The organism is Pseudomonas sp. NFACC04-2 (assembly GCF_900119265.1).
Classification (GTDB): domain Bacteria; phylum Pseudomonadota; class Gammaproteobacteria; order Pseudomonadales; family Pseudomonadaceae; genus Aquipseudomonas; species Aquipseudomonas fluorescens_AA.
The window spans coordinates 1-55630 of the sequence record NZ_FPJC01000012.1 but is presented as its reverse complement, the minus strand read 5'-3'; the positions used below and the strand labels follow the sequence as shown (position 1 = coordinate 55630).

The window sequence follows — 55630 nt, the reverse complement described above, 5'->3', positions numbered from 1 at the left end:
AGACTGACGGGGCGAGGCATATGATCACCTTGCAAACCGCCACAAGCCTGACGGCGGATGAAGTGAGGATCGGACTGTCCAGACCGGTTCCCCAAGGTCAACTGCAACTATTGCGCGACCGCTCTGACCTGAACGTCGTGCTGCAGGTGACGTTCAATAAAGCCCCGGATATCACCGAGGCCATCAGCTTTCCCCTGCGCACTTACTCGATCAGGTCCGTGGTGCTGGAAACACCGCTCATTACCTCGGTCAAGGATCCCAGCGACACCCCGATCTCCGATAACGGCTACTCCCTCTCGACCACCGTGATGCTGACCGGCGAAGCAACGCCCAACACGAAAGTCGAAATTTTCGATAATGATGAATACAAAAAGACGGTCGAGGTCGATACCAATGGCTTATGGGGTGACACTCTGAGCGGGCTCGCCATAGGGGGGCATAGTTTCACCGCCCGGGCGATCCTCCGTAGTAATCCAGTGTCGCCGCCCTGGAGGATTACGGTGGTGGAGCGTCTGACTGTCGACCCCGCGGACGGTCTTCTCAACGGGCTGCATGTCAGAACTACTGCTATACCGCCAAATCCACCCACTAACGCGTTCGTGGAACGAGTACCGTCAGGTGGTCTCGCACCCTACTACTACACATCCAGCAATCCCGCTGTTGCCGAGGTTGCTTCAGAAGCGCATCCGCGGGTCATATCGAGGGGGCGGGGCACCGCTACGATAACTGTGCGCGACTCATCCGGTCAAAGTGGCTCCTATCGAGTCATCGTTGCCAATGTCTGGTTAGCCAGCAGGGTCAATCCTACTCGAGGAACGTTTGGGGATAGTTGGTACTACGCACAGCTTCGGGGTGGGACCCTTCCCATGTTATCGGTGTGGGGCATGCTTTTGCTGGCTTATAACGGCAATGCTGGTTTTGGCGGGGATCGGGCCTGGTCTGCCGATGTTGTGGATGCCGGGCGGCGGTGGTGCGTTATACCTGACAAGTTCAACGATCAAATCGCGGTGTACGAATATGATCATGCAAGTGCAATTATGGTCGTGGAGACATGAAAGTCCGTTCATTGAAGAACGGTAATTATCTGATCGCTCGTGCGTTGATGCCTTGGGTCGCCATCGTTGTGAAGGTGGCGACACTTCGCAAAACCGAAGACCTGCCAATCCTGACCCTCTCCCTCACCCGCTGCGTTTCACGGTAGGAGCGAGTTCGTCATGATCAATATGGGACACCATGTCAGGGTGAGCTATGGATTGTGTCAATGATGATCCCACTCCTGTCGCCGGCAAGACTAAAAGACACGTTGACCGTGGTGGTGCGCTATGACGACATGTTGCCCACCGACCTGCTAAGCGTGACTTGGGCCGGTACGGCCGGCGCCGGTTCCCACACCACCGACGCAGAGGAGGTCGGTACCATTGGCGACAGGGAGGTGCCGATTCTGGTCGCGGTCCTGGCCTTCAATCTGGGCAATATGGTGACGGTAAGCTATACCGTCACCCGTAATAACCGAGCGACCGCCACGACCTCCGATCCGCTCCAATGTGACGGTGACGCCCAGGCCGCTCATTGCCATTGACCAGAAGGTATGGCTTTACTGCGAAGGCACCAAGACTGACGGGACGAGGCATACGATCACCTTGCAAACCGCCACAAGCTTGACGGCGGATGAAGTGAGGATCGGACTGTCCAAACCGGTTTCCCAAGGTCAACTGCAACTATTGCGCGACCGCTCTGACCTGAACGTCGTGCTGCAGGTGACGTTCAATAATTCCCCGGATATCACCGAGGCCATCAGCTTTCCCCTGCGCACTTATTCGATCAGGTCCGTGGTGCTGGAATCACCGCTCATTACCTCGGTCAAGGATCCCAGCGACACCCCGATCTCCGATAACGGCTACACCCTCGCGACCACCGTGATGCTGACCGGCGACGCAACGCCCAACACGAAAGTCGAAATTTTCGACAATGATGGCTACAAGAAAACGGCCGAGGTCGATGCCCGCGGCTTGTGGCGTGAAACCCTGAGAGGGCTCGCCAAAGGGGGGCCTAGTTTCACCGCCCGGGCGATCTTCCGTAGTAATCCAGTGTCGCCGCCCAGGATGCCGACTATGCGACGGGATGGATGATCAAGGCGGTATGACAGCCCCCATGGGGATATCTTGCACTGCTCAAGGCTGGACAACTGCCCCCGGGACCAACGGCAGTTCCAGGGTCGCGACGAACCCACCGTCAGGATGGTTGCCCAACACCAGCGCACCGCCATGGCGCTCGGCGGCACGACGCGCAATCGCCAGGCCCAGGCCATGACCGGCGGCGGTCTGGCCGGGGGCGCGGTAGAACGGCTCGCCCAATTGACCCAGGTGTTCGGCCTCCACGCCAGGCCCGTGGTCGCGCACGCTGATCAGGATCCGTTCGCCCTGGCGCACCGCGCGCATTTCGATGGGGTGCCCGCTCGGACTGAAGCGCTGGGCGTTACGCAGCAGGTTGTCCACCGCTCGCTCGATCATGGTCGGCCAGCCCTTGAGGCTTAGGTCTGCCTCGGTTTCAAGCTGCACGGTTTGCTCCGGAGACGCCAGTTGCGCATCTTTTTGCAGGGTGAACAGCAAACCGTTGAGGTCCACCTCTTCGGCGCTGGCGTTGTCGGCATCGACCCGGGCCAACACCAGGATTTCGCTGATCAGCGCTTCCAGGCGATCGCATTCGCGGGTCAGGCGCGGCCAGAGTCTTTCACGCTCCTCGGGGCTGGCCCGTTCAGCCAATGCCAGGGCAATGCGCAGCCGGGCCAGGGGCGAGCGCAGTTCGTGGGATACGTCGCGCAGCAGTTGGCGCTGGCTGGCGATCAAGCTTTGCAGGCGCGCGCCCATGCGGTTGAAGTCGGTGGCCAGCACGCCGAACTCGTCTCGCCGGTTGGCCAGTTTGGCGAGGCTGTTCTGCTGGTAGGCGGCCTGGCCCAGATCATGCACCGCGCCGCGCAGTCGATTCAGCGGACGGGTGATGGAAAGCGTCACCAACAGGCTGAACAAGGTCAGCACCACCAGCGCGATTCCCAATGCACTGAGGGGCCAGAGCAGGCTGCCGCGGTGCCACGCATCCAGCTCGGGATGGGGGATGCGGTAGATGAACAGGTACGTGTCGCCACTTTTGGCGCTGGTGAACTCATCGGTCAGCCGCCGCCAGGGCAGGCGTCGGTCATCGTTTTTCTGCCGGGCCTCGAAGGCCGCGGCACGATGGGGGAAGGTGCCGCGTACCACCGGATCGCCGCTTTCGTTGAACACCTGGACGTCGATGTGATACTGGCGCTTGCGCTGTTGCAGGATGTCCTGGGCGGCATCCTCGCCCTGGCTTTCGTAGGTTTGCGTCCACTCTTCGGGCAAGGTATTGAGGCCCGGATGGCGGCTGAGGATCCAGGCGTCCTGGTTCAGCATGTGGCCCATCAGGATCGAAAGTCCTGCGACCAGGGCGATGGCCAACCAGAAACTGGCCAGGATGCGCCAGAACAATGAACGCACGATAAATCCTCGAAAACAAAGAAAGCCCAACGGCGATTGGCCGTTGGGCTGGGCAAGCGTCAGTGCATTATTGCGCTTTTTGCGGTTGTTGCGCTTTCCAGGCTTTGAACTCGGCCCATTCGGCGCGGCGTTCAGCCTGTTTCTTCTGGATCGCGTCGAATTCCTTTTGCTGCTCAGGCTTCAACAAGCCACGGATCTGGGCATCGACTTTCTCATGCCGGGCTTGCATTTCGTCCTGCATGGCTTTCTGGTCGGCTGGCGACAGCTTGGCCAGGTACTTGTCGACCAGTTCCCGTTGTTCATGGCGCTGTTCGCCCATGATCCGGCGAATCTGCTGGCGTTGTTCGCGGCTCAGGTCCAGTTGGCTGTAGGGGCCTTTGTCGTGCATCTGGCCGCCGTGACGCGGGCCGTCCATCGGACCCATCGGGCCGGGGCCTTCGGGCATGGCCATGGCGACGGTCGGCAGGGCTGCTGCGAACATCAAAGCGATAAGGGTCTTGCGCATGGTGTGTCTCCTTGTCTCGTTCCCGGTCAGTTCCGGATGTGTGCAGATTACGGAGATCAAGGTCAGCGGCGGTCAGGGGGGCGTAAAGCTTGGGTAAAGACGTTTGGGGGCGATGCTGACAAACAGACTGCACAAAAAACCGTGAGGGTATGCAATGGGAAGGAGGGCCCTTGGTTCATTGTGGCGAGGGAGCTTGCTCCCGCTCGGTTGCGCAGCGACCGCAAAATCTTGGGGCCGCTTCGCAGCCCAGCGGGAGCAAGCTCCCTCGCCACAAAAGCCTCCAGGGGCTGTAGCAGCACTCACAGTCTCTAGAGCCGTAACCTCTAGAGGCTGTAGTAATAACCCCGGCTGCGCAGGGCCACGATGCGCGGGCGACCGTCGGGGTGGGGACCGATTTTCTTGCGCAGGTTGCTCACGTGCATGTCGAGGCTGCGGTCGTACAGGGTCAGCTTGCGGCCCAGGGCGAGCTGCGCCAGTTCCTGCTTGTCCAGCGGTTCGCCCGGTTGCTTGAGCAGTGCTTCGAGCAGGCGGCTTTCGGAAACGGTGAGGGTCTGTTCCTGTTCGTCGATGCTGACCACGCCACGTACCGGGCTGAAGGTCAGGTCACCCAGTTCGATCTGGCTGGACACGGCCGTCGGGTGGCTGCGACGTAGCACGGCGCGCAGGCGGGCGGTCAGTTCCCGTGGGTCGCAGGGCTTGGCCAGGTAGTCATCGGCGCCCAGTTCCAGGCCAAGGATACGGTCCAGCGGCTCACCCCGGGCCGACAGCATCAGCACCGGCAGCTCCGGGTGATCGTTGCGCAGTTGCTTGAGCAGTTCCAGGCCGCTGCCGTCGGGCAGCATCACATCCAGGACCACCGCCGCCGGAGCAGTTTCGGCCAAGGCCTTGCGGGCACTTTGGCCATTGTGACAGGCGCGGACCTGAAACCCTTCCTGGCTCAGCCAACTCACGAGGAGCTCACACAGCTCCTGGTCATCATCTATCAGTAACAGCTCGCTCATGACTCACTCAATTTAGCCATTGCCGACGTTGTCTACGTCCACCGCTGGCAAAGATACCGCAGAGCAAGGCCAATAGCGCTACCCCGGCACCAATGACGAACCATTGCTGTTGATCGGTCAACAGCCGTGGCAGCGGGCTGGCCTGGGCTTCCTTGAGTTGCAGCTTCAGGCGCTGGTTTTCCTGGCGCAGTCGGCCCAGCACGGCGCTCTCGCGTGCACTGTCGGCATTTTGCAGTTGTTTGGCCAACTCTTCACGCTGGCGTTCGCTGTCTTTCAAGCGTTGCTGCAGCTCGGCGATCTGGTTGCCGGCGCTCAGGGACAAGGGCGCCGAATGACTGCCCTCGGTGCTTTCCTCGCCATGGGCGGGCGCTCCGAGCGCCAACGAGACCAACAACAGGCACAACGGACCTTTGCGCATTGCAACTCCTGAATTCCAATCGAGATTGGACAGGTTGTCGGCAGGCAAATGAGAAAGATGAGCAACTGGGGGCGATGAGCCCTGAAGGCTCACCGCGCCAAGGGGGATTTACGGCAGGACTTGCTTGAACGGCTTGACCACGACATCGGCATAGACGCCGGCCGCCACGAACGGATCGGCCTTGGCCCAGGCTTGCGCGGCGGCCAATGAGTCGAATTCGGCCACGATCAGGCTGCCGGTGAAGCCCGCGGCGCCTGGGTCATTGCTATCCACCGCCGGGTGCGGGCCGGCCAGCGCGATGCGACCTTCGGCCTTGAGCTGTTGCAGGCGCTCCAGGTGTGCCGGGCGCACGGCCAGGCGTTTTTCCAGGGAGTCGGCGACGTCGGTGGCAATGATTGCGTAGAGCATGTCAGTCCTCGGTTTTAGGCGTGGTGGGGTCGGCATCGTGCAGGTGACGGGAAAGGTAGATGCCCTGGCCAATCAGGAACAGCAGCGTCATGCCCAGGCTGCCGAAGACCTTGAAGTCGACCCAGTACTCCTGGAACGTGAACGCAACGAACAGGTTGGCGGCACCGCAGAACAGGAAAAATGCGATCCAGGCGATGTTCAACCGAGTCCAGATCAGGTCGGGCAGGTTCACGGCGTGGCCCATGATGCGCTTGATCAGCAGGCGATCACCGATGAAGTGGCTGCCGATGAAGGCCAGGGCAAACAGCCAGTTGACCACCGGGGCTTTCCATTTGAGGAAGGTTTCGCTGTGGAACGCCAGGGTCAGGCTGCCGAAGACAAGGCAGGCGATCAGGGTCAGCCACTGGCTCTTCTCCAGCTTGCGCTGGGACACGAACAGCGCGCCGTAGACCACCAGGGAGCTGATGATCAGCACTGCGGTGGCGCTGTAAATACCGCCTACAGTCAAGGAGTGACCGGCGAAATCGACGGCCCGGGGATCAAGTTTGTAGACGATGAAAAACAGCAGGAGCGGGATGAAGTCGATGAATTGTTTCACAGTGGCAGCCAGAAGCAGGATGTGGCGGCATAATAACAAACATCCTTGGCCGCGATAGGGCCAGCTGATTTGAGGTAACAAACTCTCGTGAATGTTGATTTGCACTGCCATAGCACGGCCTCCGATGGCGCCCTGGCGCCTGCGGTTCTGGTGGCGCGGGCGTTCGAGCACGGCGTGCGAGTCCTGGCCCTGACCGATCACGACACCCTCGAAGGCCTCGACGAGGCCCGCAGCGCCGCCACGGCGCTGGGCATGCAGCTGGTCAACGGGGTCGAATTGTCGTGTACCTGGGGCGGGGCGACCATCCATGTGCTGGGCTATGGTTTCGATGTGAACGCGCCGGCGCTGGTCCAGGCCATTGCACAACTGCGCGACGGCCGCTGGCTGCGGTCCGAAGAGATCAGCCGCAAGCTGGCCCTCAAGGGCATGCCCGGTGCGCTGGACGGCGCCCGGCAGATCCAGCAGGAACTGGGCGACAGCGGCAACGCACCGGCTAGGCCACACTTTGCCGACTGGATGGTGCGCGAGGGGTTCGTCAAGGATCGCGCCGAAGCGTTCCGCAAATGGTTGGGGGCCGGCAAGCTGGGGGACGTCAAGCAGCACTGGCCGACCCTGGAAGAAACCGTCCAGACCCTGCGGGCCGCTGGCGCCTGGGTCAGCCTGGCGCATCCGTGGCACTATGATTTCACCCGCAGCAAGCGCCGCCGCCTGGTCGCCGACTATATTCAAGCAGGGGGCCATGCCATTGAGGTGGTCAACGGCCATCAGCCCGCCGAGCAAGTGGGCAGCTTGGCGATCCTGGCCCGTGAGTTCGGCCTGCTGGTCACCGCCGGCAGTGATTTCCATGGCCCTGGGGGCTGGTCCGAGATCGGCGAATACCGCCCGTTGCCGGAAGATCTGCCACCACTCTGGTGTAGATTCAAACATGATCCCGTTACCACCGCCGTCTGAACAGGTAGAACACGTGAGTCAATTTTTCCAGATTCATCCGGAAAACCCGCAGGCGCGCCTGATCAAACAGGCCGTGGAAATCATTCGGGGTGGTGGCGTGGTGGTCTATCCCACCGACTCGTCCTACGCCATCGGTTGCCAGATCGGCGACAAGAATGCCGTGGAGCGTGTCAGACGCCTGCGTCAATTGGACGACAAGCACAATTTCGCCCTCATCTGCAGCGACCTGTCGCAGTTGGGCCTGTTCGCCAAGATCGACACCGGCACCTTCCGCTTGCTCAAGGCGCATTTGCCGGGGCCCTACACGTTCATTCTCAATGCCACCCGGGAAGTCCCGCGGCTGTTGCTGCACCCGAAAAAGCGCACCATCGGCCTGCGGGTGCCGAGCCATCCCATCGCCCTGGCGCTGCTGGCGGAACTGGGTGAGCCGCTGATGAGCGTGACGCTGATCATGCCCGGCGAGACCGAGCCGTTGACCGATCCCTATGAGATGCGCCAGATCCTCGAGCATCAGGTGGACCTGATCATCGACGGCGGTTTCGGCGGCATGTCGGCGTCCACGGTGATCAACCTGGCCGATGGCGAGCCCCAGGTGGTGCGCGTCGGGTGCGGCGATCCGACGCCGTTCATGGTCGAGGCCTGAATGTCCGCTGTGGACACCGCCGTGGACAATACCGACAGCCAGGCCGGCGCGCAGCAGGAGTTGCCGTTCGCCATGGTCTATGGCCAGGCGGTCATGGAAATGCCCCTGGACCTGTACATTCCGCCGGATGCGCTGGAAGTATTCCTCGAAGCCTTCGAGGGCCCGCTTGACCTGCTGCTGTACCTGATCCGTAAACAGAACATCAATATCCTCGACATCCCCGTGGCGGAAATCACCCGCCAGTACATGGGCTACGTCGAGTTGATGCAGTCGGTACGCTTGGAGCTGGCGGCCGAGTACCTGGTGATGGCGGCCATGCTGGCCGAGATCAAGTCGCGGATGCTGCTGCCGCGCTCGGCGGAAGTCGAAGCGGAAGAGGACGACCCGCGGGCCGAGTTGATCCGGCGCTTGCAGGAGTACGAACGCTTCAAGGTCGCCGCCGAAGGCCTCGATGGCTTGAACCGGGTGGGGCGCGATGTGGTGGTGCCCAAGCTCGATGCGCCCGAAGCGCGGGCGCGCAAGTTGCTGCCGGATGTGAGCCTGGAAGAGCTGCTGATGTCCATGGCCGAGGTCCTGCGCCGAGGCGATATGTTTGAAAGTCATCAGGTCAGCCGCGAAGCGCTGTCCACCCGCGAGCGCATGAGCGATGTGCTGGAGCGGCTCAAGGGCGGCGGCTTCGTGCCGTTCGTCGAGCTGTTCACCGCCGAGGAAGGGCGGTTGGGGGTGGTGGTGACGTTTATGGCGGTCTTGGAATTGGTCAAGGAATCCTTGGTCGAGCTGGTGCAGAATGAGCCGTTCGCAGCGATCCACGTGCGGGCACGAGCCGAATAACGAGCAAATCAATGAATCTGACTGAACCCCGCGAGCTGGCCCCCTTGCTTGAAGCTTTCCTGTTGGCCTCGGGAAAGCCCCAATCGATGGAGCGCCTGTTCGAACTCTTCGAAGAAGGTGAGCGACCCGAGCCGGCCGTATTCAAGAAAGCCCTGACGCTGTTGGGCAAGTCCTGCGAAGGACGGGCTTTCGAACTCAAGGAAGTGGCGTCCGGTTATCGCCTGCAGATCCGCGAGAAGTTCGCGCCCTGGGTCGGGCGCCTGTGGGAGGAGCGGCCGCAGCGTTACTCCCGCGCCATGCTCGAAACCATGGCGTTGATCGCCTATCGCCAACCGATCACCCGGGGCGAGATCGAGGATGTACGGGGCGTGGCGGTCAACAGCCATATCGTCAAGACGTTGCTGGAGCGCGAGTGGATCCGCGTCGTCGGCTATCGCGATGTGCCGGGCAAACCCGCGATGTTCGCCACCACCAAGGCCTTTCTCGATCATTTCAACCTGAAGAACCTGGATGACCTGCCGCCCCTGGCCGAACTGCGGGAGCTGGAACCTGAACCGGTGCTGGAGTTCGACGACGTGCCGGTGCCCCAGGGCTTGCAGGAACTGGCGGATGCCAGCGCCGAGCCTGAGGAACCGAAGGAAGAGACCAGTTTCCACTCGTTGTTGCTGGAGCTGGACACCATGGAAGAAGGCCTCAAGACCGATTTTGACGACCTGCTGCGTGAGGGGCCTGGTCCTGGAAATGAGTCGGATGAACCGTCCGATAGCGAGGTGGAGCCTGCACCGGAGCCGGAGCCGGAGCCAGAAGCGGAACCGGAAGAGGACATCCTCGGCGTTGCCGAGGCCCGGGAAAAACTGCTGGCCGCCGTTGCCGCCCTCGAGCCTCACGAGCCCGAGCCGGAGCTGAGCGACGAAGAAGCTGAAGCCCGTGCCCTGGCCGAGGCGATCGAGAACGAACGGCGCCAGTTCGACGATTGATCCAACTTGTGCGCAGACCTGTGTGACACACCACCGTCTCCTGTGGGAGCGGGCTTGCCCGCGAAGGCGGTGGGTCAATCACATTGATTGGCCTGACACTCCCTCTTCGCGAGCAAGCCCGCTCCCACCGGGGGTAATGGTGCATCATGAACTCCACCAAGAATCTCTGCATTGCGCCACCGGTCGGCGGAAAAAGCGCTGAGCCTGGATTGATCAGCTAGTCTCTGATGCGCAATCGCCTTATCAGGCGTATGATTCGCGACCCTTTGGCGATCCCTTCGTCCAAGACCCGTTTTCAAAGCGTCAGGCCAGGCCTGACCCGACCACACCGGGAGGTGCCCAGAATGAAAGACCAAGACCAGAACGACAGCCAGGAAATCGGCCCAGCAGGCGAGAAGCTGCAAAAAGTCCTCGCCCGGATCGGCGTCGGTTCGCGCCGTGATGTGGAAGCCTGGATCACCCAGGGCCGGATCAAGGTCAATGGCAAAGACGCCACCTTGGGCCTGCGTGTCGACATGCACGACGCCATTACCATCGATGGCAAGGTGATCAAGCGCGAAGAGGCCGCCGAAACGGTGCGCCGCGTGATCATGTACAACAAACCCGACGGCGAGATCTGCACCCGCGACGACCCGGAAGGCCGTCCGACCGTGTTCGACAAGATGCCGCGTCCGAAAGAAGGCCGCTGGATCAACATCGGTCGCCTGGACATCAACACCACCGGTTTGCTGATGTTCACCACCGACGGCGAGCTGGCCAACCGTTTGATGCACCCGTCCTACGAGATGGACCGCGAATACGCCGTGCGTGTGCGTGGCGAAGTCGATGACGAGATGATCGAGCGCCTCAAGGCCGGCGTTGTGCTGGAAGACGGCCCGGCGCGTTTCACCGACATCAAGCAGGCGCCCGGCGGTGAAGGCTTCAACCATTGGTACCACTGCGTGGTGATGGAAGGCCGTAACCGTGAAGTGCGGCGTTTGTGGGAATCCCAGGGGCTGGTGGTCAGCCGCCTCAAGCGCGTGCGTTTCGGCCCGGTGTTCCTCAACTCCGACCTGCCGATGGGCCGCTGGCGCGAAATGAGCCAGTACGAAGTCGACATCCTGGCGGCCGAAGTCGGCCTCAAGCCTGTGGCGATGCCGCAGATGACCGCCAAGAGCAAGGACAAGCTGGAGCGGATGCAGCGTAAGTCTTCGCGGCCGATGGGCAAGACCGAGCGCGTGCGTACGCTGCGTCCGGCTGCTGACGGTGTGGCGACCGGTCCGCGTCCTTCCCGCGAGCCGCAGATCGAAGGTGAGCGCCCGGCCCGCAAGCCTGCGCCTCGTCAGGACGGTGAGCGTGGCCCACGCACGCCGCGTCCGGCCAATGGTCGGACCGAGCGCGGTGAAGGTCGCGGTGCTCCGGCGGGTCGCGGTACGCCAGTCGCCGATCGCCCGGCCGACACCAAGCGTCCGGCCAAGCCGGCGCCGAAAAAGCGCCCGGGTATCGTCCTGGCCGACCGCGACGCGCCATCGGGCAAGCGCCGTGGTGCACCGGCAGGTTCGGGACAGCGTCCGGGGTTCGGGCGTCGTAAGCCGGAGTGATCGGCAGCCGCCTATGAAAAAAGCCAACTTTCGAGTTGGCTTTTTTTTGCCTGGCTTTAATTGGTGCGGTGCCGGTGGGTCCGCCATCGCGAGCAAGCTCGCTCCCACAGGGTCCTCAGCGAATGGAAGATTTGCATTCAACGCCGTCCCACCGTGGGAGCGAGCTTGCTCGCGATGCGGCATCAGCCTTGCAGAAATCCCAACCTAAAGCACAAACCGCCCATCAAATATCGGCTCATTATCCAGCGCCAGCATACCCTTCTCGAAAATCAGATCCAGGTGATGGCTGCCCTTGGCCCCGCCACCCAGACCCAGGTGCAAGCCGCAGTGGCGCTCCTCGAAACCGGCATTGCGGGCGTACAGGCTCTTGACCCCTTCGTTGGTGCCGATCCCCAGTTCTTCGATGCGGCGATTGGACGGATTGGCGTCCAGATATTTGTTGAAGTCGTGCTCCAGGCCAGGCACATCGGTGGCGATTTTCTGGATGGTGGAGTCTTCGATCCACAGTTCCAGCGGCGATTGCAACACGCCGTATTTACGTGCGAACGGGATGGTGCTCAGGAATGTGCCGACGAAACTCACCCGGCCATTGATGGTGTCGCTGTGGGTGGCGATTTCGCCGGGGGCCAGGTCGTAGTTGCCGAGGCCGTTGATGTCGGTCCACTTCTTCACGCCCCCCAGGGCTGTGTCGAAATATGAACCGTGGTCATCCTGGAAACTCAGGGTCGTCGCCTGGGACATGCGCCGGATCAGGTGACTGTTGAGCCCGGCGATACGCTGGGGAATCACGCTGAAGGTGTCGTAGAAATAATCGCCGTAGTCCTTGAACAGCAGCGATTTCTTCCAGTTGTCGGCCATCACGCCTTGCAGCGCACGGACAAAGTCCGGGCCGTCGGGACGTGGGTTGGGCAGGGTGGAAGAGTCGTAGAAAAAAATATACAGATCGCTGTCGGCAATGGCCTTGGACAGGCGCTCCGTGGATTCGAGGTCCAGGCGCATGGCACTGAACCGGAAGGGCGAGCCGCTATCCGCCTGTTCGGCAATGGCGCCGGTCAGCGCTTCGTAGTCAGCGGTATGACCGAGCAACACCTTGGCGGGCTGAATGCCGGCCAGGGCGGGATGGTGTTCGAGGTAGTAAAGGAAATGTGAGATGGCTCGTTGTGTGTCCATGCTTATTCTTCCCTGACAAGTTCATTTAACTTCCCTGACAGCCGGCAAAAAGTGGCGGAGTCGACCGGCCGGATCGCCTCCGCCGGGCAGTGCCTACAGAGGCCACATCGCCGTGCCGAACGGAACGACAGCGTCGGCTTGCATCATTTCAACGGCGGCTTCATGGGTTGGGGCTTCAAACCATTCGTCCAGTTGCAGTTCGGTTTCCAAGTCTTTGTCCAGTGCTTGCATAGTGAATCTCCTAGATGACTTTTACGGAAATCAGCGGACCGATTCGGCGAGTGGAAACAGGCCGGCGACGGCACCGCAGAACTTGTCGGCACGATGCCTTGGCAAGTCGCTGAAAACCTAGTCGAGGGTTTTTTGGATTGCAAAAAAATAATTTATTTTTTTCGTTTGAACTTTTTTTTCCATTTTCATCGGCAGCATTACTCATTCAAAAACAGCTGCCTGGATGTTTTTTTTAAATAGGTAGCTACCTACCGTCAATTTGCAGTCAGTCTACGGAAATTTCCTACGCGGAAAGGTTGCGTTACGGGTTGTAAAGAAATGCTGACGAAAAAGGCCGGCCCAGATGGCCTGAAACGTCGTTTCCCCCAAACGTAAGAGAAAACTTCCGTAAGCCCCGCCCTGCAGGGTTTTTCAAGTCTCTGGCCCGCTTGTTTCGAATCGATGGGCAGGGTGAGATGCGCCCCATGCCTGTCGTGCAGGTGAATAACAAGAAGGAGGCGCAATGAACGCCGCAGCTCAAGTGCATTTCTCCCGTCGTAGCGTTTTTCGCGCTACACCCTTCAGGGGCTCGCAAGGGCCTGGACACTTTTTTGCAGCCGCCCGGCACATTCGAGGCGGCCCCATGCAATCCCGGCAAACGACACGCTGATCCGGTGGTGTCTGGCAGCGGGGGGTCAGCGGTGTACAATGCGCCGCGTTTTACTGTGACCCTTCGCGTACCCACGCACTTTCAAGGTTATCCACCTTGTTCACTCCGCCACGCCACAAGCGTGCCGGGTTCGATTTCGTCACAGATAAAAACAAACAGGTGACGCATGACCGTTGTAAAAACGCTGAAGTCCTGGTGCCTGCGCTGGGGTTTGATCGGCGCTGCTTGAGATCCGATTCGAGCGGCAACGTCTAACGAACATCATCAAACCTTGCGTGAGACCCTTTTCATGAGTGGACAAAACTCGCATTCGGGCGAGCTGAAACGCGGCCTGAAAAATCGCCACATTCAACTGATCGCCCTCGGTGGCGCGATCGGCACCGGCCTGTTCCTCGGCTCGGCAGGGGTGCTGAAATCAGCCGGCCCGTCGATGATCCTCGGCTACGCCATCTGTGGCTTCATCGCCTTCATGATCATGCGCCAATTGGGCGAAATGATCGTCGAGGAGCCCGTCGCCGGGTCCTTCAGCCACTTCGCCCACAAGTACTGGGGCGGTTTCGCCGGCTTCCTGTCGGGTTGGAACTGCTGGATTCTCTACATCCTGGTGGGCATGTCCGAGCTGACCGCGGTCGGCAAGTACATCCATTACTGGGCTCCGGACATCCCCACCTGGGTGTCGGCGGCGGCGTTTTTCATCCTGATCAATGCGATCAACCTGGCCAATGTCAAAGTCTTCGGCGAGGCCGAGTTCTGGTTCGCGATCATCAAGGTCGTGGCGATTGTCGGCATGATTGCCTTGGGCAGCTATTTGCTGGTCAGCGGTCATGGTGGCCCGCAGGCATCGGTGACCAACCTGTGGTCCCATGGTGGGTTCTTCCCCAACGGCGTGAGCGGCCTGGTGATGGCCATGGCGATCATCATGTTCTCCTTCGGTGGCCTGGAAATGCTCGGTTTCACCGCCGCTGAGGCCGATAAACCGAAAACCGTGATCCCCAAGGCCATCAACCAGGTGATCTACCGGATTCTGATTTTCTACATCGGCGCGCTCGTGGTGCTGTTGTCCCTGACGCCTTGGGACAGCCTGCTGGCCACCCTTAACGCTTCCGGCGATGCCTACAGCGGCAGCCCCTTCGTGCAGGTATTCTCGATGCTGGGTAGCAACACCGCCGCCCATATCCTCAATTTCGTGGTGCTGACCGCCGCGCTGTCGGTGTACAACAGCGGCACCTACTGCAACAGCCGCATGTTGCTGGGCATGGCCGAGCAGGGCGATGCGCCCAAGGCCTTGTCCAAGATCGACAAGCGCGGCGTGCCGGTACGTTCGATCCTCGCGTCGGCGGCGGTCACGCTGGTGGCGGTACTGTTGAACTATCTGGTCCCGCAGCATGCGTTGGAGTTGCTGATGTCGCTGGTGGTCGCGACCCTGGTGATCAATTGGGCGATGATTAGCTACTCGCACTTCAAGTTCCGCCAGCACATGAACCAGACCCGCCAGACGCCACTGTTCAAGGCGCTGTGGTATCCGTACGGCAACTACATCTGCCTGGCGTTCGTGGTGTTCATCCTGGGCGTGATGTTGCTCATTCCCGGCATCCAGATCTCGGTGTATGCGATTCCGGTGTGGGTGGTGTTCATGTGGGTGTGCTACCTCATCAAGAACAAGCGCAGTGCCCGCCAGGAATTGGCTGTGGCGGCTGCCAAGTAAGCACGAAACCCTGTGGGAGCGAGCTTGCTCGCGATGGGGGTGGGTCAGCAATATCAAGGGTGACTGACACACTGCAATCGTGAGCAAGCTCGCTCCCACAGGGTTAGGCGTTGTCGGGGGCATTCGGGGTATTCTGTGGGGCCTGATAGCGGACCCTTTCCCATGCTGGCGATTTCCAACACCGTGCACATCCCGGACGCCGAGATCGAGCTGACGGCCATCCGCGCCCAGGGGGCTGGGGGGCAGAACGTCAACAAGGTCTCCAGCGCCGTGCATTTGCGCTTCGACATTCCGGCCTCGTCGCTGCCCGAGTTCTACAAGGAGCGGTTGCTGGCCCTGCGCGACAGTCGCATCACCAGTGACGGTGTGCTGATCATCAAGGCCCAGCAATACCGCACCCAGGAACAGAACCGTGCCGACGCGCTGGAGCGCTTGTCCGAACTGATCCTCAGCGCCACCAAGGTCGAAAAGAAGCGTCGCCCGACCAAGCCGACCCTGGGTTCGAAAAAGCGTCGCCTGGAATCCAAGACCAAGCGCGGCTCGATCAAGGCCGGGCGCGGCAAAGTGGATTTCTAGTCCTTCTCCCGCGCTTCACGGTACCGGGGCGCCTGCCGGTACAGGTAGACACTCAGTGCCAACCCGCCCAGGGCCGCCAGGGCGGCGAACAGAAAGATCGAAGCAAAGCCGAAGCCGGCGGCAATCGCACCGGCCAGTGGCCCGGTGATCCCCAACGACAAATCAATGAACAGCGAATAGGCGCCCACCGCCGCCCCACGGCTGGAGGCCGGTACCAGGTTGACCGCCTCCACGCCCAGTGCCGGAAACACCAGGGAAAAGCCGAAACCGCTCAACGCCGCGCCCGCCAGGGCCCAGTGGGCATCCGGTGCGAGCCACAACAGCAACAGGCCGAGGGTCTCCACCGACAGACAAGCAATCGCTACGCGAAAGCCGCCCAGACGGTTGATCAGGTTGCCGAACAGCAGGCGCGCGCCGATGAAGCTGGCGCCGAACAGGCTCAGGCACAGTACGGCGTTGTCCCAGTGCTGCGTGGCGTAGTACAGGGTGATGAAGGTCGCGATAGTGCCAAATCCGATGGAACCCAGGGCCAGGCCGCAGCCGTGTGGCAGCACACGTCCCAACACATGCATGAACGGCAGGCGTTCGCCAGCGACGATGGGCGCCGCGGTTTTGCGCCAAGCCAATGCCAGCCCCAGCAACCCCAGCAAGATGATGCTGACGCCCATGCTCCACAGCCCCAACGCATTGACCAGCCATACCCCCAGCGGCGCACCGATCGCCAGCGCGCCGTAACTGGCGATACCGTTCCAGGAAATCACCTTGGCGGTATTCGTTGCACCGACCCGGCCAATGCCCCAGCCAATCGAACCCGAACCCACCAGGCTTTCGGCACTGCCCAGCACCAGTCGACCGATCAACAGGCTGATCAGGCTCAGTGTCGGCAGGTGGGGCGTCCAGGCCGACACGAGCATGAACACACCGCTCAGCCCACAGCCGGCGAGGCCGAACATCACCGCGCGCTTGCTCCCCAGGTTGTCGATGATTCGCCCTGCGTAAGGGCGACTGAGCAGGGTGGCCAGGTACTGCACGCTGATCACCAGCCCGGCGATCACCGCGCCGAAACCCAGTTCGCCATGGACGAAACCGGGCAGCACGGCCAGGGGAATGCCGATATTCAGGTAGCCGATGAAGGTGAACAGGACGATGGAAACGACTTGCAGCGTGACCGCCAGGGGGCGCTGGGAATCTGACATGGGAAAGAGGTCCACGGAGCAGCAGGATAGATAGGCTGCTTATGATAACGGCGAGCGTGGCGTCCGGGCGGGGAAAAGTAAAACTATTTGCCCAGTGGTGGTTCAGCTGTCGTGCTGTCCGCTGACCAGGCGTGTGGTGACCAGCGCGGCGATGGCGTTTTCTTCGCTGCCGAAACGGGCCAGCAGGGCCGCTTGTTTCTCGGCGGGAAGGCGGGTCCAGATCTCGACCATTCTCTCGGCGGTGCCGATCAGGACGCTGGCCTGGGTTTCGCTGAAGGGAGGGGTGTCATCGGTCATGGGGGCACTCGGGTTCAGGCAGTGTGGAAAACGCATCTTAGCGCTTTCCACACGGTCTGGTGGTGCGGGTCAATCAGTCTTCGCTGTCGGCCTGGCGGCGTTCAGTGGCTTCCTTGGGCTCGGGTTGCTGGGCATCAGGTTGCCCCCCGGCTTGTAGCGTGGTCGTCTGCTCAGTGTCGTGCAGGCTTGGGAAGGGGAGATTAGGGATCTCGTGCATATCGCGCTCCTCGCAAAGTCTGTGGATAGATCTGGTAGATCCGCGCTTTTACAAAGCGTGGGCAGGATACCCCAGGAGAAATGACAAAAAGACTTTTAAATCCTGATGTGCCGACAAAAGGGGTTGTCTGGACAGGTCATGCTCAATAGTCGCGTCGCTTGCGAAACGCCCATCGGCCTGCAATCACGGTAAAGGTCGCTACCAGCGCCACCAGGATCCAGAAGCCCTCGGGATCACCGGCCAGCGGCACGCCGCCGACGTTCATGCCGAAGAAACCGGCAATGATGTTGATGGGCAGCGCCAAAACCGTGACCACTGTCAGGGTGAACAGCGTACGGTTGCTTTGTTCGTTGAGGTTGGCAGCGATCTCTTCCTGCAGCAGCTTGATCCGCTCGCCCAGGGCGGTGAGGTCGTTGATGATCAGGGCAAACTCCTCGGTGGACTTGCGCAGCTCCTTGACGTCCTCCTTCTGCAACCATTGCGGTGGACGGTTGAGCAAGCGCAGCAACGAGCCTGGCTCCAGGGCCAGCAGGCGTTGCAGACGCACCAGCACGCGACGTTGGGCGCCCAATTCGGAGCGGTTGGTAGACAGTCGCGAAGAGAGCAATTGGTCTTCGATCTGGTCGACGCTGAGGCTGGTCTTGCGCACGATCTGGGTCAGCACTTCGCCTTGGTCGCGCAGCAGATGCACGAGCAGTTCCAGTGGTGAGCGAAAGCATTCGCCGGCCTTGACCGATGAGCGCAGCTTGTCGACCGAATGCAAAGGTTGCAGGCGCGCGCTGATGATCAACCGACTGTGCACGCAGACCCACAACGTGGAGACATCCGAGGACACCAGGTTGCTGAGGTTGAACACCACGTCGTTGACCACGGCCAGCAATGCCGAGTCCACATGTTCGATACGGGTCGAGCGTGAACCTTCGTGCAGGGCTTCGAAGAATTCCTCGGGCAGGGCCAGGTGACTCTTCATCCAGCGCTCGCACGCTGCGTGAGCCAGGTTCAGGTGCAGCCAGAGAAACTCATCCGGGTCTTGCGGTTGTTGCAGGCTTCGCAGGGCCTGGGCCGAATCGATCTCCCGGCCACGTTCGCCGGGGCGGAAACGAAAGCCGTAGAGCAGGCCGAACAGGTCCGGGTCGCGGTGGCTTTGATCGATGCTGTGGTTCATGAAGTCTCGCTGGCGGGAAGTGCCTGTTACGACTACAGGTTCACTTGAGTGACATCATCGCAAGCTTTCTTGATGGTTTTGTGACAGGTGGGTAGCGGTGTTGGACCTGTGGAATTCGGTAGCGGGTTTTCACATACGCCAAACAAAAAGCCGCGCAACTCGAAAGTTGCGCGGCTCTTTTTTACGTTGGATCAAGTGTCTTGCTTGTTGCTCAGGACTTTGCCGGTTGTAGCGTCGAAGTCAACGTCAAACTCTTTGCCATCGGCGGTTTTCAGTTCCACTTCATACTCATAACCGTTGAAGTGGTTATCCAAGTCGGTGTCGGTGATGGTGGCACCTGGGTGCAACTTCAGGGCTTCTTCGTTCATCGATTCCAGGGATTTGATCTTGCCTTCCTTGACCAGTTGCGGAACCTGGTCGATTCGAACGTCAGCCTGGGCCAGGCCAGCGGTGAGGGTCAGGGCGGCAGCGGTGAACAGGGCAGTCAAAGTTTTCATATGTCTTTCCTTGGTGTCATTAAAGGGTGAGTCGTTTAAGTGGGTTCAGATTATCTCTGGCAACTTAATTCACCCTTAATTCGGAAAAATTTGTAAAAACAGGATAAAGCCCATGGGACTAACGCCGCTGATCCATGGGCGTGTTCGGATCAGTAACCGTTCTTCTCCAGCAACTGCGCCACGCTGCCTGTATCGGGACGCTTGAAGTACTTGAGCAACTCACTGGCCCGATTGGTGAAAATGCCATCGACGCCAGCATCCATCACTTTCTTGAAGTCCACCGGCTCATCCACGGTGTAGACATGCACCAGCAAACCCTGGGCATGGGTGTACTGGTTCATCCACGGCTGCACCAAGTCCGAGTAACTCTGGCTGCCGCCATGGGTCAACGCCGCCGAAGGACCGGTGCCGATGGCCCCGTGAGCCTTGGCATACCGGACCCACTGCTCGAACTCGGCCTTGTCCTTGGGTTCCTGCTTGGCGTAATAGACGGCCTTGTCCGTTTCGCCGGACTCGGCAAAGGTCACCTTGGACTTGGGTTCGATGTTGCCTTCGCCCACCCACAGCAGCAGGATCTTCGGCACCTTCGGCATCTCTTTGTGCAGCAGTTCGAGACTGCTTTTTTCAAAGGTCTGCAAGACCACTTTGCCCTTGCCCTGGCCGACCCCTATGGCGCTTTTTGCGAGCTTGGAGCCGGAGGGGCTCAACCAGCCACGGTCCTGCAACTTGTCCTTGAGGTCACGTTCGATGCCGGGAAACAACTTCGGCTCCTTGGTTTCGATATACAACCCCGGTTTGTGCTGTGGGTTGCCCTCGGCAATGTCGATCACTTCATCGAGGGTGAGGATTTTCAGGCCGGCGAACGAAGGGCGGGCGCGATCCGGGTAGGCGGTGTTGAACCAACTGCCGGCATCGAGGGTTTTGAGTTCCGCCATGGTGAACGCGTTGGCGGTGCTGTCCTTGCGTTCTGGAAACTTGGTGGCGACATCCGTGGTGCGCAGCAGGCTGTCATCATGCAGGACGAACAATACCCCGTCCTTGCTGCGTTGCAGGTCCAGTTCCAGGTAGTCGGCGCCCAGGTCGCGGGCCAGCTTGTAGGCGGCGGCGGTGGATTCCGGCGCGTCGAACGAGGCACCGCGATGGGCGATGACCGCTGGATGAGGAATGCCCAGCTGGGTTGCCAAGGCCTTTGGGCTTGGCGCGTCGTTGGCATGTGCCGGGCCGAAACCGAGCAGCAGGCTCAACAGTAAGGCGCGATGGGTGAAGGTGACAGGCATGCTCGAGATCCTTTCGTGATTTCAAAGGCTTCTCTTTTAACAATTGATCGCGTTCGGCGCTATCGCCAAACCGACCTAAACCTGCGCAAGGCAATTTTTTCCTCGCCTGGGGCTGCTATGCAGACCATCTGGCTCAGCGATTTCGTGTATTAAAAAGGGTGTGGTCCGGTGTCGATCATTCTGAATATTTACAAGAAAATTCTTGTCTCTTCGTCGATTCACTCGCTGAAACTGCGTGTGCCGCGTAGTTCCCTGGTTTGTCTGGCTTGGCTAAAAAAATCGAGCAATATCGCCTAACGGTTCTAGCAGTGCTTCTGTTTTTTTCGACTCTTACTATGCGCGGCAGAGCGAAACAGCTTGCTTGTATTCTCCATGCCATAGGGATCGACATGAATAATAAAAGAACGTTATGGATAGCTAAGCTCGGGTTTTTATCGTGCATTGCAATTACTGTCCAAGCCCAGACAAAAACAACTGAAGATGTCACGCAGGCCTACGAGTATTTGAGTGTCACGGAACTCAATCAGAGATTGACTGCCAACCGGCTGACTTCGGTGGAGCTGGTGAACTATTTGAATAACCGGATCCAGGCTTTGGATAAGGAGGGTCCTCACCTCAAGGCTGTTCTCGAACTGAATCCTCAGGCCCTGGCAGATGCAGCGTTACGTGACCGTGAGCGTGCAAACGGTAACGTTCGAGGTCCGCTGCACGGTATACCGGTATTGATCAAGGACAATATCGACACTGCGGACCTGATGCAGACTTCTGCCGGCTCACTGGCGATGGTAGGGATGTCGGCCGCGCAGGACGCATTCGTCATCAAGCAACTACGTGACGCCGGCGCCATTATCCTGGGCAAAACCAACATGAGCGAATGGGCAGGAATGAGGGACTCGAGCGTGCCACGGGGGTGGAGCGGCCGAGGTGGCCAAGGGCTCAACCCCCATGTGTTAAGCGCAGGTACCTGTGGCTCCAGCTCCGGCTCGGCAGCTGGTGTGGCTGCGGGTTTTGCTCCCCTTTCGGTGGGCACCGAGACCAATGGCTCGATCATCTGCCCTTCCGCTATCAATGGGGTGGTAGGCTTCAAACCCAGCCTTGGGCTGGTGAGTCGCTCGGGTATCGTTCCAATTACGCGGCGGCAGGACACCCCGGGGCCGCTGGCCCGTACGGTTTACGATGTCGCTTTGCTCTTGAACCACTTGGCCGACGCTGATCCAACCGATCCACTTACCGGCAATGCACCGCAAGGCATCGACTACACCAGTGCTTTATCTACCGAGGCGTTGCAAGGAAAACGTATCGGCGTGGTCCTGGATGAAGGTGAGGAACGCCGCGATATTCCTGCGCTATTACCCGCCATGAAGACCATGAAGCGTTCGCAATGTGATTTGGGTCACGGGATGGTGCACGACCTCAGCCCTCACTATTGCGCAGCGGTAAAAACTCTTCAGGACAATGGAGCGACCCTTGTTCCAGTGACTTTGAACATGCCAGGCCTGGGCAACTACGTTCGGGTATTGCTGGCGGGGATGAAGCTCGAACTGCCGGCTTACTTGAATACGCGTAGCGGTTTACCCGTTGCGTCTCTTGAGCAATTGATTGAGTTCAACGAGCAAAATCCGGTGGAAGAAAACTATGGCCAGCAGATGCTTGAGCTAATCAATGCGCAAACGTTAAGTGAGGCAGAAGTGGATGCTCTATGGTTGCCGATACAGACCAGCTTCAAAAGCATGATCGACACCCAATTGCGCAATCATACGCTGGATGCCATGGTGGCCGATTACGACAATGTATCCCAGCCAAGTGCGGCAATCGCAGGCTACCCTATCATCACCGTACCCTCCGGTGTGGAGCTGGACGGTGAGCCAACGTCGATATCGTTTATCGGTACCCTGTGGGAAGACGCCAGGTTGTTGGGTTTTGCCTATGCCTATGAGCAAGCGTCATTGAAACTGGTTCATCCAACATTCAGACCGTGACGAGGTACTGATTCGATGAGCCGGAAAGTGCCCGGCTCATCAAGCTCATTTAATCCAGGAGGCGACGAATACCTCTGTTGCGGTGCTTTTTCAGCCCGGTCTACGGTAATCTCGACCGCATCAGTTTCCCCGCAGAGGGAAACCTTAACTCCAGCATTCGCTTGCCCTGCGTGTAAACCATCGATCAGACGTCCCGAGGGACGCATCCATGAGGTTTACCATGCGCACCACTTCGACATTCATCTGCCAGGCCGCCGACCAGCTCAAGGGTTTTGTCGGCCTGAACCGCAAGACCGGCCAGTACATCGTACGCTTCAGCGAAGACGCCTTCGGCATGGACGTGGCCGACGACGGCATCATTCCCACCAGCGAATTTGTCTGGGCTCCCGCAGCAGATGGCACCATGGCCCTCAAGCGTGAGCGGATCCAGCTGTTGCTGGACCAGAACATCGACGATCGCATCAACCTCACCGAACCGTTACGGGTGTACATGGCCCGTAGCGATCTACCGGAAATCGTGGCGGTGCGGCAGTTGGTGGAAGGCTGAGGCCAGGATCTAGAAACACTGTGGGAGCAGACTCAGCTCCCACAGGGGATTTGTGGTGAAGGTAGATCTGTGAACACCCGAGATTCAGTGTGGGAGCGGGCTTGCTGGCGAAAGCGGCGGATCAGCTTGCAGCGATGTTGAATGTGCCGACGTCTTCGCGAGCAAGCCCGCTCCCACAGGTTTGTATCCTGGCATCAGGTTTGACGTTGGAAGGCATAGTCCCGTTCGACCTTGCACACCCTCGTATGACAATGGGTATACCAGGTAGAACGGCCTCGCTCACGGATCGCGCGGTGTTCGGGATGCTGCTTCCAGGCCAGGATCGCGGCTTCATCGCTCCAATACGACACAGTAATCCCCAAACCATCGTCGCCACGGGCCGATTCGACACCTAAAAATCCGGGCTGCTCCCGGACAAGGGCCAGCATGCGCTCGGCGGCTTCAGCGTAGCCTTGGTCCCCCTCGGTACGCAGGGAGGTGAAAATCACTGCGTAAGAGTGGGCGCTCATGTCATTTTCCTCGCGCAGGCTTCGACAAATGCGCGGACCAGCGGCGGTACCCGGCCCTCCAGCGCAGCTCGTTCAGGCTGGAACAGCGTGGCGACAAAGAACGGATGGTCCTGCAGCTCCACCGCTCGCAGGTCGCCGGCCGAATCCCGGGCGACGGCGTGCAGGCGCTGGCTCAGCAAGTCTTTTTCAAAAGCCGGATTGACCCCGAAGCGGCAATGGTAGCCCTCGAACGCTGCCTGTCGGCCATAGGCCTCGGCAATCAGCGAGCCCGCCTCGAGCTGAAGGCTGTCGATGGTTTCCACCAAGGCGCAGCTCAGCGGCGTCAACAACGCCCGTTCAGCCTCGGGAGAGGTTTCACCATGGACGGCGTCGACCCAGCCCATCACGTGACGGGCATATTCCAGCACGGCATGCTGAAAACCACCGCAGGTGCCCAGGAAAGGGCGACGCTGTTCGCGGGCAAAACGAATGGCCTGCAAGGCGCCGGCTTCGTTTTGGTAGGGGCTGCCGGGCACGCACCAGACACCGTCGAAACCCTCCAGCACAGCATTGTCGGCAATGAGCGGCGTTGCCAGCCATTGCAGGCGAATGTCATGGCCGGTTTGTGTGCCTGCCATCTCAAGTGCAAGGGGGATCGCCCGGTGGGCGGTGATGTGTGGGTCGTGGTCGCCGACCAGGGCGATGCTTAACGGGTGCTGTTTTTCCATGGGAGGCTCGCCGCTTGTTGATTCCTGGTGGCCACTATAGATTGGCGCTCACGCAATCAATATTGGCGTTTACCCAAGTGATCAATGCAACAACGCACTATCGTCTGGACTATCCCGATCTGTCCCTGATCCTGGCGCTGGTCCGTGGCGGCTCGTTGGCCCGGGCCGCTCGGCTGCTGCAGGTGGACGTGTCCACGGTGTTTCGTTCGGTACGTCGGCTGGAGGCAGCCCTGGGCCAGCCCTTGTTCGAGAAAAGTCGTTCCGGGTATTTGCCCACGAGCCTGGCCCAGGCATTGGCCGAACAAGCCGAGCGCGCCGAGCAGGCTTTGGAGGCGGCGCGGGTGGGGGTGGAGCAGGGCGGTGAGGTCATCAGCGGGACGGTGCGCCTGACGTGCAGCGATTCGGTCCTGCAAGCGTTGTTGCTACCGGCGCTGGCGCGTTTCATGCCTGCCTATCCAGCGTTGAATCTTGAGTTGAGTACCTCGAACGACTTCGCCAATCTCAGCCGCCGCGATGCCGACATTGCGTTGCGACTGACCCGTACGCCGCCGGAGCACTTGGTTGGTCGCAACCTCGGCAATGTGACGTTCCGGGTATGTGCCGGTGCCACGTACCTGCGCTCGGCGAATGTGGATGACCTGGCCGCCATGAGCTGGATCGCGCCGGACGATTTTCTCCCCGATCACCCCACCGTGACCTGGCGTCGTCAGCATTTCCCCGGCGTAGTGCCCGCCTATCGCTGCAACAGCATGCTCTCGGTCACCGAACTGGTGCGGGCTGGTTTGGGGGTGGCGGCGCTGCCAGACTTTCTGATCGACGAAAACCAGGGCCTGATGCCACTCGGTGAGCCATTGCTGGGATATGACACGGCTCTCTGGCTCTTGACCCGTCCGGACTGCCGGGCCTTGCGTTCGGTAGTGACCTTGTTCGATGAGTTGGGGCGCAATCTGCGGTGGCGCTGACTTTTAACGTGCAGGCTGTGCATGACTCAATGGATGATGTCCCCCTACGGTTATAGTGCCTTGAGCACCAGCCCCTGGCAGAGAACATCACGATGACGAAGTCTTCCCCAACCACGCCCTCCGCAGCCGTTGACCACTTGCGTTTTCATCGCCCTCACGCTCATCTGGCGCCGACTTTTGGCAATGACCGCTTTGCGCTGAGGGCGGAGGCGTTCGCGCGTTTTTTCGGGACGCCGATGTTTCTGGGCGCGCAGACTTTGATCGTGCTGCTGTGGGTCAGCCTGAACCTGATGGGGGTCTTTCACTTCGATGCTTACCCGTTCATCTTGCTGAACCTGGCGTTCAGCCTGCAGTCGGCCTATGCCGCCCCGCTGATTTTGCTGGCGCAAACCCGTCAGGCCGCTCGGGACAAGGCTCAGGCGGAAGCCGATGCGCAACATCGCGAAGCCTTGGCCGTCGCCAACAGCGAGCGACAGGCCCAGGCCGCGCAGAACACGACGCAGTTGCTCCAATTGTTGGAGCAGAACACCCGCCTGACGGAAATGACCAAGGCGTTGACCGAGCGTATCGACAGCTTGACTACCGAAATGCACCAGAAGGTTGTACACAAGCCATCGATGCAGTAGCCCACATCCAGCGGGATGCGCCAGCCAATCAGGCCTGGTAACGACTCAGGAACATGTCGAGGGCCGATTCGATCACCCGGGTCTGTTCCTCCTGGGTCAGGCTCGGTTGCCCCATCGAAACCTGCGGCCAGAAGGCGAACGTCTTGAGCAGCCCATGCATTTGCTGGGCGGCAAATGCCGGCTCCACGGGCTTCAACCGACCATCGGCCTGGGCCTGGCGAATCCAGACCGTCAGGCCTTCTTCACGCTGGCCCATGCGCGACACCATGTCCTGGGCCCGCTCCGGGGAGTGAATCGTTGCGGCGATGGCGATGCGCGCCAGGTCGAGGAAATTCTCGTCCGCCAGCAGGTGCAGCTTGGCTTGCAGCAACGTTTGAAGCTGCTCCCGCAACGGCGTTTGCGAGCTGTAGGGCATGTCCTGTTCTGCGGTAATGCTGTTCCATAACCGATTCAGAATTTCGGCAAACAGTTCTTCCTTGCTCGGGAAATGGTTATACACCGTGCGCTTCGATACGCCGGCAGTCGCCGCGATCTTGTCCATGCTGGTGATCTCGAAACCGCTGCTGCGGAATTCAGCGATCGCGGCCTGGAGAATGGCTTCGCGTTTTCGCTCGGTAAGGCGCTGCGGTACGGTCATGGGCATTCGTCGGTTGAGAGGAGAGAACTTACACTCAGCAGTTTACTTGCTCCCAGCATTCATGCAATCTAGAAACTACACCGAGTGGTGTAGTTTCTGTGTCGAACGGCTGAGCGTGCATGCAACGGCCATCCAGCGTCCCACAACGGCGAAGCGCAATTGCGACGACGTCCTTGGAGTTATCGCACCATGACCATCCCCTCTTTTTCGACCGATAGCCCGTCTGCCCAACATTTATCCCGGCACGAACAGGGCAAGTATCGCAATCACGCCTTCACTCCGCGGCAAGGGTTCGGCACGACCCTGCGCATCATTTGGAACATGACCTTCCACAAGCCGCGCGCTACCCGGCCTGCGGGCGCCATCGAGGTTCAACCGCTGACGCGCGCCGCGTTGCTGGCCGCGCCCAATCACAGCGTCTTCCGTCTCGGCCACTCCACCGTGCTGCTCAAGCTGCGAGACAAATTCTGGCTGACCGACCCGGTGTTCTCCGAACGTGCCTCACCCGTGCAATGGGTCGGCCCTAAGCGTTTTCATCAGCCGCCCATCAGCTTGGAAGAGCTGCCGCCGATTGAAGCGGTGATCCTTTCCCATGATCATTACGACCACCTCGATCATCAGGCCATCCTCAAGCTTGCAGCCAAGACTCGTCACTTCCTGGCCCCCCTTGGCGTGGGTGACACCCTGATCAAATGGGGCGTCGACGCCAGCAAGGTGCGTCAGCTGGATTGGTGGCAAGGCACCGAGGTAGACGGCATCGAATTCATCGCCACGCCCTCCCAGCATTTTTCCGGGCGCGGCCTGTTCGACAGCAACAGTACCTTGTGGGCCTCGTGGGTGATGATCGATGGCGCCACGCGGATTTTCTTCAGCGGCGACACCGGCTACTTCGAGGGTTTCAAACGCATCGGCGAACAATACGGCCCCTTCGACCTGACGCTGATGGAAACCGGCGCCTATAACGTCGATTGGCCCCATGTCCACATGCAGCCGGAGCAGACCCTGCAGGCTCATATCGACCTGAAGGGCCGCTGGCTGCTGCCGATCCACAACGGCACGTTCGACCTGGCGATGCATGCCTGGTATGAACCTTTCGATCGCATCCTGGCCCTGGCCTGGGAACGCAACGTGTGCATCACCACTCCGCAAATGGGCGAAGCATTCACCTTGGCGCAGCCGCAACGTGGCCGCGCCTGGTGGCTGGACGTAGAAACCTCGGCGTACCCGGACCGGGCCGGTATTGCCTAGCACCTGCGCAGTCGGTGTTATTCGATCATCGCGTAATCGGAGCGCCCCATCGGGTCCGGCGTCGCGCCCTTGATGTTCATGCCGCGCCCCGGTGCGAAGCCGGGGAAGAACACCAGGCCCTCGGCCTCCAGGCGAAATGCCAGGGCCAAGCGGGTGACATCGAGCAACTCGCCACCGGCTTCGAAGCGGCGGATGGCTTGGACCGAGACGCCGGATTGCCGGGACAGCTCCTCGACACTCCAGCCCAGCATGGCTCGGGCCTGCGCACTGTGAGCAGGGGTGAATTGATAGACAGCGATGCGTTCCAGGGTGGTTTTGATTGCGAGAGAGGCCATGGGGTGCTCCAAAGCTGTGGGATTCAAAAAATACTGTGTTTTTGTACAGTTGTTTTGAATCCTGATCAATCTCATTTTTTGATCAATGACCGGTGGTCTTCTCCAGCCAGGCGCTCGGAGCGTGACCCAGTACGCGACGGAACATGGTGGAAAACGCAGCGGGGCTTTCGTAGCCCAGATCCAGGGCTATGCGCGTCACCGAATCCCCTTCGGCCAAACGGGCCAACGCCGCCATGACACACGCCTGTTGCCGCCACTGGCTGAAACTCAGTGTGGTCTGCCGGCTGAACAGGCGATTGAACGAGCGCAGGCTGATATGCAATTGCGCCGCCCATTGCACGGGCGAGGCATGGGTGCCGGGGTGTTTCAGGAACGCCTGGCACAGGCCGAGCAGACGTGGGTCTTGGGGCAGTGGAAGGTGCAGCGGCAGATGGGCGCTGCGCAGCAGTTCGTGCAGCAGCAGATCGATCAGCGCGCCATCGCGTCCAGCCTCGTCGTAGTCCGGCGCAAGCTCCACGGCCTCCATCAGCAACTGGCGCATCAAGGGCGACACGCTGATGACCTGGCACCGCGTGCCCATGGCCGTTACCGCCGCCGGTTCGATGTACAGGCTGCGGGTGCTCACGCCCAGCATCAGCACTTCATGGTCGACCCCCGGGGGAATCCAGACCGCTCGTTGCGGCGGCACCACCCAATTGCCATCTGCCGTGCCGACCTGCATCACCCCGGTGGCACCGTAGAGCAACTGGGCCCGGCGATGATGGTGCAACGGCAGCAAATGCCCGTGGGGGTAATCGGTGCCAATGGCGACGACGGCCCTGGGTGTGGCATCCAATAAATCGATCGAAGTGTTGCGCATCGAAGGGTGACTCGCGATTGGCGTAAACGCGAACATTATTGGCCGGTTTGCTACAGCGGGCCAACCTTCGCTTACCTATCGTGGACGCCTCCCCATTCCACGGACTTCCCTGGATGTTCTACGTATTGCTCGCCTGTTTCGGCTGCTTGAGTGGCGTGACCGCCGTGCTGTTTGGGTTCGGCGGTGGTTTTGTCGTGGTGCCGTTGATCTACCGCCTGCTGATGGCTCGCCACGCAGGTGACGTTATCGGTGAGTCGGCGATGCACATCGCCGTGGCCACTTCCACCTGCGTCATGATCGTCAACGCCTTGGTTGCCACTGGAAAACATCACCGCGCCGGTCAGCTGCTTCCTCATTACTTGTGGCCGTTCGGCGGCTTCATCGCCCTGGGCGCGACCCTCGGCGCAACGGCTGCCACCTGGATAAGCGGCGAGATTATCCGCTACGCCTTCATTGCCTACTTGGGGCTGACCATTGTGGACTGCCTGCTGCGCCGAGGTTTTCTGACACGCGCCAGGGATGCCGACCCACGACCTCTGTCGACGATGGAGACGACGTTGGGTGGTACGGCTGTCGGAATCATTGCCACGTTCCTGGGTGTCGGCGGAAGTGTCATGACCGTGCCGCTGCTGCGCCGATGTGGTTTGAACATGTCCCAGGCTACGTCCATGGCCAATCCGCTGAGCCTGCCTGTCGCTCTGGCTGGCACCGTGACCTACATGGCCTTGGCCGCTTTCACCGGAACAGACTTGGGGCCGTGGTTCGTCGGTTATGTCGACTTGCTGGCCTTCGTTGTACTCACGCTCGGGGCGCTGTTGGGCATCAGCCTGGCAACGCCGTGGATCGGGCGGATATCGGATCGGCTGCATGCGCGGGTGTATGTGGGGTTGTTGATGCTGGTCATGGGGGGGATGTTGCTGGGGTAGGGGGGTTATTGATCCGCCAACCCCGGCGCTTCCCGAATAATGAAGTGGTCCAGGTTCTCGATATTGGCACTGAATACCCCGAACGTCTGGTCGGGGTTTTTCTTGCTCGGCACCTGCTTCAACTCCGGCGTTACGCCGTAAAAGAAGCAATACAACGGCGTGTCACTGTCGATGGCGTGCTTGATTTCTTCCAGGAACGCTTTGCGCTTGCGGTAGTTGTCGATCAGCTTCTTGCTCAGGTAAACATTGACTGAGTAAGGCTTCTTCTTTGCCTCGTCCGCTTGTTTGAACCAGACTTTTGCTTCGAAATCGATGCGAAAGCTCAGCGTGTAATCCTTGATCTCCTTGATCCTGCCCCAGTAAATCAAACCCTTGTTGTCCTGCAGGTAGTCGATTTTCTTGAAGAACGATCCATAGGGCGCCGTGTGCTCGCCAATCTTCAGCGGCATGCGTTTGAGCAGATCCTTGTTATCGAAATTCGAGACGAAACATTCCACCGGGTGGGCAAAGACACTGGTCTTGTCCGGTGTCGAGTCTTGGGCGGAATGAGTGTTATCACCGTGGGACGATACAGAGGGGGGCGTAGGACGAGTCGCTTCAACATCCTTCGGCAGATCGGACGGTTTACGTACGTATTGACGCCTAGTCAGCAACAGCTCCGAGGGAAAATGCTCTTCGCGATCGTCATCCGTTTCCGCCTCGTCACTCTGAGCACCCAACCCCGGCGTTTTCGGACTGACATAAGGGCAGCCCTCGATATGCTGGGTCGTTGGTTGGTTCTTGAAATGTGGCGTGCGAATGTAATTGACGTTCTTGGCATTGAACGTCGTCAGCCGATTCTCCTCATCAAACGCCGCCCGACAGGTATCGTTGGGGCACTGGAACTGTTCTTTCGCGGAATCGAACGCCACCGTCTCGTCGAAATTCAAATCGCGCACGTCATAGATCGACAGCTTGTCGTCGAGGCTGCGGCAGTAGGCGAGGTCGAATTTCATGGGGCTCGGGTCCTTGAGAGGGAGGGCTATTAATAGCGGGAGGCGGGGTGGGTTGCACTGACTGTTTCCAGATCAGTAGCGTTACTACACTGCGAGGCATTGCGAAGGTCAAGGATGATGACAGGGGGCCGGTTGAATGAGTGATGCGTGCCTCGAAGTTAAACGCAGATTTTGATTCTGCAGAACAAAAAAAACCCCGTTTTCACGAGGTTTTAAGTTAAGTCACTGGTGGTTCAGTTCAGGATTTCTCTCTCGAAATCAATCCCAGCTCAAAGCCCCACCCGTCTGATACTCAATCACTCGCGTCTCAAAGAAGTTCTTCTCTTTCTTCAAGTCCATGATCTCGCTCATCCAAGGGAACGGGTTAGTCGTCCCTGGGTACTCTTCCTTCAGACCAATCTGCGACAGGCGACGGTTAGCGATGAACTTCAGATAGTCCTCCATCATCGCCGCGTTCATGCCCAGCACGCCGCGAGGCATGGTGTCGCGGGCGTATTCGATCTCCAGCTGCGTACCCTGCAGGATCATCTGGGTCGCTTCTTCCTTCATCTCGGCATCCCACAGGTGCGGGTTTTCGATCTTGATCTGGTTGATCACGTCGATGCCGAAGTTCAGGTGCATGGATTCGTCGCGCAGGATGTACTGGAACTGCTCGGCGACGCCGGTCATTTTGTTGCGGCGGCCCATGGAGAGGATCTGGGTGAAGCCGCAGTAGAAGAAGATGCCTTCCAGGACGCAGTAGTAGGCGATCAGGTTGCGCAGCAGCTCTTTGTCGGTTTCCGGGGTGCCGGTTTCGAACTTCGGATCGGAGATCGAACGGGTGTATTTCAGGCCCCAGGCGGCTTTTTTCGCGACCGATGGGATCTCGTGGTACATGTTGAAGATTTCACCTTCGTCCATGGCCAGCGATTCGATGCAGTACTGGTAGGCGTGGGTGTGGATCGCCTCTTCGAATGCCTGGCGCAGGATGTACTGGCGACATTCCGGGTTGGTGATCAGGCGGTACACGGCCAGGACCAGGTTGTTGGCAACCAGGGAGTCGGCGGTGGAGAAGAAGCCCAGGTTGCGCATTACGATGCGGCGCTCGTCGTCGGTCAGGCCTTCCGGGTTTTTCCAGAGGGCGATGTCGGCGGTCATGTTGACTTCTTGCGGCATCCAGTGGTTTGCGCAGCCGTCCAGATACTTCTGCCAGGCCCAGTCATATTTGAAAGGTACGAGCTGGTTGAGATCGGCGCGGCAGTTGATCATGCGCTTTTCATCGACGGCGACACGGGCGGAGGCGCCTTCGAGTTCGGCGAGGCCTTCGGCGACGTCGAGTTTGTCGAGGGCGGCCTTGGCGCGAATGATCGCGGCCGAGTCGCTGGCCGTCACGGCCCGGGCTTCGAGGGCGGCGGCACCGCCGGCGCTGTCGAGGCGGTCCATGTTGGCTTCAGAAGCATGGCCGGCGTTGGCGCCTTTTACAGCAACTTCGCCGTCTTCTTTGTCGAATTCGTCCCAGCTCAGCATGACGTGTCGTCTCCTGCGTGAGGGCCAGATGCCCGATGAAGGCCTACTGGCCGCGGTGGATCTTGGAAAAATCGTTTGTTGCAGCAGCTGACGCAGGCAATAAACAGAAAAATGTACGGGTCATTCCGGAGCGGCGGTGAACGCGAGGAGGCGATTGGCCTCTGCGTAGGCTCCCAGTAAGCGTGATCCCCTGTAAGGGAATATTGCAGGCCCGTTTAAGGCGGCATTATAAGGACTTTTTTGCCTACGTGGTGCGGCGAAATAGCTCACAGAAGGGGCGGTGGGTGGCATATCCGCGTGGGAGCGAGGGTTTACAAGGCTTTGGCCGCTTAAGATTTTTTTTGCACGAAGCGGATCGTGGAATTTTTTGATCAAAAAAACAGCGTTTTTTGCAGTTTTGCACTACATGTTGTGTTTGTGAGTCGTTTTTGGTGTCTCCAGACACAACCAGGCCCGAGCGAAATCGGGCCGTGGAAATTGCCAGTTGTGATCAGCCGTTGGAGCAACCGGTCCCCATGACGCTGTAGCGCAGGATGTGGCGCTGGCCCTGGGAATCGGCGTATTCCATCTTGGCTGGGACCACTTTGCAGACATTGGGGATGTCGCTCATGGAGATGACCTTGGCGATGTCCAGGTGGGTGGAGTAGGTGTACTCCTCAATGGCCGGTTTTTGCTGTGCGACATCGGTCGGGGCCTCATCCGCCATCACGGTGGCGCACAGGCTGCCGAGGACCAGAACCCATAAAGCTTTCATCTGATTCACCTTTCTTGAGGTCGAGTGGGGTCACGCAACCTTTTTGGGGTTGCGTGTGGAGCAAGTATTGGAAGTTGGATTAACGGCCTTCGTGGGGGCTGTGTTGCGTTAATCGTGTTTGCCGGTTGGCGAGGTGGATTTTAGAGGGTGGGGTTAATCGCAAAAAGACCGGGTTTTGATAAACACTGTTGGTTGATCTGGTAATAATCGTTACAGGTGGTGGGGGGGCTGTGGCATCTATGTTGGGTGTGCCGCCGTCATCGCGAGCAAGCTCGCTCCCACATTGGATCTGTGGCGTACGACAAATTGTGGCAGGGGGCTTGCTCCCACACAGGAAAATGCCTGCAGCCAGGGGGTTGCCGGTTAGTACCGACATTTTGTAGGGACTTGTTACTACCATCGTCGAATGGTTCTATAGGCCCGCCCCGGGCTACAACGGGACCATACAAAAACAACTATGTCTCCGAGGTAAGAAAGATGAGTGCGGCTTCTCTGTATCCCGTTCGCCCCGAGGTTGCGGCCAGTACGTTGACTGACGAGGCGACCTACAAGGCGATGTATCAGCAGTCGGTCGTCAACCCGGATGGCTTCTGGCGCGAGCAGGCCAAGCGCCTCGACTGGATCAAACCGTTCACCACGGTGAAGCAGACCTCCTTCGACGATCACCATGTCGACATCAAGTGGTTTGCCGACGGCACCTTGAACGTGTCCTACAACTGCCTCGACCGTCACCTGGCCGAGCGCGGCGATCAAATTGCGATTATCTGGGAGGGCGATGACCCGTCCGAGAGCCGCAACATCACCTATCGCGAACTGCACGAAGAAGTCTGCAAGTTCGCCAACGCCCTGCGTGGCCAGGACGTGCATCGCGGCGACGTGGTGACCATCTACATGCCGATGATCCCTGAGGCTGTGGTCGCGATGCTGGCCTGTACCCGGATCGGTGCGATTCACTCGGTGGTGTTCGGCGGCTTCTCCCCTGAAGCGCTGGCCGGCCGGATCATCGATTGCAAATCCAAAGTGGTGATCACCGCCGACGAAGGCGTTCGCGCCGGCAAGAAGATCCCGCTCAAGGCCAACGTCGATGACGCGCTGACCAACCCGGAAACCAGCAGCATCCAGAAAGTCATCGTGTGCAAGCGCACCGGTGGTGGCATCAAGTGGAACCAGCACCGTGACATCTGGTACGAAGACCTGATGAAAGTGGCCGGCACCGTTTGCGCGCCGAAGGAAATGGGCGCCGAAGAAGCGCTGTTCATCCTCTACACCTCCGGTTCCACCGGCAAGCCCAAGGGCGTGCAGCACACCACAGCCGGCTACCTGCTGTATGCAGCGCTGACCCATGAGCGCGTGTTCGACTACAAGCCAGGCGAGGTCTACTGGTGCACCGCCGACGTGGGTTGGGTCACCGGCCACAGCTATATCGTCTACGGCCCGCTGGCCAACGGTGCGACCACGCTGCTGTTCGAAGGCGTGCCGAACTACCCGGACATCACCCGGGTGGCCAAGGTCATCGACAAACACAAAGTCAGCATCCTCTACACCGCACCGACCGCTATCCGCGCGATGATGGCCTCGGGCACCGCCGCCGTCGAAGGCGCCGATGGCAGCAGCCTGCGCCTGTTGGGTTCGGTGGGCGAGCCGATCAACCCGGAAGCCTGGGACTGGTACTACAAAAATGTCGGCAAGGAACGTTGCCCGATCGTCGACACCTGGTGGCAGACCGAGACCGGTGGCGTGCTGATCAGCCCATTGCCAGGCGCCACGGCGTTGAAGCCAGGCTCGGCCACTCGCCCGTTCTTTGGTGTGGTGCCAGCGCTGGTGGACAACCTCGGCAACCTGATCGAAGGCGCCGCCGAAGGCAACCTGGTGATCCTCGATTCGTGGCCAGGCCAGGCGCGTACGCTGTACGGTGATCATGATCGTTTCGTCGACACCTACTTCAAGACCTTTAGCGGCATGTACTTCACCGGTGACGGCGCCCGTCGCGACGAGGACGGTTATTACTGGATCACCGGTCGAGTGGATGACGTGCTCAACGTGTCCGGCCACCGCATGGGCACGGCCGAGATCGAGAGCGCCATGGTCGCCCACCCGAAAGTCGCCGAAGCGGCGGTAGTGGGCGTGCCACACGACATCAAGGGGCAGGGCATCTATGTCTACGTCACCCTCAATGCCGGCGAAGAAACCAGCGAGGCCCTGCGCCTGGAACTGAAGAACTGGGTGCGCAAGGAGATCGGTCCGATTGCGTCGCCGGATGTGATCCAGTGGGCACCAGGGCTACCGAAGACCCGTTCCGGCAAGATCATGCGCCGCATCCTGCGCAAGATCGCCACGGCGGAATACGACGGGTTGGGTGATATCTCCACTCTGGCCGACCCGGGTGTGGTGGCGCACTTGATCGAGACGCACAAGACCATGAACGTTGCCTGACGGCGGTTTGTGACCTCAAGAAGCCCCGCCTGGCATTTGCTTGGTGGGGCTTTTTTATGCGCGTCCTATGGCCTTTGTGGCGAGGGGATTTATCCCCGCTGGGCTGCGAAGCAGCCCCAATATCCCCAACTCATTCTTCCTGATACACCAAGTTGCCTGGTTTTAGGGCCGCTTCGCAGCCCAGCGGGGATAAATCCCCTCGCCACAGGTTGGAGCTCGACTGACCGTTTGGGGCTGTGTCGCAGCCCAGCGGGAGCAGGCTCCCTCGCCACAGGTTCGGCGGATGAATAAATATCGGCGTTTGAAGTAGGAGGTGTCCGAACGTTACCGGTGTTTCGAAATGTGTAACCAAAGGCGCCACAACGGGGCGATGTGAAACGCGAAGCTCCGTCATAGGGCGCCCCCGGATGTCTCGGCAAATAAGCCGACACGCTGTGCTTGCTGGATTAGAAGGGTTTGCGAATAATGGGCCCGCTATTTGCAGCATAGATCGGTTTCCCTTCTTTTGCTCTGGCATGAATTTGCGGGGCTGTCAATGTGCTCGAACCGCTTTCTCGGTGCTTCTGTAATTTGTTGTCGCATTGAAGAAATATCGGCTTCGGGCCTGTCGTTAGAATGCCGATCACTCGCTCGTCGTGGCTTGCGTTGAATAAACCGTGAGCTTCCCAGGACGCAGCACCCACGTTCGTTCCACCCATTCGCATATTGGGCTGTTGCTCACTCTGCCGTTTTTGCCCTTTACCGATGGAGTCCCAAGATGAAGAAACTAGTGCTGCTTGGCGCCCTGGCACTGTCCGTGCTGTCCCTGCCGACCTTCGCTGATGAGAAACCCCTGAAGATCGGTATCGAAGCGGCTTACCCTCCGTTCGCCTCGAAAGCCCCGGATGGCAGCATCGTCGGTTTCGACTACGACATCGGCAATGCGCTGTGCGAAGAAATGAAGGTCAAGTGCGTATGGGTCGAGCAAGAGTTCGACGGCCTGATCCCGGCGCTGAAGGTGCGCAAGATCGACGCAATCCTGTCGTCCATGTCCATCACTGAAGATCGCAAGAAGTCCGTTGATTTCACCAACAAGTACTACAACACCCCGGCCCGTCTGGTGATGAAGGCCGGTACCCAGGTCAGCGATAACCTGGCCGAGCTCAAGGGCAAGAACATCGGCGTGCAGCGTGGTTCGATCCACGAGCGTTTCGCCCGTGAAGTCCTGGCCCCGCTGGGTGCCGAGATCAAGCCGTACGGTTCGCAGAACGAAATCTACCTGGATGTCGCCGCCGGCCGCCTCGACGGCACCGTGGCAGACGCTACCCTGTTGGATGACGGCTTCCTCAAGACCGATGCCGGCAAGGGCTTCGCATTTGTAGGTCCAGCCTTCACCGATGAGAAATACTTCGGCGACGGCATCGGTATCGCGGTTCGCAAGGGCGATGCGCTGAAGGACAAGATCAATGGCGCGATCACCGCCATCCGCGAGAATGGCAAATACAAGCAAATCCAGGACAAATACTTCGCCTTCGACATCTACGGCAAGTAACGAAGCCCCGCCACTCGTGCGAAATGGCGCAAGCAACAGGATCTCTGCGGTTTGCGCCATTTTTTCATCCTACTTTCGAGGACCTGAATCATGTTGAAAGGCTACGGGGCTGTCATCCTCGATGGCGCATGGTTGACGCTTGAGCTCGCCTTGTCGTCTATGGCCCTGGCCATCGTCCTGGGTCTGATCGGCGTTGCGTTGCGCCTTTCTCCGGTGCGCTGGCTGGCGTGGCTGGGCGACCTGTATTCCACGGTCATTCGCGGCATCCCCGACCTGGTGCTGATCCTGCTGATTTTCTACGGCGGCCAGGATTTGCTCAATCGCGTGGCGCCGATGCTCGGCTATGACGACTACATCGACCTGAACCCGCTGGCGGCCGGTATCGGCACCCTGGGTTTCATCTTCGGTGCGTACCTGTCGGAGACCTTTCGCGGTGCATTCATGGCGATTCCCAAAGGCCAGGCCGAGGCCGGCATGGCGTATGGCATGAGCGGCTTCCAGGTGTTCTTCCGGGTGCTGGTGCCGCAGATGATTCGCCTGGCGATTCCGGGTTTCACCAACAACTGGCTGGTATTGACCAAGGCCACCGCGCTGATTTCCGTGGTGGGGCTGCAAGACATGATGTTCAAGGCCAAGCAGGCGGCGGATGCCACTCGTGAGCCTTTCACCTTCTTCCTCGCAGTGGCGGCGATGTACCTGGTGATCACCAGTGTCTCGTTGCTGGCGTTGCGTCACCTTGAGAAGCGCTACTCGGTAGGCGTAAGGGCGGCTGATCTATGATCTTCGACTACAACGTCATCTATGAAGCCTTGCCGCTGTATTTCAGTGGCTTGCTGACCACCCTCAAATTGTTGGCCCTGTCGCTGTTCTTCGGCCTGCTGGCGGCGTTGCCCCTGGGGCTGATGCGGGTGTCCAAGCAGCCGATCGTCAACATGACGGCCTGGCTCTACACCTACGTGATCCGCGGCACGCCGATGCTGGTGCAGCTGTTCCTGATCTACTACGGACTGGCGCAGTTCGCGATCGTGCGCGAAAGCTTCCTCTGGCCGTGGCTGTCCAGCGCGACGTTCTGTGCGTGCCTGGCGTTCGCCATCAACACCAGCGCCTACACCGCCGAAATCATCGCCGGCAGCCTGCGGGCCACGCCCAATGGTGAGATCGAAGCGGCCAAGGCCATGGGCATGTCGCGCTACAAGCTGTATCGCCGGATCCTGCTGCCGTCGGCCTTGCGTCGGGCGCTGCCGCAATACAGCAACGAAGTGATCATGATGTTGCAGACCACGAGCCTGGCCTCCATCGTGACCCTGATCGACATCACCGGCGCGGCGCGCACGGTGAATGCGCAGTATTACTTGCCGTTCGAGGCCTACATCACGGCCGGCGCTTTCTACCTGTGCCTGACCTTCATCTTGGTGCGCCTGTTCAAGCTGGCCGAGCGCCGCTGGCTGGGTTACCTGGCCCCGCGCAAGCACTGATAACGCATCGATCCGATCGACTGCTCAACGACTGACGTTTTGTGAGAACCGACCGCATGTACAAGCTTGAAGTCCAAGACCTGCATAAACGCTATGGCAGTCACGAAGTGCTCAAGGGCGTGTCCCTGAAGGCCGCCGCTGGCGATGTGATCAGCATCATCGGCTCCAGTGGCTCCGGCAAGAGTACTTTCCTGCGTTGCATCAACCTGCTCGAGCAGCCCCATGCCGGCAAGATTCTGCTCAACAACGAAGAGCTGAAACTGGTCGCCGGCAAGGATGGCGCCATGAAAGCTGCAGACCCCAAGCAACTGCAGCGCATGCGGTCGCGGCTGTCGATGGTGTTCCAGCATTTCAACCTGTGGTCCCACATGACCGCGCTGGAAAACATCATGGAGGCGCCTGTGCATGTACTGGGCGTGGCCAAGGCTGAAGCGCGGGAGAAGGCCGAGCACTACCTGAACAAGGTCGGCGTGGCCCATCGCAAGGATGCCTACCCGGGCCACATGTCCGGCGGCGAGCAGCAGCGCGTGGCGATTGCCCGTGCGCTGGCGATGGAGCCTGAGGTGATGCTGTTCGACGAACCGACCTCGGCACTGGACCCGGAGCTGGTGGGTGACGTGCTCAAGGTGATGCAGGCCCTGGCCCTGGAAGGTCGGACCATGGTGGTGGTGACTCACGAAATGGGCTTTGCCCGCGAAGTGTCGAACCAACTGGTTTTTCTGCACAAAGGCATCGTCGAAGAAAGCGGCAACCCGCGTGAAGTGCTGGTCAATCCGCAATCGGAGCGCCTGCAACAATTTCTTTCGGGCAGCCTCAAGTAACGCTCCCGTTACGCACCTGATTTGGGTCATGCTGCGCACCGCGTGCCAGATGGTCTAATTTGGTTGCAGCCGCTTTTGGCTTTAACACTGTTTTCGCTTCGGATCGCCCGCCATGACTGCCCATCGAATAGGTTTCCTGATTTGGCCCAGCACTAAAGCCTTGACGCTGGCGCTGGCCGAGGAGGCCTTGCGTGTCGCTCAGCGGGTGCATCCGGATGTGGTCTACGAGCTGTCGTTCTTGCAGGCCGAGCCACCGGCCGCTGGCGCCTGGCAATTGCCGGGCGAGCCTTGGGCCGGCAAGCTCGAGGGGTTCCAGAAGCTGTTCCTGCTGGCCGATGAGCCGCCGACCGCACTGGCCTCGCCCCTGAGCAGCGCCCTCAAGCAACTGGTACGTGCCGGTTGCGTGATCGGTGGTTTGTCGGCGGGTGTCTATCCCTTGGCCCAGCTGGGTTTGCTCGACGGTTACCGTGCCGCTGTGCATTGGCGCTGGCAGGACGACTTCTCCGAACGTTTCCCCAAGGTCATCGCCACCAGTCATCTGTTTGACTGGGATCGCGATCGCCTGAGCGCTTGCGGCGGCATGTCGGTGCTGGACCTGTTGCTGGCGGTCCTGGCCCGGGATCACGGTGCGGAGCTGGCCGGCGCGGTGTCGGAAGAGTTGGTGGTCGAGCGCATTCGTGAAGGCGGCGAGCGCCAGCGCATCCCGTTGCAGAATCGCCTCGGTTCCAGCCATCCAAAGCTCACCCAGGCGGTGCTGCTGATGGAAGCCAATATCGAAGAGCCGCTGACCACCGACGAAATCGCCCAGCATGTGTGTGTATCCCGCCGGCAACTGGAGCGGATCTTCAAGCAATACCTCAACCGCGTACCCAGCCAGTATTACCTGGAGCTGCGCCTGAACAAGGCCCGGCAGATGTTGATGCAGACCAGCAAATCCATCATCCAGATCGGCCTGTCCTGCGGTTTCTCCTCGGGGCCACACTTCTCCAGTGCCTACCGCAACTTCTTCGGCGCCACGCCGCGGGAAGACCGCAACCAGCGACGCAGCAGCAGCCCGTTCGAATTGTCGTCGGTGCCTTCCGAGCGGGGCTAGGCTGGAGCAACATCTGCGGCTAGGGCAGATACAACTCCCTGTGGCTAGGGTTGCTACAACACCCTGTGGCGAGGGGCTTTATCCCCGTTGGGTTGCGCAGCAACCTTCATATCCCTGCCGCCTCGGTTCACCAGATTTTCGCATCCGGACTTTTTTGGGGCTGCTTCGCAGCCCAGCGGGGATAAATCCCCTCACCACAGATAACTCCTCTCAAGTTCCAGCTGTGGCTGGCCAGGGAAATGTGGACGCAGGCGCCTCAAACCCCGCGCCAACGTTTAAACTGCGCCTTTGCGACGCTATTTGTCGCATTGCCGTAAACCCGCGCAAAACGTGGGTTGGCGCTATAAGAAGTTGTCGCTTGGCGGCAAGGCCGGGCTGAAAACTGTCCTTACAATCCTTACCAAGCCCGCCAGTTCCAGGCGGGTGTTCCTCATCAGGAGACTCCGATGTCCGTTGAGCAAGCCGCGGTACAACGCGCCGATTTCGACCAGGTTATGGTTCCCAACTATGCACCTGCTGCCTTCATACCTGTGCGTGGTGCCGGTTCCCGCGTATGGGACCAATCCGGTCGTGAGTTGATCGACTTCGCTGGCGGTATTGCAGTCAACGTACTGGGCCACGCCCACCCGGCGCTGGTCGGCGCACTGACCGAACAGGCCAACAAGCTGTGGCATGTCTCCAACGTCTTTACCAATGAGCCGGCCCTGCGCCTGGCCCACAAGCTGGTCAACGCGACGTTTGCCGAGCGCGCGTTTTTCTGCAACTCCGGCGCCGAAGCCAACGAGGCCGCCTTCAAGCTGGCCCGTCGCGTTGCGTTCGATCGGTTCGGCAGCGAAAAATACGAAATCATCGCCGCGCTCAATAGCTTCCACGGTCGCACCCTGTTCACCGTCAACGTCGGCGGGCAGTCGAAGTACTCTGACGGTTTCGGGCCTAAAATTACTGGCATCACCCACGTTCCTTACAACGACCTGGCCGCATTGAAGGCCGCTGTCTCGGACAAGACCTGCGCCGTGGTGCTGGAGCCGATCCAGGGCGAGGGCGGCGTGCTGCCGGCCGAGCAGGCCTACCTGCAAGGCGCCCGCGACCTGTGCGATGCCCACGACGCGCTGTTGGTGTTCGACGAAGTGCAGACTGGCATGGGCCGCAGCGGTCATCTGTTCGCCTACATGCATTACGGCGTGGTCCCGGACATCCTCACCAGCGCCAAGAGCCTGGGCGGTGGCTTCCCGATTGCGGCGATGCTCACCACTGAAGCCTTGGCCAAGCACCTGGTCGTCGGCACCCACGGCACCACCTACGGCGGCAATCCGCTGGCCTGCGCAGTGGCCGAAGCGGTGATCGATGTGGTCAATACGCCTGAGGTGCTCGGTGGTGTCAAAACCAAGCACGCCAAGTTCAAGGCGCGCCTGGAGCAGATCGGCGAGAAATACGGCCTGTTCACCCAGGTGCGCGGCCTGGGCCTGCTGATCGGTTGCGTGCTGAACGATGCCTGGAAAGGCAAGGCCAAGGACATCTTCAACGCCGCCGAACAAGAAGGCCTGATGATCCTGCAAGCCGGCCCGGACGTGATTCGCTTCGCCCCGAGCCTGGTAGTGGAAGACGCCGACATCGACGCCGGCCTGGACCGCTTCGAGCGCGCCGCGGCGAAGCTGACGCAAGCCTGATCCCTTAGAGCCGGACAGGATCCAAATGTGGGAGCGGGCTTGCCCGCGAAGGCGATCGATCAGTCAACATCTTCGTTGAAAGTGATGGCCTCTTCGCGAGCAAGCCCGCTCCCACGCTTGAACGGATGCGGTAGTCGTCCGGTATTTTTTTCATGTATCGACCCTTATGGTCGAACCGTTTATTTCAAGTTAAGGAGTGACACCATGCTGGTGATGCGCCCCGCGCAAATGGCTGATCTGGGCGAGGTACAGCGTCTGGCTGCGGACAGTCCGATCGGTGTCACTTCCTTGCCGGATGACGTGGAACGCCTGAGCGACAAGATCGCCGCAAGCGAAGCCTCGTTTGCCGCGGAAGTCAGCTTCAACGGCGAAGAGAGCTATTTCTTCGTCCTCGAAGACACCGCGACCGGCAAACTGGCGGGCTGTTCGGCCATCGTCGCGTCGGCCGGTTATTCCGAACCGTTCTACAGCTTTCGCAACGAGACCTTCGTTCACGCCTCCCGTGAGCTGAAGATCCACAACAAGATCCACGTGCTCTCCCAATGCCACGACCTGACCGGCAACAGCCTGCTGACCAGTTTCTACGTGGTGCCGGAACTGGTGGGTTCGCCATGGTCGGAACTCAACTCACGGGGGCGGCTGCTGTTCGTCGCCAGCCATCCGGAGCGGTTTGCCGATTCGGTGGTGACCGAGATCGTTGGCTACAGCGATGAGAATGGCGACTCGCCGTTCTGGGACGCCATCGGTCGCAACTTCTTCGACCTCAACTACGCCGCCGCCGAGCGTCTGTGCGGGCTGAAGAGCCGTACCTTCCTCGCCGAGCTGATGCCCCATTACCCGATCTATGTGCCGCTGTTGCCGGATGCCGCCCAGGAAGCCATGGGCCAGGTGCATCCGCGGGCGCAGATCACCTTCGACATCCTGATGCGCGAGGGTTTCGAGACCGATCACTACATCGACATCTTCGACGGTGGCCCGACCCTGCATGCCCGCGTCTCGGGCATCCGCTCGATCGCCCAGAGCCGCGTGGTGCCGGTCAAGATCGGCGAACCGGTCAAGGGCGCCGGCCGCCAATACCTGGTGGCCAATGCCCAGTTGCAGGATTACCGCGCCGTGCTGCTCGAACTCGACTACGCGCCGGGTAAACCGGTGACCCTGGATATGGAAGCGGCCGAAGCCTTGGGCGTTGGCGAAGGTGCCAGCGTGCGCCTGGTTGCGGTTTAACGCCTTACAGCTGAGTTTCGCGGGTGGCGTGAGCGGCCCGTTTGAGGAGATAGCATGATCGTTCGTCCCGTACGCAGCAGCGATTTACCCGCTCTGATCGCCCTGGCCCGCAGCACGGGCACCGGCCTGACCACCTTGCCGGCCAATGAAGAGCGCCTGGCCCATCGGGTCGGTTGGGCCGAGAAGACTTTTCGCGGCGAAGCCGGGCGCGGCGATGCGGACTACCTGTTCGTACTTGAAGACGATGACGGTCGCGTGGTGGGCATTTCCGCCATCGCCGGTGCCGTGGGGCTGCGTGAGCCCTGGTACAACTTTCGGGTCGGCCTGACGGTCAGTGCCTCACAGGAATTGAACATCTATCGGGAAATCCCGACCCTGTTCCTGGCCAACGACCTGACCGGAAATTCCGAGTTGTGCTCGCTGTTCCTCCACGCCGACTACCGCAGTGGCCTCAATGGCCGGATGCTGGCCAAGGCGCGGCTGTTGTTCATCGCCGAGTTCCCGCAGTTGTTCGGCAACAAGATCATTGCCGAGATGCGCGGCATGTCCGATGACAACGGACGTTCGCCGTTCTGGGAAAGCCTGGGCCGGCATTTCTTCAAAATGGAGTTCAGTCAGGCCGATTACCTCACCGGCGTGGGCAACAAGGCGTTCATCGCTGAACTGATGCCCAAGTTCCCGCTGTACACCTGTTTCTTGTCCGAAGATGCTCGGGCCGTGATTGGCCAGGTTCATCCGGATACTGAACCGGCCTTGTCGATGCTCAAGAGCGAAGGTTTCAGCTATCAGGGTTACGTCGACATCTTCGACGCCGGCCCGGCGGTGGAGTGCGAAACCGGCAAGATCCGCGCGATTCGCGACAGCCAGGCGCTGGTGTTGGCCGTCGGCACGCCGGGCGATGACGCCACGCCGTTCCTCATCCATAACCGCAAGCGCGAAGACTGCCGCATCACCGCTGCACCGGCGCGTTTTGCCGCAGGCACTCTGGTGGTCGATCCGCTGACCGCCAAACGTCTTCAACTCAACGCTGGCGACCAGGTGCGTGCCGTCGCGTTGTCCGCTGCCCGGGAGTCGAAATGATGAAGTCGTTGTACATCGCAGGTAGCTGGCTGGAAGGCCAGGGCGACCTCTTTGAGTCGTTGAACCCAGTGACCCAGCAGGTGTTGTGGTCGGGCAACGGCGCCACGGCGGCGCAAGTGGAATCGGCGGTGCAGGCCGCGCGCCAGGCGTTCCCGGATTGGGCGCGGCGCTCGCTGGACGAACGCATCCAGGTGCTGGAAGCTTTTGCCGCGGCCCTGAAAAACCACGCTGACGAACTGGCCCAGTGCATCGGTGAAGAAACCGGCAAGCCGTTGTGGGAGGCGGCGACCGAAGTGACCAGCATGGTCAACAAAGTCGCCATTTCGGTGCAGAGCTACCGCGAGCGGACCGGCGAGAAGAGCGGCCCCCTGGGCGACGCCACCGCCGTGCTGCGCCACAAGCCCCACGGCGTGGTGGCGGTCTTCGGCCCCTACAATTTCCCCGGTCACTTGCCCAACGGTCATATCGTGCCCGCGCTGCTGGCCGGCAACAGCGTGTTGTTCAAGCCGAGCGAGCTGACGCCGAAAGTCGCCGAGCTGACGGTCAAATGCTGGGTCGAGGCCGGTCTGCCGGCGGGTGTGCTGAACCTGCTGCAAGGCGCGCGGGAAACCGGTATCGCCCTGGCGGCGAACCCAGGTATCGACGGGTTGTTTTTCACCGGCTCCAGCCGCACCGGCAATTTGCTGCATCAACAATTTTCCGGGCGTCCGGACAAGATCCTCGCGCTGGAAATGGGCGGTAACAACCCACTGGTGGTGGATGAGGTGGCGGACGTCGATGCGGCGGTCTACACCATCATCCAGTCCGCCTTCATTTCCGCCGGGCAGCGTTGCACCTGTGCGCGCCGCCTGCTGGTGCCGGAAGGTGCCTGGGGTGATGCCTTGCTGGCGCGCCTGGTGGCGGTCAGCTCGACCCTTGAAGTCGGTGCCTTCGACCAGCAACCGGCACCGTTCATGGGCTCGGTGATTTCCCTGGGCGCGGCGAAGGCGCTGATGGATGCACAAAACCATTTGCTGGGCAAAGGCGCCGTGCCGCTGTTGGCCATGACCCAGCCGCAGCCCCAGGCGGCCTTGCTGACGCCGGGTATCCTGGATGTGACGGCCGTGGCCGAGCGTCCTGATGAAGAGCTGTTCGGGCCGTTGCTGCAAGTAATCCGCTACCCGGACTTCGCAGCGGCCATTACCGAGGCCAACAATACGCAATATGGCCTGGCCGCCGGGTTGCTGTCCGATTCCCAGGAGCGTTACCAGCAATTCTGGCTGCAGAGCCGTGCCGGTATCGTCAACTGGAACAAACAGCTGACCGGTGCCGCCAGCAGCGCCCCGTTCGGCGGTGTCGGTGCCTCGGGCAACCATCGCGCCAGTGCTTATTACGCGGCCGATTATTGCGCGTATCCGGTGGCTTCCTTGGAGACCCCGAGCCTCGTCATGCCGGCTGCCCTGACCCCCGGCGTGAGAATGGTGTGAACCCCGATCGCGAGCAAGCTCGCTCCCACAGGGTCTTGCGCAATCCATGTGGGAGCGAGCTTGCTCGCGAAGGCCGCGATGCGGTTGTTATTTGATGCCTATAAAAAACAGATTCTCGTGGAGCCTCGCTGATGAAATCCTATGAAGTCAACTTTGACGGTCTAGTGGGGCCGACCCATAACTACGGTGGGCTCTCGTACGGCAACGTCGCGTCCCAGAGCAACAGCCAGCAGTCCTCCAATCCCAAGGAAGCGGCGTTGCAAGGGCTGGCGAAAATGAAAGCGCTGATGGACATGGGTTTCCAGCAAGGCGTGCTGGCGCCGCAGGAGCGCCCGGACGTGGCGGCCCTGCGCCGGTTGGGCTTTGCCGGCAGTGATGCCCAGGTCATCCAGCAGGCCGCGAAGGAAGCGATGCCGTTGCTGGTCGCCAGTTGCTCGGCCTCCAGCATGTGGGTGGCCAACGCCGCCACGGTCAGCCCGAGCGCCGACACGGCCGATGGTCGCGTGCATTTCACTGCAGCCAACCTGAACTGCAAGTACCACCGCAGCATCGAGCATCCGACCACCAGTCGCGTGCTGGGGGCGATGTTCGCCAACTCGCAGCACTTCGCCCATCACGCCGCCTTGCCGGCGGTGGCGCAGTTCGGCGATGAAGGCGCGGCCAACCACACCCGTTTCTGCCGGGCCTACGGCGAGGCCGGCGTGGAATTCTTCGTCTTCGGTCGCAGCGCCTTCGACACCCGTTATCCCGCACCGCAGAAATACCCGGCGCGCCAGACCCTGGAAGCGTCCCAGGCCGTTGCCCGCCTGCATGGCCTGAGGGAGGAGGGCGTGGTGTACGCCCAACAGAATCCGTCGGTGATTGACCAGGGTGTGTTCCACAACGACGTGATCGCGGTGGGCAACGGTGAAGTGTTGTTCTATCACGAGGATGCGTTTCTCGAGACCGACAAGATGTTGGCCGAGTTGAGCGGCAAACTCGCCAAGATCGGTGGGAAATTTCAGTCGGTGTGCGTGCCGCGTTCGGCGGTTACTGTCGATGACGCGGTACGTTCCTACCTGTTCAATAGCCAGCTGCTGTCGCGTCCCGACGGCTCCATGCTCTTGATCGTGCCGGAAGAATGCCGCGGCAACGAACGCGTCTGGCAATACCTGCAAGGCCTGACGGGCGCTGGCGGGGTCATTCGCGAAGTGAAGGTCTTCGACCTCAAGCAAAGCATGCAGAACGGTGGCGGCCCGGCTTGCCTGAGATTGCGCGTGGCCCTCAATGAAACCGAGCTGGCGGCCGTCAACCCAGGGGTTATCATGACCGCGCCGCTGTACGATTCGCTGACCCAATGGGTCGAGCGGCACTACCGCGACCGCATGACCGAAAATGACCTGGCAGACCCGCAGTTGCTGCTCGAATGCCGTGGGGCGCTGGATGAACTGACACAAATCCTTAAACTTGGCGCGGTTTATCCTTTCCAGATCAATTGAAAGCGCGCGCGACCTGACTACAGTCAAAGCAGGGCGCGTTGCCTTATCCCCAGACGAGAACGTAAAGACATGAGCGATACCCTGCAGCTGATCCTTGAAGACACCGACGGCACCCAACTGGAAACCTCCTGCACCCGTGTCGCGGTGATGTGGCAAGGCAAGGAGTTGTGGATCCAGCAGGATGGCCGCGGTCAGTTGCTGATCGGCGTCGATGTCGAGGAAGGGGACGAGGAATACGCCAACCTGTTGTTGCGTCCATTGGCGACCAACCTGGTCAGCCTGCAACTGGAAATGGAACCGGCGGACGTCGGCGACGATGACCATGTCCATGGCCCGGATTGCGGCCACGACCATTAAGGAAACCGCGCTATGCTCGCCCTCGGCAAACTGCTTGAACTGACCCTCGCCGGCCGTGAACCGGCGGAGAAGACTCAACTGACTGTCGAAGGCGTACGGATGCGCTGGTTGAGCGAGGGCGCGCTGGAGGTCAAGCCGCCCGAAGCCCGGGATAACGGCCTGGACCTGCTGCTGTCGGCCGGTATCCACGGCAACGAAACCGCTCCCATCGAATTGCTCGACCGCCTGCTGCACGACATTGCCCGTGGAGACCTGAAACCGCGGGCGCGCATTCTGTTCCTGTTCGGCAACCCCGAGGCCATCCGGCGCGGTGAGCGTTTCGTCGAACAGGACGTCAACCGGCTGTTCAACGGTCGCCATGAGCTGAGTGGCGGTGCTGAAGCGCTGCGGGCCTGCGAGTTGGAGCGGCTGGCCGCCAGTTTTTTCAGTCGACCTGAGCGCAGCCGCCTGCATTACGACCTGCACACTGCTATCCGCGGTTCGAAGATCGAGCAGTTCGCCCTTTACCCATGGAAGGAAGGCCGCGCGCATTCACGCCGTGAGCTGGCACGCCTGCGTGCCGCGGGCATGGAGGCGGTGTTGCTGCAGAACAAGCCGTCCATCGTCTTCAGTGCCTACACCTACGACCAGCTCGGCGCCGAGTCCTTCACCCTGGAGCTGGGCAAGGCCCGGCCATTCGGGCAGAACGACGGGGTCAACGTCAGCCTGCTGGAAACCCGCCTGCAACAGATCATCGAAGGCAACGAGCCTGAGCTGGACGAAGGGTTGGATGGCCTGCAGCTGTTCAGCGTGGCGCGGGAAATCATCAAGCACAGCGACAGCTTCCGCCTGAACCTGCCGGCGGATATCGAGAACTTCTCCGAGCTTGAAAAAGGTTATGTGTTGGCCGAAGACATCGCCCAGACCCGCTGGGTGATCGAAGAGGAGGGCGCCCGGATCATTTTCCCGAACCCCAAGGTCAAGAATGGCTTGCGGGCCGGGATCCTGATCGTACCGGCGACTGACGAAAACCTGGCCTGAAGCCACATCTTTCAAATGTGGGAGCGGGCTTGCTCGCGAATGCGGTGTGTCAGTAAAAATATTGGTTAACTGACACACCGCATTCGCGAGTAAGCCCGCTCCTACAGTTTTTTGGGTGACGTTTAGCTCGCTACCGCCCGCTGCTCACTGCGACGCAACGCCCGGGTCTTGTGCAAGGTATCGGCGCAAGTCTTCGCGGCTTCCTGGCCCTTGTGCACGAAATGCTCGAAGAAAAACTTCTGATGTTCTTCCCCTGCATGGAAGTGATGCGGCGTGAGCACCACCGAGAACACCGGCACTTCGGTTTCCAACTGCACCTGCATCAGGCCGCTGATGACCGATTGGGCGACGAACTCGTGACGGTAGATGCCCCCGTCCACCACCAGGCCGGCGGCGACGATGCCGGCGTAGCGGCCTGACTTGGCCAGCAGCTTGGCGTGCAGCGGAATCTCGAAGGCGCCGCCGACTTCGAAGAAGTCGAAGTCGCTTTCCTGGTAACCCTGGAGGATCATTTCGGCGACGAAGCCTTTACGGCTCTGGTCGACGATTTCCTTGTGCCAGCAGGCCTGGATGAACGCGACGCGCTCGCCCGGATGACTTTTGCTTTTGCTGTCGATTGCGGTGGGTTGCATGTTCTGGTTCCTGTTTGTGTGAAAAACAGGGCGTCATGAATCGAAGGGGATTCGAGGGTACGCCGCGTACAAGACAGTCGCAGTCGGCCCTTGGGTGCCAATCCCGTTCTCTCTTCATCCGGACTATGACCGTCGGCCCCGGGATCACACCGGGTCTGCTGACCTTGCCGCTACACCCAAAAAAAGCGGTGTACCACCAAGCGCTCGCGGGCTATGCACGTTGCGTGCAATTACCGCCGGTGGGGAATTACACCCCGCCCTGAGAACGTTTTTGCCGCCATGGTTTTTGGCAGCGGAGGATTTTTAACACATAACCTACGGTGGGAGCGAGCTTGCTCGCGATAGCGCCATTGCAGCCAGCATCAAGGCAAGCTGAACCACCGCTATCGCGAGCAAGCTCGCTCCCACAGGAGTTCCGGATAATCTTCAGGCTTTCCGTCGACCAGGCTTGATTATTCCTGCCCATGCCCGCAGTAATTGCCCTTCGAAAGGGAATTCCCCCACCAGAACCCGAGGCCAGATTCATGAGTGTTATCGATCTTCGCAGCGACACGGTCACCCAACCTACCGCCGGCATGCTGGATGCCATGGCCAGCGCGCCAACCGGCGATGATGTGTATGGCGAAGACCCGACCGTCAATCGCCTCGAAGCCGAACTGGCCGGGCGCCTGGGCTTTGCCGCGGCACTGTTCGTGCCGTCGGGCACCATGAGCAACCTGCTGGGGTTGATGGCCCACTGCGAACGCGGCGATGAATACATCGTCGGTCAGCAGGCCCACACCTACAAATACGAGGGCGGCGGTGCGGCAGTGCTCGGTTCGATCCAGCCCCAGCCCCTGGAGGTGCAAGCGGACGGTTCCCTGGACCTGGCGCACGTTGCCGCGGCGATCAAACCCGATGACTTCCACTTTGCCCGCACCCGTCTGCTGGCCCTGGAAAACACCATGCAGGGCAAGGTGCTGCCCTTGGAATACCTGGCCCGGGCCCGGCGTTTCACTCAGGAGCATGGCCTGGCCCTGCACCTGGACGGGGCGCGGCTGTACAACGCCGCAGTCAAGTTGAATGTCGATGCCCGGCAAATCACGCAACATTTCGATTCGGTATCGGTGTGCCTGTCCAAAGGTCTTGGCGCTCCGGTGGGCTCGGTCCTGTGCGGCAGCGTCGAGCTGATCGGCAAGGCCCGCCGGCTGCGCAAGATGGTCGGTGGCGGCATGCGCCAGGCCGGGATCCTCGCGGCGGCAGGGCTGTATGCCTTGGAACATCAGGTCCAGCGCCTGGCCGATGACCACGCCAATGCCCAGCGGCTTGCCGAGGGTTTGCGTGGGGCGGGGTACGAGGTCGAGCCGGTGCAAACCAACATGGTCTACGTACAAATGGGCGAGCGGGCCGAGGCGATCAAGGCGTTTGCCGATGAGTGGGGCGTCAAGCTCAGCGCGGCGCCACGCCTGCGAATGGTGACGCACATGGACGTGAGCGCGGCGCAAATCGATCAGGTGATCGCCACTTTCGTCGAATTTTCTCGCCAATGACCCGCTTACCGGGGCAATTGACAGTTTCTATCGTATAAACACGCTGTACCCCACGCGCAGGGCCGATATAATGCGGCCCTTTGCCGTTGCTTCGTCTGTTGACGTTTTGCACAGGCCTTTGGCCGCAGCCTCCGTGGAAGAACCTAATGAAAAGCGCAGAAATCCGTGAAGCCTTCCTTCGCTTCTTCGAAGAGCAAGGCCACACCCGAGTAGCCTCCAGCTCTTTGATTCCGGGCAACGACCCGACCCTGCTGTTCACCAACGCGGGGATGAACCAGTTCAAGGACTGCTTCCTGGGCCAGGAAAAACGTGCCTACACCCGTGCGGTCAGCAGCCAGAAGTGCGTGCGCGCCGGCGGCAAGCACAACGACCTGGAAAATGTCGGCTATACCGCACGTCACCACACGTTCTTCGAAATGCTGGGTAACTTCAGCTTCGGTGACTATTTCAAGCGTGACGCCATCACCTTCGCCTGGACCTTCCTGACGTCCGACAAGTGGCTGAACCTGCCCAAGGAAAAGCTTTGGGTAACGGTCTACGCCACCGACGACGAAGCCTATGACATCTGGACCAAAGAGGTCGGTGTCCCGGCGGAGCGCATGGTGCGCATTGGCGACAACAAAGGCGCGCCTTACGCCTCCGATAACTTCTGGACCATGGGCGACACCGGCCCATGCGGCCCTTGCACCGAGATCTTCTACGATCACGGCGCCGACATCTGGGGCGGTCCACCCGGCTCGCCGGAAGAAGACGGCGACCGCTACATTGAGATCTGGAACAACGTATTCATGCAGTTCAACCGCACCGCCGATGGTGTGTTGCATCCGCTGCCAGCGCCGTCGGTGGACACCGGCATGGGCCTGGAACGGATCAGTGCGGTGCTGCAGCACGTTCATTCCAACTACGAAATCGACCTGTTCCAGAGCCTGCTGAGCGCGTCGGCCAAGGCCATCGGTTGCACCAACGACAACCAGGCCTCGCTGAAAGTGGTCGCCGACCACATCCGTTCCTGCGGTTTCCTGATTGCCGACGGTGTGCTGCCTTCCAACGAAGGCCGTGGTTATGTGCTGCGCCGGATCATCCGTCGCGCCTGCCGCCACGGTAACAAGCTGGGCGCCAAGGGCAGCTTCTTCTATCAGATCGTTGCGGCATTGGCGGCCGAGATGGGCGACGCCTTCCCGGAACTCAAGTCCCAGCAGGCGCATATCGAGCGCGTGCTCAAGGCTGAAGAAGAGCAATTCGCCAAGACCCTGGAGCAAGGCCTGAAGATCCTCGAGCAGGACCTGGCCGAACTCAAGGGCAACGTGGTCCCGGGCGACGTGGTGTTCAAGCTGTACGACACCTATGGCTTCCCGATGGACCTGACCGGCGACATCGCCCGCGAACGCAACCTGACCCTCGATGAGGAAGGTTTCGAGCGCGAGATGGAAGCCCAGCGGGTGCGTGCGCGTTCCGCCAGCTCCTTTGGCATGGACTACAACAGCCTGGTCAAGGTAGACGTGGCCACCGAGTTCACCGGTTATGCCGGCACCACCGGCTCGGCCAAGATCGTTGCCATCTATAAGGACGGGCAATCGGTCGACATCCTGAGCGAAGGCCAGGAAGGCGTGATCGTGCTGGACAAGACCCCGTTCTACGCCGAATCCGGCGGCCAGATCGGCGACAGCGGTTACCTGCAGGCGGGCAGCTCGCGTTTCGACGTGCGTGACACCACCAAGACCGGCGGCGCGTTCCTGCACCACGGCGTGCTGGCGTCGGGCAGCCTGATGATCGCCGCCCCGGTGGCCGCCCATGTCGACGCCGAGGTGCGCCATGCCACGTCGCTGAACCACTCCGCCACGCACTTGCTGCACGCGGCGTTGCGCCAGGTGCTGGGCGAGCATGTCCAGCAGAAGGGCTCGTTGGTGGACAGTCAGCGCCTGCGCTTTGACTTCAGCCATTTCGAAGCCATCAAGCCTGAGCAACTCAAGGCGCTGGAAGAGATCGTCAACGCCGAGATTCGCAAGAACTCCCCGGTGGAAACCGAAGAAACCGACATCGAGACCGCCAAGCGCAAGGGCGCGATGGCGCTGTTCGGCGAGAAGTACGGCGACAGCGTGCGTGTGCTGAGCATGGGCGACTTCTCTGTTGAACTGTGCGGTGGCATCCACGCCAACCGGACCGGCGACATCGGCCTGATGAAAATCATCAGCGAAGGTGGCGTGGCATCCGGTGTGCGCCGGATCGAAGCGGTCACCGGCGCCGCGGCCCTGGCGTACCTCAACGCGGCCGAAGAACAACTCAAGGAAGCGGCTACCCTGATCAAGGGCAGTCGCGACAACCTGATCGACAAGCTGTCGGCTGTGCTGGAGCGCAACCGCCTGTTGGAGAAGCAACTCGAGCAGTTGCAGGCCAAGGCCGCCAGCGCCGCGGGCGACGATCTGTCGGCCCAGGCGGTGGACGTCAAGGGCGTGAAGGTGCTGGCCGTGCGTCTGGATGGCCAGGATGGCAAGGCGCTGCTGGCGCTGGTCGATCAACTGAAAAACAAACTCGGCCGCGCAGTGATCCTGCTCGGCAGTGTCCATGAGGAAAAGGTCGTTCTCGTCGCAGGCGTGACCAAAGACCTGACTGGCCAACTCAAGGCCGGTGATTTGATGAAGCAGGCCGCTGCGGCAGTGGGCGGCAAGGGCGGTGGTCGTCCGGACATGGCGCAAGGCGGTGGTACCGACGTCGGCGCCCTGGACGCGGCACTGGCCCAGACCGTTGCATTCGTAGAGCAGGGTATTTAAGGCAGCGTCGCCGGGCTCGTGGTCTAGTGACGAGCCTGGCCGCTGTTTGAGTGATTTATTGGGCGCCCTTCATGGGCAGAGGCGGCTTTGAAATGGCTTTGATCGTACAGAAATTTGGAGGCACCTCGGTCGGCACTGTCGAGAGAATCGAACAAGTCGCCGACAAGGTTAAGAAATTCCGTGAAGCGGGCGATGACCTGGTGGTTGTGCTGTCGGCAATGAGCGGCGAGACCAACCGTCTGATCGATCTGGCCAAGCAAATCAGCGGCGACCAGCAACCGGTTCCCCGTGAGCTGGACGTGATCGTTTCCACTGGCGAGCAGGTGACCATCGCCTTGCTGGCCATGGCGCTGATCAAGCGTGGCGTGCCGGCGGTGTCCTACACCGGCAACCAGGTGCGTATCCTGACGGACAGCGCGCACAACAAAGCGCGTATTCTGCAGATCGACGACCAGAAGATTCGCGGCGACCTGAAGGATGGCCGTGTCGTGGTTGTCGCCGGTTTCCAGGGCGTGGACGAGCAGGGCAATATCACCACCCTCGGCCGTGGTGGTTCCGACACCACGGGCGTAGCTCTGGCAGCGGCTCTCAAGGCTGACGAATGCCAGATCTACACCGATGTGGACGGTGTCTACACCACCGACCCACGGGTGGTGCCTGTGGCCCAGCGCCTGGACAAGATCACGTTCGAAGAAATGCTGGAAATGGCCAGTCTCGGCTCGAAGGTATTGCAGATCCGGGCGGTCGAATTCGCTGGCAAGTACAACGTTCCGCTGCGCGTTCTGCACAGCTTCAAAGAGGGTCCGGGCACCCTCATTACTATTGATGAAGAGGAATCCATGGAACAGCCGATCATTTCCGGCATCGCTTTCAACCGCGATGAGGCCAAGCTGACCATCCGTGGCGTGCCAGACACCCCCGGCGTGGCGTTCAAGATTCTCGGCCCGATCAGTGCCGCGAACATCGAAGTCGACATGATCGTGCAGAACGTCTCGCACGATAACACCACTGACTTCACCTTCACTGTGCACCGCAACGACTACCAGTCTGCCGAAGCGATCCTGAAAAAGACCGCTGGCGAGATCGGTGCCCGGGAAGTGGTGGGCGATACCAAGATCGCCAAGGTCTCGATCGTCGGTGTCGGCATGCGTTCCCACGCGGGCGTGGCCAGCCGCATGTTCGAATCCCTGGCCAAGGAAAGCATCAACATCCAGATGATCTCTACTTCGGAAATCAAGGTTTCCGTAGTGATCGAAGAGAAGTACCTGGAACTGGCCGTGCGCGCCCTGCACACGGCTTTCGAGCTCGACGCTGCTGCCCAGCAGGGCGAGTAAAGCGTTATCCAGAGGGCGCGGCCGGACCGCGCCCTCTGTTTTTCTGAACGGCGCGTCCCAAAACTGTTCTTTTGCCCGCGCTGGTCAATACTAGGCCTGTAGGCTTCGACCGTTTCGGTTGTAGGTCCAATGCCTTTTTTTTGCAGACTGTTGTCCCTTAAGTGAATTGCGTGAGGAGAAAGGTATGCTGATTCTGACTCGTCGGTGTGCAGAAAGCCTGATTATTGGCGATGGCGAAATCACCGTGACCGTGCTCGGCGTCAAAGGAAACCAAGTGCGTATCGGCGTCAACGCCCCGAAAGAGGTTGCTGTACACCGGGAGGAAATCTACCTGCGTATCAAGAAAGAGAAGGACGACGAACCAAGCCATTAATTTTTATCGATTTTTATGTTTGCAAACGGGGATGAAGGTGGTTAATATACGCCCCGTGTTGCGGAGAGCTGGCCGAGTGGCCGAAGGCGCTCCCCTGCTAAGGGAGTACACCTCAAAAGGGTGTCGGGGGTTCGAATCCCCCGTTCTCCGCCATTATTCGTTTAGTGCGTCATAACCTGGCTTGATCAGTAAGTGATTGAAATTACTGAAAAAAAGCGCTTTACAAAAGGATTTGACGACCTATAATGCGCGGCAACAAATGCACTCGTAGCTCAGCTGGATAGAGTACTCGGCTACGAACCGAGCGGTCACAGGTTCGAATCCTGTCGAGTGCACCATTTAAGAGTTATTTGCA

57 protein-coding genes, 2 tRNA genes and 1 riboswitch (1 of these 60 cut by a window edge) are annotated in these 55630 nt (G+C 60.2%); of the genes, 36 read left to right on the top strand and 23 right to left on the bottom strand.

Annotated features, from left to right (window positions below):
- The 4 genes from BT125_RS17090 to BT125_RS17080 form a co-directional block, all read left to right on the top strand.
- Positions 1 to 1055: the 3' portion of a hypothetical protein gene (locus BT125_RS17090; protein WP_072408660.1), read on the top strand. The gene continues 1636 nt to the left of window position 1, outside the view; 1055 of the gene's 2691 nt are visible here — the last part of the coding sequence; its start codon lies beyond the left edge, outside the window; its stop codon occupies positions 1053 to 1055.
- On the top strand, positions 1052 to 1201 hold the full coding sequence (locus BT125_RS29455) for a hypothetical protein (protein WP_170866846.1): 150 nt from the start codon (positions 1052 to 1054) through the stop codon (positions 1199 to 1201). The genes BT125_RS17090 and BT125_RS29455 overlap by 4 nt, the downstream gene beginning before the upstream one ends.
- 60 nt (positions 1202 to 1261) lie before the next feature.
- Positions 1262 to 1579 (top strand): hypothetical protein, encoded by a 318-nt coding sequence (locus BT125_RS17085; protein WP_072408659.1) that lies wholly within the window; start codon positions 1262 to 1264, stop codon positions 1577 to 1579.
- 61 nt (positions 1580 to 1640) lie between these two features.
- Positions 1641 to 2129, top strand: coding sequence for a hypothetical protein (locus BT125_RS17080; protein ID WP_083564516.1), 489 nt, complete (start codon positions 1641 to 1643; stop codon positions 2127 to 2129).
- Positions 2130 to 2171: 42 nt separating this feature from the next.
- Here the strand turns inward: BT125_RS17080 and BT125_RS17075 are convergent, their stop codons facing one another.
- From BT125_RS17075 to BT125_RS17050, 6 genes are all read right to left on the bottom strand, one after another.
- Positions 2172 to 3512, bottom strand: a complete 1341-nt coding sequence (locus tag BT125_RS17075; RefSeq protein WP_072408658.1) for a sensor histidine kinase — start codon at positions 3510 to 3512, stop codon at positions 2172 to 2174.
- A gap of 67 nt (positions 3513 to 3579) precedes the next feature.
- Positions 3580 to 4017, bottom strand: a complete 438-nt coding sequence (locus BT125_RS17070) for a Spy/CpxP family protein refolding chaperone (protein WP_072408657.1) — start codon at positions 4015 to 4017, stop codon at positions 3580 to 3582.
- Positions 4018 to 4340: 323 nt separating this feature from the next.
- A complete protein-coding gene (locus BT125_RS17065) occupies positions 4341 to 5018 on the bottom strand; it encodes a response regulator transcription factor (RefSeq protein WP_072408656.1) in 678 nt (225 codons plus the stop codon).
- Between the two features lie 7 nt (positions 5019 to 5025).
- A complete protein-coding gene (locus BT125_RS17060; protein ID WP_072408655.1) occupies positions 5026 to 5436 on the bottom strand; it encodes an SH3 domain-containing protein in 411 nt (136 codons plus the stop codon).
- Positions 5437 to 5544: 108 nt separating this feature from the next.
- Complete coding sequence (locus tag BT125_RS17055; protein WP_072408648.1) at positions 5545 to 5844, bottom strand: YciI family protein; 300 nt, start codon at positions 5842 to 5844, stop codon at positions 5545 to 5547.
- A gap of 1 nt (position 5845) precedes the next feature.
- Positions 5846 to 6442 (bottom strand): septation protein A, encoded by a 597-nt coding sequence (locus BT125_RS17050; RefSeq protein WP_072408645.1) that lies wholly within the window; start codon positions 6440 to 6442, stop codon positions 5846 to 5848.
- 87 nt (positions 6443 to 6529) lie between these two features.
- On the opposite strand from BT125_RS17050, the gene BT125_RS17045 reads away from it, so the two are divergent.
- The 5 genes from BT125_RS17045 (at position 6530) to rluB (ending at position 11424) form a co-directional block, all read left to right on the top strand.
- The gene (locus BT125_RS17045; RefSeq protein ID WP_072408642.1) at positions 6530 to 7393 is read left to right on the top strand and encodes a PHP domain-containing protein; all 864 of its coding nucleotides are present in this window, start codon (positions 6530 to 6532) and stop codon (positions 7391 to 7393) included.
- A gap of 13 nt (positions 7394 to 7406) precedes the next feature.
- Positions 7407 to 8036, top strand: coding sequence for an L-threonylcarbamoyladenylate synthase (locus tag BT125_RS17040; RefSeq protein ID WP_053124883.1), 630 nt, complete (start codon positions 7407 to 7409; stop codon positions 8034 to 8036).
- Between the two features lie 132 nt (positions 8037 to 8168).
- A complete protein-coding gene (locus BT125_RS17035) occupies positions 8169 to 8867 on the top strand; it encodes a segregation and condensation protein A (protein WP_165826070.1) in 699 nt (232 codons plus the stop codon).
- Between the two features lie 11 nt (positions 8868 to 8878).
- The gene (gene scpB / locus BT125_RS17030) at positions 8879 to 9844 is read left to right on the top strand and encodes an SMC-Scp complex subunit ScpB (RefSeq protein WP_072408640.1); all 966 of its coding nucleotides are present in this window, start codon (positions 8879 to 8881) and stop codon (positions 9842 to 9844) included.
- A gap of 344 nt (positions 9845 to 10188) precedes the next feature.
- Positions 10189 to 11424 carry a 23S rRNA pseudouridine(2605) synthase RluB gene (gene rluB, locus BT125_RS17025; RefSeq protein WP_072408639.1) on the top strand — a complete coding sequence of 412 codons (1236 nt, stop codon included), beginning with the start codon at positions 10189 to 10191 and terminating at the stop codon, positions 11422 to 11424.
- A 204-nt stretch (positions 11425 to 11628) separates the two neighbouring features.
- Here rluB and BT125_RS17020 read toward each other — a convergent pair whose 3' ends face one another.
- Both BT125_RS17020 and BT125_RS29450 read right to left on the bottom strand, forming a co-directional pair.
- Positions 11629 to 12594, bottom strand: coding sequence for a M29 family metallopeptidase (locus tag BT125_RS17020; protein WP_072408638.1), 966 nt, complete (start codon positions 12592 to 12594; stop codon positions 11629 to 11631).
- A gap of 93 nt (positions 12595 to 12687) precedes the next feature.
- Positions 12688 to 12825, bottom strand: a complete 138-nt coding sequence (locus BT125_RS29450) for a hypothetical protein (protein ID WP_003178782.1) — start codon at positions 12823 to 12825, stop codon at positions 12688 to 12690.
- Between the two features lie 938 nt (positions 12826 to 13763).
- On the opposite strand from BT125_RS29450, the gene BT125_RS17015 reads away from it, so the two are divergent.
- Entirely contained in the window at positions 13764 to 15179 is a 1416-nt protein-coding gene (locus BT125_RS17015; RefSeq protein WP_072408637.1) for an amino acid permease, read from the top strand.
- Positions 15180 to 15341: 162 nt separating this feature from the next.
- Positions 15342 to 15755 carry an alternative ribosome rescue aminoacyl-tRNA hydrolase ArfB gene (gene arfB / locus BT125_RS17010; protein WP_060740976.1) on the top strand — a complete coding sequence of 138 codons (414 nt, stop codon included), beginning with the start codon at positions 15342 to 15344 and terminating at the stop codon, positions 15753 to 15755.
- On the opposite strand, the gene BT125_RS17005 is transcribed toward arfB, so the two are convergent.
- The 6 genes from BT125_RS17005 to BT125_RS16985 all read right to left on the bottom strand — a co-directional run bounded on the left by BT125_RS17005 (position 15752) and on the right by BT125_RS16985 (position 20404).
- Positions 15752 to 16951, bottom strand: a complete 1200-nt coding sequence (locus BT125_RS17005; RefSeq protein WP_072408635.1) for an MFS transporter — start codon at positions 16949 to 16951, stop codon at positions 15752 to 15754. The genes arfB and BT125_RS17005 overlap by 4 nt on opposite strands.
- Before the next feature lie 102 nt (positions 16952 to 17053).
- The gene (locus tag BT125_RS17000) at positions 17054 to 17284 is read right to left on the bottom strand and encodes a hypothetical protein (protein ID WP_072408634.1); all 231 of its coding nucleotides are present in this window, start codon (positions 17282 to 17284) and stop codon (positions 17054 to 17056) included.
- Positions 17285 to 17321: 37 nt separating this feature from the next.
- A complete protein-coding gene (locus BT125_RS29445) occupies positions 17322 to 17465 on the bottom strand; it encodes a hypothetical protein (RefSeq protein WP_162893862.1) in 144 nt (47 codons plus the stop codon).
- Positions 17466 to 17607: 142 nt separating this feature from the next.
- Positions 17608 to 18630, bottom strand: coding sequence for a transporter (locus BT125_RS16995; protein ID WP_072408633.1), 1023 nt, complete (start codon positions 18628 to 18630; stop codon positions 17608 to 17610).
- 191 nt (positions 18631 to 18821) lie between these two features.
- Positions 18822 to 19127, bottom strand: coding sequence for a PepSY domain-containing protein (locus BT125_RS16990; RefSeq protein WP_072408632.1), 306 nt, complete (start codon positions 19125 to 19127; stop codon positions 18822 to 18824).
- 149 nt (positions 19128 to 19276) lie between these two features.
- Positions 19277 to 20404, bottom strand: a complete 1128-nt coding sequence (locus BT125_RS16985) for a glycerophosphodiester phosphodiesterase (RefSeq protein WP_072408631.1) — start codon at positions 20402 to 20404, stop codon at positions 19277 to 19279.
- Positions 20405 to 20793: 389 nt separating this feature from the next.
- Between BT125_RS16985 and BT125_RS16980 the strand changes: the two genes are divergently transcribed.
- Entirely contained in the window at positions 20794 to 22383 is a 1590-nt protein-coding gene (locus tag BT125_RS16980) for an amidase family protein (protein WP_072408861.1), read from the top strand.
- A 220-nt stretch (positions 22384 to 22603) separates the two neighbouring features.
- Positions 22604 to 22930 carry a DUF2025 family protein gene (locus BT125_RS16975; protein WP_072408630.1) on the top strand — a complete coding sequence of 109 codons (327 nt, stop codon included), beginning with the start codon at positions 22604 to 22606 and terminating at the stop codon, positions 22928 to 22930.
- Positions 22931 to 23124: 194 nt separating this feature from the next.
- On the opposite strand, the gene BT125_RS16970 is transcribed toward BT125_RS16975, so the two are convergent.
- Together BT125_RS16970 and BT125_RS16965 are read right to left on the bottom strand one after the other, a co-directional pair.
- Positions 23125 to 23439, bottom strand: a complete 315-nt coding sequence (locus BT125_RS16970) for an antibiotic biosynthesis monooxygenase family protein (protein WP_072408629.1) — start codon at positions 23437 to 23439, stop codon at positions 23125 to 23127.
- Positions 23436 to 24146: a CTP synthase C-terminal region-related (seleno)protein gene (locus BT125_RS16965; RefSeq protein WP_072408628.1), complete on the bottom strand. Its 711-nt coding sequence runs from the start codon at positions 24144 to 24146 to the stop codon at positions 23436 to 23438. The genes BT125_RS16970 and BT125_RS16965 overlap by 4 nt, the downstream gene beginning before the upstream one ends.
- 14 nt (positions 24147 to 24160) lie before the next feature.
- Between BT125_RS16965 and BT125_RS16960 the strand changes: the two genes are divergently transcribed.
- Positions 24161 to 25108: a LysR family transcriptional regulator gene (locus BT125_RS16960; protein WP_072408626.1), complete on the top strand. Its 948-nt coding sequence runs from the start codon at positions 24161 to 24163 to the stop codon at positions 25106 to 25108.
- Between the two features lie 92 nt (positions 25109 to 25200).
- Complete coding sequence (locus BT125_RS16955; protein WP_072408624.1) at positions 25201 to 25734, top strand: DUF1003 domain-containing protein; 534 nt, start codon at positions 25201 to 25203, stop codon at positions 25732 to 25734.
- Between the two features lie 28 nt (positions 25735 to 25762).
- On the opposite strand, the gene BT125_RS16950 is transcribed toward BT125_RS16955, so the two are convergent.
- Positions 25763 to 26371, bottom strand: a complete 609-nt coding sequence (locus BT125_RS16950; RefSeq protein ID WP_072408621.1) for a TetR/AcrR family transcriptional regulator — start codon at positions 26369 to 26371, stop codon at positions 25763 to 25765.
- A gap of 189 nt (positions 26372 to 26560) precedes the next feature.
- Here BT125_RS16950 and BT125_RS16945 point away from each other — a divergent pair, with 189 nt between their 5' ends.
- Positions 26561 to 27619: an MBL fold metallo-hydrolase gene (locus BT125_RS16945; RefSeq protein WP_072408619.1), complete on the top strand. Its 1059-nt coding sequence runs from the start codon at positions 26561 to 26563 to the stop codon at positions 27617 to 27619.
- A 17-nt stretch (positions 27620 to 27636) separates the two neighbouring features.
- On the opposite strand, the gene BT125_RS16940 is transcribed toward BT125_RS16945, so the two are convergent.
- Both BT125_RS16940 and BT125_RS16935 read right to left on the bottom strand, forming a co-directional pair.
- Positions 27637 to 27954 carry a helix-turn-helix domain-containing protein gene (locus BT125_RS16940; protein ID WP_003204826.1) on the bottom strand — a complete coding sequence of 106 codons (318 nt, stop codon included), beginning with the start codon at positions 27952 to 27954 and terminating at the stop codon, positions 27637 to 27639.
- Between the two features lie 82 nt (positions 27955 to 28036).
- Positions 28037 to 28813 carry an AraC family transcriptional regulator gene (locus BT125_RS16935; RefSeq protein ID WP_072408618.1) on the bottom strand — a complete coding sequence of 259 codons (777 nt, stop codon included), beginning with the start codon at positions 28811 to 28813 and terminating at the stop codon, positions 28037 to 28039.
- A 113-nt stretch (positions 28814 to 28926) separates the two neighbouring features.
- Between BT125_RS16935 and BT125_RS16930 the strand changes: the two genes are divergently transcribed.
- Positions 28927 to 29739, top strand: coding sequence for a sulfite exporter TauE/SafE family protein (locus BT125_RS16930; protein WP_072408617.1), 813 nt, complete (start codon positions 28927 to 28929; stop codon positions 29737 to 29739).
- Between the two features lie 5 nt (positions 29740 to 29744).
- Here the strand turns inward: BT125_RS16930 and BT125_RS16925 are convergent, their stop codons facing one another.
- The 3 genes from BT125_RS16925 to BT125_RS16915 all read right to left on the bottom strand — a co-directional run bounded on the left by BT125_RS16925 (position 29745) and on the right by BT125_RS16915 (position 32994).
- Positions 29745 to 30734: a hypothetical protein gene (locus BT125_RS16925; RefSeq protein WP_072408616.1), complete on the bottom strand. Its 990-nt coding sequence runs from the start codon at positions 30732 to 30734 to the stop codon at positions 29745 to 29747.
- Between the two features lie 258 nt (positions 30735 to 30992).
- The gene (locus BT125_RS16920; protein WP_024776511.1) at positions 30993 to 32240 is read right to left on the bottom strand and encodes a ribonucleotide-diphosphate reductase subunit beta; all 1248 of its coding nucleotides are present in this window, start codon (positions 32238 to 32240) and stop codon (positions 30993 to 30995) included.
- A gap of 490 nt (positions 32241 to 32730) precedes the next feature.
- A complete protein-coding gene (locus tag BT125_RS16915; protein ID WP_072408615.1) occupies positions 32731 to 32994 on the bottom strand; it encodes a DUF2790 domain-containing protein in 264 nt (87 codons plus the stop codon).
- Positions 32995 to 33471: 477 nt separating this feature from the next.
- Here BT125_RS16915 and acs point away from each other — a divergent pair, with 477 nt between their 5' ends.
- The 13 genes from acs to astE all read left to right on the top strand — a co-directional run bounded on the left by acs (position 33472) and on the right by astE (position 48639).
- Positions 33472 to 35427, top strand: coding sequence for an acetate--CoA ligase (gene acs, locus BT125_RS16910; RefSeq protein WP_072408614.1), 1956 nt, complete (start codon positions 33472 to 33474; stop codon positions 35425 to 35427).
- Between the two features lie 757 nt (positions 35428 to 36184).
- Positions 36185 to 36958, top strand: a complete 774-nt coding sequence (locus BT125_RS16905) for an ABC transporter substrate-binding protein (protein WP_072408612.1) — start codon at positions 36185 to 36187, stop codon at positions 36956 to 36958.
- A 90-nt stretch (positions 36959 to 37048) separates the two neighbouring features.
- Positions 37049 to 37738, top strand: a complete 690-nt coding sequence (locus BT125_RS16900; protein ID WP_060741004.1) for an ABC transporter permease — start codon at positions 37049 to 37051, stop codon at positions 37736 to 37738.
- On the top strand, positions 37735 to 38433 hold the full coding sequence (locus BT125_RS16895; protein ID WP_060741005.1) for an ABC transporter permease: 699 nt from the start codon (positions 37735 to 37737) through the stop codon (positions 38431 to 38433). The genes BT125_RS16900 and BT125_RS16895 overlap by 4 nt, the downstream gene beginning before the upstream one ends.
- A gap of 56 nt (positions 38434 to 38489) precedes the next feature.
- Positions 38490 to 39254, top strand: a complete 765-nt coding sequence (locus tag BT125_RS16890) for an ABC transporter ATP-binding protein (RefSeq protein WP_053124413.1) — start codon at positions 38490 to 38492, stop codon at positions 39252 to 39254.
- A gap of 112 nt (positions 39255 to 39366) precedes the next feature.
- On the top strand, positions 39367 to 40347 hold the full coding sequence (locus BT125_RS16885; RefSeq protein WP_060741007.1) for a GlxA family transcriptional regulator: 981 nt from the start codon (positions 39367 to 39369) through the stop codon (positions 40345 to 40347).
- Positions 40348 to 40793: 446 nt separating this feature from the next.
- On the top strand, positions 40794 to 42014 hold the full coding sequence (locus tag BT125_RS16880; protein WP_060741008.1) for an aspartate aminotransferase family protein: 1221 nt from the start codon (positions 40794 to 40796) through the stop codon (positions 42012 to 42014).
- 204 nt (positions 42015 to 42218) lie between these two features.
- Positions 42219 to 43238 (top strand): arginine/ornithine succinyltransferase subunit alpha, encoded by a 1020-nt coding sequence (gene aruF, locus BT125_RS16875; RefSeq protein WP_003178851.1) that lies wholly within the window; start codon positions 42219 to 42221, stop codon positions 43236 to 43238.
- A 54-nt stretch (positions 43239 to 43292) separates the two neighbouring features.
- Entirely contained in the window at positions 43293 to 44318 is a 1026-nt protein-coding gene (gene astA / locus BT125_RS16870) for an arginine N-succinyltransferase (protein ID WP_072408611.1), read from the top strand.
- Positions 44315 to 45784: a succinylglutamate-semialdehyde dehydrogenase gene (gene astD, locus BT125_RS16865; protein ID WP_170866845.1), complete on the top strand. Its 1470-nt coding sequence runs from the start codon at positions 44315 to 44317 to the stop codon at positions 45782 to 45784. Before astA ends, astD begins: the two co-directional genes overlap by 4 nt.
- 131 nt (positions 45785 to 45915) lie before the next feature.
- On the top strand, positions 45916 to 47262 hold the full coding sequence (astB, locus tag BT125_RS16860) for an N-succinylarginine dihydrolase (protein ID WP_072408602.1): 1347 nt from the start codon (positions 45916 to 45918) through the stop codon (positions 47260 to 47262).
- 69 nt (positions 47263 to 47331) lie between these two features.
- Positions 47332 to 47619, top strand: coding sequence for a hypothetical protein (locus BT125_RS16855; protein ID WP_003178862.1), 288 nt, complete (start codon positions 47332 to 47334; stop codon positions 47617 to 47619).
- 12 nt (positions 47620 to 47631) lie between these two features.
- Positions 47632 to 48639, top strand: coding sequence for a succinylglutamate desuccinylase (astE, locus tag BT125_RS16850; protein WP_072408600.1), 1008 nt, complete (start codon positions 47632 to 47634; stop codon positions 48637 to 48639).
- A gap of 122 nt (positions 48640 to 48761) precedes the next feature.
- Here astE and BT125_RS16845 read toward each other — a convergent pair whose 3' ends face one another.
- Complete coding sequence (locus BT125_RS16845) at positions 48762 to 49271, bottom strand: 6,7-dimethyl-8-ribityllumazine synthase (protein WP_072408598.1); 510 nt, start codon at positions 49269 to 49271, stop codon at positions 48762 to 48764.
- 101 nt (positions 49272 to 49372) lie between these two features.
- Positions 49373 to 49542, bottom strand: a riboswitch (FMN riboswitch).
- Positions 49543 to 49795: 253 nt separating this feature from the next.
- Between BT125_RS16845 and ltaE the strand changes: the two genes are divergently transcribed.
- From ltaE to BT125_RS16815, 6 genes are all read left to right on the top strand, one after another.
- Complete coding sequence (gene ltaE, locus BT125_RS16840) at positions 49796 to 50800, top strand: low-specificity L-threonine aldolase (RefSeq protein ID WP_072408596.1); 1005 nt, start codon at positions 49796 to 49798, stop codon at positions 50798 to 50800.
- A gap of 146 nt (positions 50801 to 50946) precedes the next feature.
- Positions 50947 to 53568: an alanine--tRNA ligase gene (gene alaS, locus BT125_RS16835; protein ID WP_060741015.1), complete on the top strand. Its 2622-nt coding sequence runs from the start codon at positions 50947 to 50949 to the stop codon at positions 53566 to 53568.
- Between the two features lie 92 nt (positions 53569 to 53660).
- Positions 53661 to 54902 (top strand): aspartate kinase, encoded by a 1242-nt coding sequence (locus BT125_RS16830; RefSeq protein WP_072408594.1) that lies wholly within the window; start codon positions 53661 to 53663, stop codon positions 54900 to 54902.
- 184 nt (positions 54903 to 55086) lie between these two features.
- Positions 55087 to 55275 (top strand): carbon storage regulator CsrA, encoded by a 189-nt coding sequence (gene csrA / locus BT125_RS16825; protein WP_003178872.1) that lies wholly within the window; start codon positions 55087 to 55089, stop codon positions 55273 to 55275.
- 62 nt (positions 55276 to 55337) lie between these two features.
- Positions 55338 to 55428: transfer RNA gene (locus tag BT125_RS16820), tRNA-Ser, on the top strand.
- A 108-nt stretch (positions 55429 to 55536) separates the two neighbouring features.
- A tRNA-Arg gene (locus BT125_RS16815) sits at positions 55537 to 55613 on the top strand.
- Positions 55614 to 55630 lie beyond the last annotated feature (17 nt).

Excerpts from the sequence above, each read along its gene's own strand:
- BT125_RS29455 (WP_170866846.1), top strand. The coding sequence starts at position 1,052 with ATGAAAGTCCGTTCATTGAAGAACGGTAATTATCTGATCGCTCGTGCG.
- BT125_RS17085 (WP_072408659.1), top strand. The coding sequence starts at position 1,262 with ATGATGATCCCACTCCTGTCGCCGGCAAGACTAAAAGACACGTTGACC.
- BT125_RS17070 (WP_072408657.1), bottom strand. The coding sequence starts at position 4,017 with ATGCGCAAGACCCTTATCGCTTTGATGTTCGCAGCAGCCCTGCCGACC.
- BT125_RS17065 (WP_072408656.1), bottom strand. The coding sequence starts at position 5,018 with ATGAGCGAGCTGTTACTGATAGATGATGACCAGGAGCTGTGTGAGCTC.
- BT125_RS17060 (WP_072408655.1), bottom strand. The coding sequence starts at position 5,436 with ATGCGCAAAGGTCCGTTGTGCCTGTTGTTGGTCTCGTTGGCGCTCGGA.
- BT125_RS17055 (WP_072408648.1), bottom strand. The coding sequence starts at position 5,844 with ATGCTCTACGCAATCATTGCCACCGACGTCGCCGACTCCCTGGAAAAA.
- scpB (WP_072408640.1), top strand. The coding sequence starts at position 8,879 with ATGAATCTGACTGAACCCCGCGAGCTGGCCCCCTTGCTTGAAGCTTTC.
- rluB (WP_072408639.1), top strand. The coding sequence starts at position 10,189 with ATGAAAGACCAAGACCAGAACGACAGCCAGGAAATCGGCCCAGCAGGC.
- BT125_RS17020 (WP_072408638.1), bottom strand. The coding sequence starts at position 12,594 with ATGGACACACAACGAGCCATCTCACATTTCCTTTACTACCTCGAACAC.
- BT125_RS29450 (WP_003178782.1), bottom strand. The coding sequence starts at position 12,825 with ATGCAAGCACTGGACAAAGACTTGGAAACCGAACTGCAACTGGACGAA.
- BT125_RS17015 (WP_072408637.1), top strand. The coding sequence starts at position 13,764 with ATGAGTGGACAAAACTCGCATTCGGGCGAGCTGAAACGCGGCCTGAAA.
- arfB (WP_060740976.1), top strand. The coding sequence starts at position 15,342 with ATGCTGGCGATTTCCAACACCGTGCACATCCCGGACGCCGAGATCGAG.
- BT125_RS17005 (WP_072408635.1), bottom strand. The coding sequence starts at position 16,951 with ATGTCAGATTCCCAGCGCCCCCTGGCGGTCACGCTGCAAGTCGTTTCC.
- BT125_RS17000 (WP_072408634.1), bottom strand. The coding sequence starts at position 17,284 with ATGCGTTTTCCACACTGCCTGAACCCGAGTGCCCCCATGACCGATGAC.
- BT125_RS29445 (WP_162893862.1), bottom strand. The coding sequence starts at position 17,465 with ATGCACGAGATCCCTAATCTCCCCTTCCCAAGCCTGCACGACACTGAG.
- BT125_RS16995 (WP_072408633.1), bottom strand. The coding sequence starts at position 18,630 with ATGAACCACAGCATCGATCAAAGCCACCGCGACCCGGACCTGTTCGGC.
- BT125_RS16990 (WP_072408632.1), bottom strand. The coding sequence starts at position 19,127 with ATGAAAACTTTGACTGCCCTGTTCACCGCTGCCGCCCTGACCCTCACC.
- BT125_RS16985 (WP_072408631.1), bottom strand. The coding sequence starts at position 20,404 with ATGCCTGTCACCTTCACCCATCGCGCCTTACTGTTGAGCCTGCTGCTC.
- BT125_RS16980 (WP_072408861.1), top strand. The coding sequence starts at position 20,794 with ATGAATAATAAAAGAACGTTATGGATAGCTAAGCTCGGGTTTTTATCG.
- BT125_RS16975 (WP_072408630.1), top strand. The coding sequence starts at position 22,604 with ATGCGCACCACTTCGACATTCATCTGCCAGGCCGCCGACCAGCTCAAG.
- BT125_RS16970 (WP_072408629.1), bottom strand. The coding sequence starts at position 23,439 with ATGAGCGCCCACTCTTACGCAGTGATTTTCACCTCCCTGCGTACCGAG.
- BT125_RS16965 (WP_072408628.1), bottom strand. The coding sequence starts at position 24,146 with ATGGAAAAACAGCACCCGTTAAGCATCGCCCTGGTCGGCGACCACGAC.
- BT125_RS16955 (WP_072408624.1), top strand. The coding sequence starts at position 25,201 with ATGACGAAGTCTTCCCCAACCACGCCCTCCGCAGCCGTTGACCACTTG.
- BT125_RS16950 (WP_072408621.1), bottom strand. The coding sequence starts at position 26,371 with ATGACCGTACCGCAGCGCCTTACCGAGCGAAAACGCGAAGCCATTCTC.
- BT125_RS16945 (WP_072408619.1), top strand. The coding sequence starts at position 26,561 with ATGACCATCCCCTCTTTTTCGACCGATAGCCCGTCTGCCCAACATTTA.
- BT125_RS16940 (WP_003204826.1), bottom strand. The coding sequence starts at position 27,954 with ATGGCCTCTCTCGCAATCAAAACCACCCTGGAACGCATCGCTGTCTAT.
- BT125_RS16935 (WP_072408618.1), bottom strand. The coding sequence starts at position 28,813 with ATGCGCAACACTTCGATCGATTTATTGGATGCCACACCCAGGGCCGTC.
- BT125_RS16930 (WP_072408617.1), top strand. The coding sequence starts at position 28,927 with ATGTTCTACGTATTGCTCGCCTGTTTCGGCTGCTTGAGTGGCGTGACC.
- BT125_RS16925 (WP_072408616.1), bottom strand. The coding sequence starts at position 30,734 with ATGAAATTCGACCTCGCCTACTGCCGCAGCCTCGACGACAAGCTGTCG.
- BT125_RS16920 (WP_024776511.1), bottom strand. The coding sequence starts at position 32,240 with ATGCTGAGCTGGGACGAATTCGACAAAGAAGACGGCGAAGTTGCTGTA.
- BT125_RS16915 (WP_072408615.1), bottom strand. The coding sequence starts at position 32,994 with ATGAAAGCTTTATGGGTTCTGGTCCTCGGCAGCCTGTGCGCCACCGTG.
- acs (WP_072408614.1), top strand. The coding sequence starts at position 33,472 with ATGAGTGCGGCTTCTCTGTATCCCGTTCGCCCCGAGGTTGCGGCCAGT.
- BT125_RS16905 (WP_072408612.1), top strand. The coding sequence starts at position 36,185 with ATGAAGAAACTAGTGCTGCTTGGCGCCCTGGCACTGTCCGTGCTGTCC.
- BT125_RS16900 (WP_060741004.1), top strand. The coding sequence starts at position 37,049 with ATGTTGAAAGGCTACGGGGCTGTCATCCTCGATGGCGCATGGTTGACG.
- BT125_RS16895 (WP_060741005.1), top strand. The coding sequence starts at position 37,735 with ATGATCTTCGACTACAACGTCATCTATGAAGCCTTGCCGCTGTATTTC.
- BT125_RS16890 (WP_053124413.1), top strand. The coding sequence starts at position 38,490 with ATGTACAAGCTTGAAGTCCAAGACCTGCATAAACGCTATGGCAGTCAC.
- BT125_RS16885 (WP_060741007.1), top strand. The coding sequence starts at position 39,367 with ATGACTGCCCATCGAATAGGTTTCCTGATTTGGCCCAGCACTAAAGCC.
- BT125_RS16880 (WP_060741008.1), top strand. The coding sequence starts at position 40,794 with ATGTCCGTTGAGCAAGCCGCGGTACAACGCGCCGATTTCGACCAGGTT.
- aruF (WP_003178851.1), top strand. The coding sequence starts at position 42,219 with ATGCTGGTGATGCGCCCCGCGCAAATGGCTGATCTGGGCGAGGTACAG.
- astA (WP_072408611.1), top strand. The coding sequence starts at position 43,293 with ATGATCGTTCGTCCCGTACGCAGCAGCGATTTACCCGCTCTGATCGCC.
- astD (WP_170866845.1), top strand. The coding sequence starts at position 44,315 with ATGATGAAGTCGTTGTACATCGCAGGTAGCTGGCTGGAAGGCCAGGGC.
- astB (WP_072408602.1), top strand. The coding sequence starts at position 45,916 with ATGAAATCCTATGAAGTCAACTTTGACGGTCTAGTGGGGCCGACCCAT.
- BT125_RS16855 (WP_003178862.1), top strand. The coding sequence starts at position 47,332 with ATGAGCGATACCCTGCAGCTGATCCTTGAAGACACCGACGGCACCCAA.
- astE (WP_072408600.1), top strand. The coding sequence starts at position 47,632 with ATGCTCGCCCTCGGCAAACTGCTTGAACTGACCCTCGCCGGCCGTGAA.
- BT125_RS16845 (WP_072408598.1), bottom strand. The coding sequence starts at position 49,271 with ATGCAACCCACCGCAATCGACAGCAAAAGCAAAAGTCATCCGGGCGAG.
- ltaE (WP_072408596.1), top strand. The coding sequence starts at position 49,796 with ATGAGTGTTATCGATCTTCGCAGCGACACGGTCACCCAACCTACCGCC.
- alaS (WP_060741015.1), top strand. The coding sequence starts at position 50,947 with ATGAAAAGCGCAGAAATCCGTGAAGCCTTCCTTCGCTTCTTCGAAGAG.
- BT125_RS16830 (WP_072408594.1), top strand. The coding sequence starts at position 53,661 with ATGGCTTTGATCGTACAGAAATTTGGAGGCACCTCGGTCGGCACTGTC.
- csrA (WP_003178872.1), top strand. The coding sequence starts at position 55,087 with ATGCTGATTCTGACTCGTCGGTGTGCAGAAAGCCTGATTATTGGCGAT.